The organism is Rhodopila sp., assembly GCF_035548095.1.
Lineage (GTDB): Bacteria > Pseudomonadota > Alphaproteobacteria > Acetobacterales > Acetobacteraceae > Rhodopila.
Genome location: NZ_DASZUV010000022.1, coordinates 1 through 56,924, shown reverse-complemented (window position 1 = coordinate 56,924; position 56,924 = coordinate 1). Strand labels below are relative to the sequence as shown.

Annotated in this window: 53 protein-coding genes and 1 pseudogene (1 of these 54 running past the window's edge); 29 read left to right on the top strand and 25 right to left on the bottom strand. The window is 67.6% G+C overall.

The window, feature by feature from the left end:
• Positions 1–283 carry the 5' end (the start) of a type VI secretion system protein TssA gene (gene tssA / locus VHC04_RS16955; RefSeq protein ID WP_325683426.1) on the bottom strand. The gene continues 851 nt to the left of window position 1, outside the view, so the window shows 283 of its 1,134 coding nt (coding positions 1–283); the start codon lies at positions 281–283; the stop codon falls past the left edge of the window.
• A gap of 179 nt (positions 284–462) precedes the next feature.
• On the opposite strand from tssA, the gene tssH reads away from it, so the two are divergent.
• From tssH to VHC04_RS16935, 4 genes are all read left to right on the top strand, one after another.
• Positions 463–3,096, top strand: coding sequence for a type VI secretion system ATPase TssH (tssH, locus tag VHC04_RS16950; RefSeq protein ID WP_325683424.1), 2,634 nt, complete (start codon positions 463–465; stop codon positions 3,094–3,096).
• A gap of 38 nt (positions 3,097–3,134) precedes the next feature.
• Positions 3,135–3,617, top strand: coding sequence for an Hcp family type VI secretion system effector (locus VHC04_RS16945; protein ID WP_325683422.1), 483 nt, complete (start codon positions 3,135–3,137; stop codon positions 3,615–3,617).
• Positions 3,618–3,824: 207 nt separating this feature from the next.
• Positions 3,825–4,298: an Hcp family type VI secretion system effector gene (locus VHC04_RS16940; RefSeq protein WP_325683420.1), complete on the top strand. Its 474-nt coding sequence runs from the start codon at positions 3,825–3,827 to the stop codon at positions 4,296–4,298.
• A gap of 107 nt (positions 4,299–4,405) precedes the next feature.
• Positions 4,406–5,011 (top strand): OmpA family protein, encoded by a 606-nt coding sequence (locus VHC04_RS16935; RefSeq protein WP_325683418.1) that lies wholly within the window; start codon positions 4,406–4,408, stop codon positions 5,009–5,011.
• A 19-nt stretch (positions 5,012–5,030) separates the two neighbouring features.
• On the opposite strand, the gene VHC04_RS16930 is transcribed toward VHC04_RS16935, so the two are convergent.
• The gene (locus VHC04_RS16930; RefSeq protein ID WP_325683416.1) at positions 5,031–6,227 is read right to left on the bottom strand and encodes an MFS transporter; all 1,197 of its coding nucleotides are present in this window, start codon (positions 6,225–6,227) and stop codon (positions 5,031–5,033) included.
• Between the two features lie 212 nt (positions 6,228–6,439).
• Here VHC04_RS16930 and VHC04_RS16925 point away from each other — a divergent pair, with 212 nt between their 5' ends.
• Positions 6,440–8,056 (top strand): flavin-containing monooxygenase, encoded by a 1,617-nt coding sequence (locus VHC04_RS16925; RefSeq protein WP_325683414.1) that lies wholly within the window; start codon positions 6,440–6,442, stop codon positions 8,054–8,056.
• Positions 8,057–8,134: 78 nt separating this feature from the next.
• Here the strand turns inward: VHC04_RS16925 and VHC04_RS16920 are convergent, their stop codons facing one another.
• Positions 8,135–8,650: an adenine phosphoribosyltransferase gene (locus VHC04_RS16920; protein ID WP_325683412.1), complete on the bottom strand. Its 516-nt coding sequence runs from the start codon at positions 8,648–8,650 to the stop codon at positions 8,135–8,137.
• 173 nt (positions 8,651–8,823) lie between these two features.
• Here VHC04_RS16920 and VHC04_RS16915 point away from each other — a divergent pair, with 173 nt between their 5' ends.
• Both VHC04_RS16915 and VHC04_RS16910 read left to right on the top strand, forming a co-directional pair.
• Positions 8,824–10,134, top strand: a complete 1,311-nt coding sequence (locus tag VHC04_RS16915; protein ID WP_325683410.1) for an aspartate aminotransferase family protein — start codon at positions 8,824–8,826, stop codon at positions 10,132–10,134.
• Between the two features lie 101 nt (positions 10,135–10,235).
• On the top strand, positions 10,236–10,514 hold the full coding sequence (locus tag VHC04_RS16910; RefSeq protein ID WP_325683408.1) for a glycine zipper domain-containing protein: 279 nt from the start codon (positions 10,236–10,238) through the stop codon (positions 10,512–10,514).
• 70 nt (positions 10,515–10,584) lie between these two features.
• On the opposite strand, the gene VHC04_RS16905 is transcribed toward VHC04_RS16910, so the two are convergent.
• Together VHC04_RS16905 and VHC04_RS16900 are read right to left on the bottom strand one after the other, a co-directional pair.
• Complete coding sequence (locus VHC04_RS16905; RefSeq protein WP_325683406.1) at positions 10,585–11,667, bottom strand: ImmA/IrrE family metallo-endopeptidase; 1,083 nt, start codon at positions 11,665–11,667, stop codon at positions 10,585–10,587.
• A 190-nt stretch (positions 11,668–11,857) separates the two neighbouring features.
• Positions 11,858–13,051, bottom strand: coding sequence for an LLM class flavin-dependent oxidoreductase (locus VHC04_RS16900; protein ID WP_325683404.1), 1,194 nt, complete (start codon positions 13,049–13,051; stop codon positions 11,858–11,860).
• Between the two features lie 108 nt (positions 13,052–13,159).
• On the opposite strand from VHC04_RS16900, the gene VHC04_RS16895 reads away from it, so the two are divergent.
• Complete coding sequence (locus tag VHC04_RS16895; RefSeq protein ID WP_325683402.1) at positions 13,160–13,912, top strand: SDR family NAD(P)-dependent oxidoreductase; 753 nt, start codon at positions 13,160–13,162, stop codon at positions 13,910–13,912.
• 154 nt (positions 13,913–14,066) lie between these two features.
• On the top strand, positions 14,067–14,477 hold the full coding sequence (locus tag VHC04_RS16890; protein ID WP_325683400.1) for a carboxymuconolactone decarboxylase family protein: 411 nt from the start codon (positions 14,067–14,069) through the stop codon (positions 14,475–14,477).
• A 143-nt stretch (positions 14,478–14,620) separates the two neighbouring features.
• Here VHC04_RS16890 and pal read toward each other — a convergent pair whose 3' ends face one another.
• The 8 genes from pal to VHC04_RS16850 all read right to left on the bottom strand — a co-directional run bounded on the left by pal (position 14,621) and on the right by VHC04_RS16850 (position 24,147).
• Positions 14,621–15,145: a peptidoglycan-associated lipoprotein Pal gene (pal, locus tag VHC04_RS16885; protein WP_325683398.1), complete on the bottom strand. Its 525-nt coding sequence runs from the start codon at positions 15,143–15,145 to the stop codon at positions 14,621–14,623.
• Positions 15,146–15,588: 443 nt separating this feature from the next.
• Complete coding sequence (locus VHC04_RS16880; RefSeq protein ID WP_325683397.1) at positions 15,589–16,503, bottom strand: N-formylglutamate amidohydrolase; 915 nt, start codon at positions 16,501–16,503, stop codon at positions 15,589–15,591.
• A 440-nt stretch (positions 16,504–16,943) separates the two neighbouring features.
• Positions 16,944–17,390, bottom strand: coding sequence for a GNAT family N-acetyltransferase (locus VHC04_RS16875; protein ID WP_325683395.1), 447 nt, complete (start codon positions 17,388–17,390; stop codon positions 16,944–16,946).
• Entirely contained in the window at positions 17,387–18,904 is a 1,518-nt protein-coding gene (locus VHC04_RS16870; protein WP_325683393.1) for a Ppx/GppA family phosphatase, read from the bottom strand. Before VHC04_RS16870 ends, VHC04_RS16875 begins: the two co-directional genes overlap by 4 nt.
• Positions 18,905–18,907: 3 nt before the next feature.
• Positions 18,908–21,154, bottom strand: a complete 2,247-nt coding sequence (locus tag VHC04_RS16865; protein ID WP_325683491.1) for an RNA degradosome polyphosphate kinase — start codon at positions 21,152–21,154, stop codon at positions 18,908–18,910.
• A gap of 167 nt (positions 21,155–21,321) precedes the next feature.
• Positions 21,322–22,149: an HdaA/DnaA family protein gene (locus VHC04_RS16860; RefSeq protein ID WP_325683390.1), complete on the bottom strand. Its 828-nt coding sequence runs from the start codon at positions 22,147–22,149 to the stop codon at positions 21,322–21,324.
• Between the two features lie 41 nt (positions 22,150–22,190).
• Positions 22,191–23,267 (bottom strand): AI-2E family transporter, encoded by a 1,077-nt coding sequence (locus VHC04_RS16855; RefSeq protein ID WP_325683388.1) that lies wholly within the window; start codon positions 23,265–23,267, stop codon positions 22,191–22,193.
• A 286-nt stretch (positions 23,268–23,553) separates the two neighbouring features.
• Positions 23,554–24,147, bottom strand: coding sequence for a CDP-alcohol phosphatidyltransferase family protein (locus VHC04_RS16850; protein WP_325683386.1), 594 nt, complete (start codon positions 24,145–24,147; stop codon positions 23,554–23,556).
• A gap of 313 nt (positions 24,148–24,460) precedes the next feature.
• Here VHC04_RS16850 and purM point away from each other — a divergent pair, with 313 nt between their 5' ends.
• The 4 genes from purM to VHC04_RS16830 all read left to right on the top strand — a co-directional run bounded on the left by purM (position 24,461) and on the right by VHC04_RS16830 (position 28,701).
• A complete protein-coding gene (purM, locus tag VHC04_RS16845; protein ID WP_325683384.1) occupies positions 24,461–25,531 on the top strand; it encodes a phosphoribosylformylglycinamidine cyclo-ligase in 1,071 nt (356 codons plus the stop codon).
• Complete coding sequence (purN, locus tag VHC04_RS16840) at positions 25,528–26,166, top strand: phosphoribosylglycinamide formyltransferase (RefSeq protein WP_325683382.1); 639 nt, start codon at positions 25,528–25,530, stop codon at positions 26,164–26,166. Before purM ends, purN begins: the two co-directional genes overlap by 4 nt.
• Before the next feature lie 48 nt (positions 26,167–26,214).
• A complete protein-coding gene (locus VHC04_RS16835) occupies positions 26,215–26,373 on the top strand; it encodes a hypothetical protein (protein ID WP_325683380.1) in 159 nt (52 codons plus the stop codon).
• Between the two features lie 591 nt (positions 26,374–26,964).
• The gene (locus VHC04_RS16830) at positions 26,965–28,701 is read left to right on the top strand and encodes a chloride channel protein (protein WP_325683378.1); all 1,737 of its coding nucleotides are present in this window, start codon (positions 26,965–26,967) and stop codon (positions 28,699–28,701) included.
• Positions 28,702–28,867: 166 nt separating this feature from the next.
• On the opposite strand, the gene VHC04_RS16825 is transcribed toward VHC04_RS16830, so the two are convergent.
• Entirely contained in the window at positions 28,868–29,524 is a 657-nt protein-coding gene (locus VHC04_RS16825) for a glutathione S-transferase family protein (RefSeq protein WP_325683376.1), read from the bottom strand.
• Between the two features lie 124 nt (positions 29,525–29,648).
• On the opposite strand from VHC04_RS16825, the gene VHC04_RS16820 reads away from it, so the two are divergent.
• The 5 genes from VHC04_RS16820 (at position 29,649) to VHC04_RS16800 (ending at position 34,627) form a co-directional block, all read left to right on the top strand.
• Positions 29,649–30,890 (top strand): polyhydroxyalkanoate depolymerase, encoded by a 1,242-nt coding sequence (locus VHC04_RS16820; RefSeq protein ID WP_325683374.1) that lies wholly within the window; start codon positions 29,649–29,651, stop codon positions 30,888–30,890.
• 192 nt (positions 30,891–31,082) lie between these two features.
• Positions 31,083–32,165 carry an amidohydrolase family protein gene (locus VHC04_RS16815; protein WP_325683372.1) on the top strand — a complete coding sequence of 361 codons (1,083 nt, stop codon included), beginning with the start codon at positions 31,083–31,085 and terminating at the stop codon, positions 32,163–32,165.
• A 28-nt stretch (positions 32,166–32,193) separates the two neighbouring features.
• Positions 32,194–33,324, top strand: coding sequence for an amidohydrolase family protein (locus VHC04_RS16810; protein ID WP_325683370.1), 1,131 nt, complete (start codon positions 32,194–32,196; stop codon positions 33,322–33,324).
• A 3-nt stretch (positions 33,325–33,327) separates the two neighbouring features.
• The gene (locus VHC04_RS16805) at positions 33,328–33,741 is read left to right on the top strand and encodes a Rieske (2Fe-2S) protein (RefSeq protein ID WP_325683368.1); all 414 of its coding nucleotides are present in this window, start codon (positions 33,328–33,330) and stop codon (positions 33,739–33,741) included.
• Between the two features lie 34 nt (positions 33,742–33,775).
• Positions 33,776–34,627: a DUF72 domain-containing protein gene (locus tag VHC04_RS16800; RefSeq protein WP_325683366.1), complete on the top strand. Its 852-nt coding sequence runs from the start codon at positions 33,776–33,778 to the stop codon at positions 34,625–34,627.
• A gap of 308 nt (positions 34,628–34,935) precedes the next feature.
• Here the strand turns inward: VHC04_RS16800 and VHC04_RS16795 are convergent, their stop codons facing one another.
• Both VHC04_RS16795 and ggt read right to left on the bottom strand, forming a co-directional pair.
• On the bottom strand, positions 34,936–35,667 hold the full coding sequence (locus tag VHC04_RS16795; protein WP_325683364.1) for an RraA family protein: 732 nt from the start codon (positions 35,665–35,667) through the stop codon (positions 34,936–34,938).
• A 76-nt stretch (positions 35,668–35,743) separates the two neighbouring features.
• Positions 35,744–37,345, bottom strand: coding sequence for a gamma-glutamyltransferase (ggt, locus tag VHC04_RS16790; RefSeq protein ID WP_325683362.1), 1,602 nt, complete (start codon positions 37,343–37,345; stop codon positions 35,744–35,746).
• A 184-nt stretch (positions 37,346–37,529) separates the two neighbouring features.
• On the opposite strand from ggt, the gene VHC04_RS16785 reads away from it, so the two are divergent.
• The 9 genes from VHC04_RS16785 (at position 37,530) to VHC04_RS16745 (ending at position 46,515) form a co-directional block, all read left to right on the top strand.
• Entirely contained in the window at positions 37,530–39,584 is a 2,055-nt protein-coding gene (locus tag VHC04_RS16785) for an ABC transporter substrate-binding protein (RefSeq protein ID WP_325683360.1), read from the top strand.
• A 3-nt stretch (positions 39,585–39,587) separates the two neighbouring features.
• Entirely contained in the window at positions 39,588–40,580 is a 993-nt protein-coding gene (locus tag VHC04_RS16780; RefSeq protein WP_325683358.1) for an ABC transporter permease, read from the top strand.
• Positions 40,577–41,689, top strand: a complete 1,113-nt coding sequence (locus VHC04_RS16775) for an ABC transporter permease (protein WP_325683356.1) — start codon at positions 40,577–40,579, stop codon at positions 41,687–41,689. Before VHC04_RS16780 ends, VHC04_RS16775 begins: the two co-directional genes overlap by 4 nt.
• Positions 41,682–42,698 carry an ABC transporter ATP-binding protein gene (locus tag VHC04_RS16770; protein ID WP_325683354.1) on the top strand — a complete coding sequence of 339 codons (1,017 nt, stop codon included), beginning with the start codon at positions 41,682–41,684 and terminating at the stop codon, positions 42,696–42,698. The genes VHC04_RS16775 and VHC04_RS16770 overlap by 8 nt, the downstream gene beginning before the upstream one ends.
• A complete protein-coding gene (locus VHC04_RS16765) occupies positions 42,695–43,705 on the top strand; it encodes an ABC transporter ATP-binding protein (RefSeq protein WP_325683352.1) in 1,011 nt (336 codons plus the stop codon). Before VHC04_RS16770 ends, VHC04_RS16765 begins: the two co-directional genes overlap by 4 nt.
• Positions 43,706–43,780: 75 nt before the next feature.
• Entirely contained in the window at positions 43,781–44,413 is a 633-nt protein-coding gene (gene otnC, locus VHC04_RS16760) for a 3-oxo-tetronate 4-phosphate decarboxylase (protein ID WP_325683350.1), read from the top strand.
• Between the two features lie 29 nt (positions 44,414–44,442).
• Positions 44,443–45,360, top strand: coding sequence for an NAD(P)-dependent oxidoreductase (locus VHC04_RS16755; protein WP_325683347.1), 918 nt, complete (start codon positions 44,443–44,445; stop codon positions 45,358–45,360).
• Positions 45,357–46,136, top strand: a complete 780-nt coding sequence (locus VHC04_RS16750) for an SDR family NAD(P)-dependent oxidoreductase (RefSeq protein ID WP_325683345.1) — start codon at positions 45,357–45,359, stop codon at positions 46,134–46,136. The genes VHC04_RS16755 and VHC04_RS16750 overlap by 4 nt, the downstream gene beginning before the upstream one ends.
• Positions 46,137–46,206: 70 nt before the next feature.
• The gene (locus VHC04_RS16745) at positions 46,207–46,515 is read left to right on the top strand and encodes a hypothetical protein (protein ID WP_325683343.1); all 309 of its coding nucleotides are present in this window, start codon (positions 46,207–46,209) and stop codon (positions 46,513–46,515) included.
• Positions 46,516–46,521: 6 nt separating this feature from the next.
• Here VHC04_RS16745 and VHC04_RS16740 read toward each other — a convergent pair whose 3' ends face one another.
• Entirely contained in the window at positions 46,522–47,598 is a 1,077-nt protein-coding gene (locus tag VHC04_RS16740) for an amidohydrolase family protein (RefSeq protein ID WP_325683341.1), read from the bottom strand.
• An 18-nt stretch (positions 47,599–47,616) separates the two neighbouring features.
• Positions 47,617–48,603, bottom strand: coding sequence for an LLM class flavin-dependent oxidoreductase (locus VHC04_RS16735; protein ID WP_325683339.1), 987 nt, complete (start codon positions 48,601–48,603; stop codon positions 47,617–47,619).
• Positions 48,604–48,714: 111 nt separating this feature from the next.
• On the opposite strand from VHC04_RS16735, the gene VHC04_RS16730 reads away from it, so the two are divergent.
• On the top strand, positions 48,715–50,355 hold the full coding sequence (locus VHC04_RS16730; RefSeq protein WP_325683337.1) for a flavin-containing monooxygenase: 1,641 nt from the start codon (positions 48,715–48,717) through the stop codon (positions 50,353–50,355).
• 56 nt (positions 50,356–50,411) lie between these two features.
• Here VHC04_RS16730 and VHC04_RS16725 read toward each other — a convergent pair whose 3' ends face one another.
• The 5 genes from VHC04_RS16725 to VHC04_RS16705 form a co-directional block, all read right to left on the bottom strand.
• Positions 50,412–51,467 (bottom strand): NAD(P)-dependent oxidoreductase, encoded by a 1,056-nt coding sequence (locus VHC04_RS16725; protein WP_325683335.1) that lies wholly within the window; start codon positions 51,465–51,467, stop codon positions 50,412–50,414.
• 30 nt (positions 51,468–51,497) lie between these two features.
• Positions 51,498–52,106, bottom strand: a complete 609-nt coding sequence (locus VHC04_RS16720; protein WP_325683333.1) for a cysteine hydrolase family protein — start codon at positions 52,104–52,106, stop codon at positions 51,498–51,500.
• 69 nt (positions 52,107–52,175) lie between these two features.
• Entirely contained in the window at positions 52,176–53,018 is an 843-nt protein-coding gene (gene folD, locus VHC04_RS16715; protein ID WP_325683331.1) for a bifunctional methylenetetrahydrofolate dehydrogenase/methenyltetrahydrofolate cyclohydrolase FolD, read from the bottom strand.
• A 10-nt stretch (positions 53,019–53,028) separates the two neighbouring features.
• Positions 53,029–53,325: a DUF167 domain-containing protein gene (locus VHC04_RS16710; RefSeq protein WP_325683329.1), complete on the bottom strand. Its 297-nt coding sequence runs from the start codon at positions 53,323–53,325 to the stop codon at positions 53,029–53,031.
• Positions 53,326–53,327: 2 nt separating this feature from the next.
• The gene (locus VHC04_RS16705) at positions 53,328–53,642 is read right to left on the bottom strand and encodes a YggT family protein (RefSeq protein WP_325683327.1); all 315 of its coding nucleotides are present in this window, start codon (positions 53,640–53,642) and stop codon (positions 53,328–53,330) included.
• 305 nt (positions 53,643–53,947) lie between these two features.
• On the opposite strand from VHC04_RS16705, the gene VHC04_RS16700 reads away from it, so the two are divergent.
• Positions 53,948–54,889 (top strand): alpha/beta hydrolase, encoded by a 942-nt coding sequence (locus VHC04_RS16700; RefSeq protein WP_325683325.1) that lies wholly within the window; start codon positions 53,948–53,950, stop codon positions 54,887–54,889.
• 36 nt (positions 54,890–54,925) lie between these two features.
• Here the strand turns inward: VHC04_RS16700 and VHC04_RS16695 are convergent, their stop codons facing one another.
• Both VHC04_RS16695 and VHC04_RS16690 read right to left on the bottom strand, forming a co-directional pair.
• Complete coding sequence (locus VHC04_RS16695; protein WP_325683323.1) at positions 54,926–55,690, bottom strand: hypothetical protein; 765 nt, start codon at positions 55,688–55,690, stop codon at positions 54,926–54,928.
• A gap of 252 nt (positions 55,691–55,942) precedes the next feature.
• Positions 55,943–56,924, bottom strand: a pseudogene (locus tag VHC04_RS16690) (hypothetical protein); the annotation flags it as partial.

The window sequence follows — 56,924 nt, the reverse complement described above, 5'->3', positions numbered from 1 at the left end:
TCAGCCAGACGGCGATTTCCAGATCCTTGGTGCGTTCCGTCAGCGCCTTGACCGCCAGCTCGCGCACGGTGCGCCAGGCGATGAGCAGCGCCGCCGAATCGGCCTCAGGGTCGCCGTGATCCAGGCGACGCTCGATCTCACGTGCCTCGGACCGCAAATCCCGCAGGCGATAATAAGGCGAGCCGGCGGTGAAGTCCTGACGCAGATCCTCCCCGGCCGGCCGTTCCCCCTGCAGCGGCGCGGCCAAGGCCAAGCCGGCCGCGAGATCGCCCTGGTCATCCATTCCTCTAGCGCGCCTCCCGGCCCGGTGACATCGACAAGGCTAGCACGCCGCGCCGTGAAAATATGGTAGACAATACGTAGCCCCGATCATAATTTAATTCCGTACGGATGCAAACCGTTCCGTCCAGTAAAATAGATCCACGAAAATAGATATCGGGTTGATTTGGAGGGCGGCGCGCGGTGATCGACCTGAAGTCACTCATCGGCAGATTCGATGACCATTGCCGCCGATCGCTGGAAGCCGCCGCCGGGTTCGCGCTGTCGCGGACCCATTACAATGTGGAGCTGGAGCACTGGCTGCTGAAGCTGGTCGAATCCCGGCGATCCGATGCGGCCTTGATCCTGCGCCATTTCGACATCGATGAGGGACGGTTCCTTACCGATCTGAACCGGGCGCTCGACCGGCTCCGCACCGGCAATGCCCGCCCGCCGGGACTGTCCCCCGACATCATCGAGGCTGCCAAGCAGGCGTGGCTGACCGCCTCGGTGGATCACGGGCTGGCACGGCTTCGATCCGGCCATGTGATGCTGGCGTTGCTGTCGGACGACGCGCTGACCCGCCGCGCCGAGGAGGCAAGCAGCCATTTCCGGCGCATCCAGCCGGATACGCTGAAGGCCGGTTTCCAGGCGATCCTCGCCGACAGCGAGGAGGCGGAGCAGGCGACGACGACCGTCGAGGCCGGGGGTGGCAGGGGCACGGCCACGGGTGGCGGCGCTGGCGCCGGCGGGGACGCGCTGGACCAGTACACGATAGACCTGACCGCGCGGGCGCGCGCCGGCAAGATCGATCCGATCGTCGGGCGCGATATGGAAATTCGCCAGGTGATCGACATCCTGACCCGCCGGCGGCAGAACAATCCGATCCTGACCGGCGAGGCGGGTGTCGGGAAGACCGCGGTGGTGGAGGGGCTGGCGCTGCGGATCGCCGCCGGCGACATCCCGGACTCATTGAAGACCGTGACCGTCCGCACCTTGGACCTCGGGCTGCTGCAGGCCGGGGCGGGCATCAAGGGCGAGTTCGAGAACCGGTTGAAATCGGTCATCCAGGGCGTGCAGGCGAGCGCGCATCCGGTGATCCTGTTCATCGATGAGGCGCACACGCTGATCGGTGCCGGCGGTGGTGCCGGCCAGAATGACGCCGCCAACCTGCTGAAGCCGGCCCTGGCCCGCGGTGAGCTGCGCACCATCGCCGCGACGACCTGGGCCGAGTACAAGAAATACGTCGAGAAGGACGCCGCGCTGACCCGGCGCTTCCAGGTGGTGAAGGTCGAGGAACCGACGGAGCCGATCGCGGTGGCGATGGTTCGCGGCCTGGTCGGCATGCTGGAGGCGCATCACAAGGTCCGCATCCTGGATGAGGCGGTGGTCGCCGCCGTCAGGCTGTCGGCCCGCTATATCCCCAGCCGGCAGCTGCCGGACAAGGCGGTCTCCTTGATCGACACCGCCTGCGCGTCCGTGGCGATGAGCCAGGCGGCCGTGCCGGCGCCGATCGAGGACCTGCGCCGCCGCATCGGGCTGATCGACGTCGAGCTTGGCATCCTGCGCCGTGAATCCCTGGCCGGCGCGGCCCATGCCGCGCGGATCGAGGAGCTGGAGGCGGAGCGGGCGGGCGCGGCGGACACCCTGGCCGGCCAGGAGGCGCGCTGGGCCGAGGAACACGCCCTGGCCACGCGGATCACCGAGGCGCGGGCGGCGTTGGAAACCCTGCCCGAGGACGCCGACCGCGATGCCAGGCGCGCCGAGCTGCAGGCGCTGATGGAGCAGTTTCACGCGCTGCAAGGCGAGCAGCCGCTGATCTTCCCGGTGGTCGACGCCCAGGCGGTGGCGGCGATCGTCGAGAACTGGACTGGCATTCCGGCCGGACGCATGCGGTCGGATGAGATTCAGACCGTGTTGCGGCTGAAACAGGCGATGGAGCAGCGGATCATCGGTCAGCCGCATGCGCTGGAGGCGATCGCCCAGGCGATCCACACCAGCCGCGCCGGGCTGACCGATCCGCGCAAGCCGATCGGCGTGTTCCTGATGGTCGGCACCTCGGGCACCGGCAAGACCGAGACCGCGCTGACGCTCGCCGATCTGCTGTATGGCGGCGAGCAGAGCCTGACCGTCATCAACATGAATGAATTCAAGGAAGAACATAAGGTCAGCATGCTGATGGGCAGCCCGCCGGGTTATGTGGGCTATGGTGAGGGCGGCGTGCTGACCGAGGCGGTGCGGCGCCGGCCCTATTCGGTACTGCTGCTGGACGAGATGGAGAAGGCACATCCCGGCGTGCAGGACATTTTCTATTCGGTGTTCGACAAGGGCCAAATGAAGGACAGTGAAGGCCGCGACATCGACTTTAAAAATACTGTCATCATCATGACCTCGAACGCGGGCACCGACCTGATCACGCGGCTTTTCGCCGACCCCGAGACCGCCCCCGATGCCGCCGGGCTGGCCGAGGCGCTGCGGCCGGAACTGCTGAAATCGTTCCGGCCCGCCTTTCTGGGGCGGCTGACGATCGTGCCTTATTTCCCGCTGTCGGACGCGGTCATCCGGCAGATCGTCGACCTGCAGCTTGGCCGCATCCGCCAGCGCGTGTGGGACAGCTACCGCGCCGGGTTCGACTACACCGACGCCGTCGCCGCGCTGATCGCGGCGCGCTGCAAGGAAAGTGCCTCGGGCGCGCGCAATGTCGAGAATGTTCTGACCCGCTCATTGCTGCCGGATCTGTCGGTCCAGGTTCTGGCGCGGCTTGCCGATGGCGGCAGCGTATCGCGCCTGGCGGTGGATGTCGGCCCGGGCGATTCATTCCACTACACGCTTCAATAGAAGCTTGGTATCATGCTGAACGGGCAAGGAGGACTCATATGCCGATCTACATGAATTACGACAGCCTGGCGATCAAAGGCGACGTCACGGCTGAAGGATACAAGGACTGGATCGAACTGAACTCCTTCCAGCTGGGCGTCGGGCGCGGCATTTCGTCGCCGACCGGTGCCTCGGCGGACCGGGAATCGTCGGCGCCGAGTGTCAGCGAGCTGACGGTGACGAAGGCGCAGGACGCGGCGACCGGCAAGCTGCTGACCGAGGCGCTGCAGGGCGAAGGCAAGAAGGTCATCATCGACCTGGTCAAGACCGAGTCCGGCAAGCTGGCGAAATACCTCAGCTATGAGCTGGAGGATACGATGATCAGCGGCTACTCCATCAGCAGCGGCGGGGACCGCCCGTCCGAGAGCCTGTCGCTGAATTTCGTGAAGATGAAGTGCATTCCGCAGAAGGCCGACAAGGACGGCAAGATGACGGCGGCGGACACGGTGACGTACGACCTGGCGCAGGCCAAGGTTGTCTGATATCGGTACATCATTGTAACGTCTGGCGGCGGGGCATCGGCGATCCGGGGACGGCCGCCGATGACTGCTCGCCTGGGCGCTTTCGCGCGCCCGGCCGCGGCGCCGCGGCAGCCAGGCCGCCAAGCGGGCGCCGCTGAGCATGCCCGCCGGCACAGGCTCGCCGATGGGTACCCACCGCCGCGCAGTTGAGCCGTTTGGACCCATGCCATGATCTATCTGAAGTTCGGTTCCGTACAGGGCGATGCCACGCAGACGGCGCACCAGAACTGGATTCAGCTTCGCGGGGTCGGCTGGGGCATGGGCCGTCCGGTCACCAATCCGGCGGGGTCGAAGGCCGGCCGGGTCCTGGCGGCACCGCGTGTCGGGGACCTGCGTGTCACCAAAGACCAGGACTCGGCAACGATCCCGTTGATCCAGCAAGCGCTTTCCGGCTCCCCGCAGGATGCGCAGATCGATTTCGTCAGCGAGGGAACCGGCGACGGAACGGTATATTACACGATCAAGCTGAAGAACGCGATCATCACCGCGTTCGACCAGGACAGCAGCGGCGACCGGCCAGGCGACGTGATCGTGTTCAACTTCACCGCGATCTCGTTTGAAGGAACCCAGATCAGCGCCAAGGGCAGCCCGGGCGCCCCCGCCAGCTATGGCTGGGACGTCGCCAGCAATAGCCCTGCCTGAGAAAAAAGCCCTGCCGGAGAAAAACGTTGCCCGGACGGGCCCGCTATGGCAATGTATTGAAAGAATGCGCCGTTACGTAATGCGCCATCAGGTCAGGGGTTCAGGAAATGCGCATTGCAGCCGCGATCGTTGCATGTCTGATGATCCAGGGCGCCCCCCTGGCTCTGGCGGCCGGCGATCAATCGGTTCAGGACATGATCCGGCAGCTCAAGCCGAAGACGGATAGCGATCTGACGAAAGGCGCGCATCAGGGTCTGGTCCGCAAGGGCGATGCGCCCGTCGCCACGCCGGCGACACGGGCGGCGCCCGCCACCGGCCACGCGACCGCCGCCAGGTCGGCTCCCGCAACGGACGCCGCCGCCCAGCCGACACTCAGCCTGACAGTGCCGTTCGCCAGCGGATCAGCCGACCTGATGCCGTCCGCCATCCCCACCCTGCGCAAGCTCGGCGCGGCCCTCAGCAGCCCGGATCTGGCCGGCAGCCATTTCCGGATCGAAGGCCATACCGACACGGTCGGTACCGCTGAATTCAACCGCGACCTCTCGGAACGGCGCGCGGTCACGGTCAGCGAATATCTGGAAAAGAACTTCAACATCCCCGCCGACCGGATACAGACGGTCGGCCTCGGTTTCGATCAACCCGCGGTCACGACGCCACCGGACACACCGGAACCGCGCAACCGCCGGGTCCAGATCGTCAATACCGGCGGCTAGATGCGCGGCGATGCCCGCGTCACCGCGCCGCAACCTCCAGGCTTTCCAGTGACCGCCCCTTGGTCTCCGGCAGCATCAGCAAGGCGATGATCATCAGCGCCAGCCCGATGAAGCTGAAGATGGCAATCGCCGCCGCCAGACCCCATCGCGCCGCCAGAAAACCGACCAGCGCCGGAAAAATCGCGCCGATGCCGCGCCCGGCGTTATAACAGAACCCCTGCCCCACCCCACGCACGGCTGTCGGATACAGCTCCGTCATGAACGGTCCCATGGGCGAGAACATCATCAGGTTGATGTAGCCCAGCAGAAAGCCCACCGGCAGAATCCAGTCATTGCTCAGCGGGGCGAACAGGTAGACCAGCATCAGCACCACCGAACCGACCGCCGAGATCAGGAACGTCGCCTTGCGGCCGATCGCATCGGACAGATAGGCGCCGGAGATGAAGCCGAAGAACGCACCCAGGATCAGCACCATCAGATAGCTGCCGGTGCCCACCGCGGTCAGGTGCCGCGCTGTCTTCAGATAGGTCGGCAGGAACGTGGTGATGGCATAGCTGGACCCCTGCGCCCCCATCACCATCATGGAGACGCGCCAGGTCGTGGCCAGATAGGGCGGCTGCAGGACCGAGAACACGTGCATCAGGCCACCTGGCGCCGCATTCCGCGCCTGCACCATCGGTTCGTCAACAAAACGGCGAATCCAGAACACCAGGCCGGCCGGGGCCAGGCCGATCCAGAACATGACCCGCCAGGTCAGGGCGTCCGGCAGCGTCGCCGACAGGATGGTATAGATCACCGCAGCCGCGCCCCAGCCGATCGACCAGCCGGTCTGCACCAGACCGACCGCTCGGCCACGGTACCGGTCGCGGATCACCTCACCCATCAGCACGGCGCCGGCGGCCCATTCGCCACCGAAACCCAGGCCCTGCAGTGCCTTCAGGACGAATAGCTGGTTGAAGTCCTGGGCGAAGCCGCACAGGAAGGTAAAGAACGCGTACCAGATGATGGTGATCTGCAGCACCTTCACCCGCCCCACACGGTCGGACAGCGCGCCGGCCAGCCAGCCGCCCAGCGACGACACCACCAGGGTGACGGTTGCCAATACACCCGCCTCGCCGGTGGTGATGCCCCACAGGGTCAGCAGCGAGGGGATGACGAAGCTGAAGATCTGGACGTCCAGCGCATCCAGCGACCATCCGCCGAAGCATGCGATCATAGTCCGCCGCTCCGTCGGGTTGAGGTCCTTCAGCCATCCCACCATCTCGGCGCCCCTCGCCACGTGTCGTTATTGGCCACCATACAAGCCCGGCCGGATCGGATCGGCAAGACAGGCGCGGGTTGCGCCAGGGGCCCGCGCCGCCGGACGGGTTGACGCCGGATGCGAAAGGCCCTGTGATACTGGCCGGTAGCAACGGGACAAAAGCAACGATGCAACGAGTGGACGCGCTGATTGTCGGTGCCGGATTCAGCGGCTTGTACATGCTTCATCGCCTGCGCCAGCTTGGCCTGTCGGCGCGCGTGATCGAGACCGGGTCGGATGTCGGCGGCACGTGGTACTGGAACCGCTATCCAGGCGCGCGCTGCGACACGGAAAGCATGCAGTATTCCTATTCGTTCAGCCCCGAGCTGCAGCAGGACTGGCGGTGGAGCGAGAAGTTCGCGGCGCAGCCCGAGATCCTGCGCTATGCCGGTCATGTCGCGGATCGTTTCGATCTGCGCCGCGATATCAGCTTCGGCACCACCGTGACCTCCGCCAGCTATGACGAGGCGTCCGACCGGTGGACGATTCGGACCGATGCGGACGAAACCATCCAGTCCCGCTTCCTCATCATGGCCACCGGCTGCCTGTCCGCCGCTCGGATGCCGGATATCCCCGGCATCGCGCGGTTCCAGGGACGGACCTACCACACCGGCCACTGGCCGCACGAACCGGTGGATTTCACCGGGCAGCGCGTGGCGGTGATCGGCACCGGCTCCTCCGCCATCCAGTCGATCCCGGTGATCGCGGAACAGGCCGCCCATGTCACCGTGTTCCAGCGGACACCGAACTACTCGATCCCCGCCCGCAACGTACCGATGACGCCGGATTATGAGCAGTCGTGGAAATCCGACTATCCGGCGCTACGGGAACAGCAGCGGCACACGCGGACCGGCATCCTGAACAACCTGAACGACGTCTCCGCCATGGCGGTTTCGGCCGAGGACCGGCAGCGCGAGTATGAGGCACGGTGGGCCACCGGCGGAACGACCTTCATGGCGTCGTTCAACGACCTGGCGACCAACAAGGCGTCGAACGACACCGCGGCCGAATTCGTTCGCCAGCGGATCAAGGCGACGGTGAAGGACCCGGCGGTGGCGGCGCTGCTGATGCCGCGCGACTATCCGATCGGCACCAAGCGCATCTGCGCCGATACGCACTACTTCGAAACGTTCAACCGGGACAACGTCACGCTGGTGGATATCCGCCGCGCGCCGATTCAGGAGATTGCCACGGACGGCGTCGTCACCGGCGGCAAGACCTGGCAGGCGGACAGCATCGTGTTCGCCACCGGCTTCGACGCGATGACCGGGGCGCTGCTGAAGGTCGATATCCGAGGCCGCGGCGGCGTCAGCCTGCGCGACAAGTGGGCCGCCGGACCCCGCGCCTATCTGGGTCTGGCGACCGCCGGCTTCCCCAACCTGTTCATGATCACCGGCCCCGGCAGCCCATCCGTGCTGAGCAACATGATCGTATCGATCGAGCAGCATGTGGACTGGATCGCCGGGTGCATCCGGCACCTGCGGGACCACCAGCTGCACGTGATCGAGCCGACGCGGGAGGCCGAGGACGCCTGGGTCGAGCACGTCAACCAGACGGCCAGCCGCACGCTGTATCCCTCGGCGGCGTCCTGGTACATGGGGGCCAACATCCCCGGCAAGCCGCGCGTGTTCATGCCTTATATCGGCGGCGTCGGCCGCTATCGGCAGGAGTGCCAGGAGGTCGTGGACAAGGGCTATGCGGGCTTCCGCCTGGCGGCGTCCAACACGGTCGCGGTGCCGGCATAGCCTGCCGCCGGACCTGCCGCACGCCGCGCCACGGGCGGGTGGGCTGCCCGCCCACGCGGCGTCACGGATGCCGATCCGTCACGAATCGTAGGACACCAGCGCGTCGCATGGCACATCCAGGCGCTGGCGCCCCTTCAGGAAGCTCAGCTCGATCAGCGCGGCGGCCGCGGGCACCACGGCACCGACCTTGCGCAGCAATTCGATCCCCGCCTGCATCGTCCCGCCGGTCGCCAGCAGGTCGTCCACGACCACGACACGCTGGCCGGGATGCACCGCGTCGGCCTGCACCTCCACCCGGTCCTCGCCATATTCCAGCGCATAGTTCAGGCCGATCGTCTCACCCGGCAGCTTGCCGCGCTTGCGGATCATGATAAAGCCGCAGCCCAGCTTCAGCGCCAGCGGCGCCGCGATCAGGAAGCCGCGCGATTCCACCCCCGCGATCAGGTCCGGCTGATACTGCCGCACCGCCCGCGCCATCCGCCCCATCGCCACCTGCCAGGCATCCGCGTCCCGCAGCAGCGTGGAGATGTCGTAAAACAGGATTCCCGGCTTCGGGAAGTCGGGAATGCCGCGGATGTGGTCCTTCAGGTCCATGGTATCGTCGCCCTATGCTCTGCTGCCGCGCACCGTAGGACTTGCCCCAGAGTGCAGCAACCGACGAGCGCAGCAACCGACCAGCGCGGCAACCGATGTTGCAACGCCGCGCCGGTCGGGCACACTGCTCGGCACGAACCGGATGGAGCCCGCATCCCACCATGAGCAACACCATGAGCGACACCGCGCTGCGCAACGCCGATATCGACGCCGCCCTGGCCGAGGCGAAGGAGGCGTACGTCGCGCGCAACCCCAACAGCCTCGCCCGCTACGTCGAGGCGACGACGGTGATGCCCGGCGGCAATACGCGCACGGTGTTGCACTATGCGCCCTTCCCGGTGGCGATGGTCCGCGCCGAGGGTTGCCGGATGTGGGATGCCGATGGGGCCGAGTATACGGACTTCCTGGGCGAATACACCGCCGGGCTGTATGGCCACTCGCATCCGGTGATCCGCGCCGCCGTGGACAAGGCGCTCGACAACGGCATCAGCCTGGGAGCCGCCAACATGACCGAGGCCCGGTTCGCCCGCGCGGTGACGGAGCGGTTCGGGCTGGAGCGGGTGCGCTTCACCAACTCCGGCACCGAGGCCAACCTGCTGGCCCTGTCCACCGCGCGCATCTTCACGCGCCGGCCGAAGGTGATGGTGTTCGATGGCGGCTATCACGGCGCCGTGTTCGGCTTTGCCGGCGGCGGCTCCCCGATCAACGTGCCGTTCGACTATGTGCTGGCGCGCTACAACGACATCGAGGCGACCCGCGCCCTGGTCGCCGCCCACGCGGACTCGCTGGCGGTGGTGATCCTGGAACCCATGATCGGCAGCGGTGGCTGCATCCCGGCCAGCGGTGACTTCCTGCGCATGCTGCGGGCGGAAGCCACGCGGATCGGCGCGCTGCTGATCTTCGATGAGGTGATGACCTCCCGCCTGGCACCCGGCGGGCTGCAATCCGTGGTCGGCGTAAAGCCCGACCTGACGACGTTGGGAAAATATATCGGCGGCGGCATGTCCTTCGGCGCGTTCGGCGGCCGGGCGGAGATCATGGAGCTGTTCGACCCCCGACGCCCCGACGCGCTGCCGCATGCCGGCACCTTCAACAACAACGTGCTGACCATGTCGGCCGGGCTGGCCGGCCTGACCGAAATCTACACGCCGGATGCCGCCCTGGCCCTGAACCGCCGCGGGGACGCCCTGCGTGACCGGCTCAACGCATTGTGCGCGCAGGCCGGCGCGCCGATGCAGTTCACCGGCATCGGGTCGATGCTGGCGGTGCATTTCACCCGCGGCGCGGTCCGGTCCCCCGCCGACGCGGCGGCGGCAAACCAGAAGCTGAAGGAACTGTTCTTCTTCGACCTGTTGGCGCACGGCATCTGGCTCGCACGGCGCGGGATGATGACCGTTTCGCTGCCGATCGGCGATGCCGAGTGCGACCGGCTGGCGGGGGCGGTGCAGGAGTTCCTGGCGGGGCGGCGGTCGCTGCTGGTCTGAGGCAGAAAATCGCAATTTGGTGATGACGGTTTCCGCGCGGCAACCGAACCGCGACGCAACCGTTATGGAACGCACCAATCCAATCGAAGGGAGGCGCGTCCTTGAAACACCAAATCATCTTTATCCTGGCTCTGGCTGCCCTGGCGGGCTGCGGCAACACACCATCCGAGCGCACCAGCGGTGGCGCGGCGGCCGGGGCCGCAACCGGTGCCGGCATCGGCGCCCTGGCCGGCCCGCCGGGCATGGCGGTCGGTGCGTTGGTCGGCGGCGGAGCGGGGGCGGTGACCGGTGCCGAAACGACACCCAGCCAGGTCAACCTCGGCAAGCCGCCGTGGACCAACCCGAACGGCGAGATCGCGGGCACCCCGACGGCACGGTAGCGCAAGCCTCCGGGTAAACCGCTCCCGGCGGCCAACCGCAGTTGGCATCGCTCGGTCAGGCGACGCTCGGTCAGGCGACGTCGGAGAGATTCAATTCGTCCAGACCATCGCGCTCAAGGCGACCATGGTTAACCAGCAACGTTTGAATCGTGCGTTCCGACACATGAAAATGACTAGCCGCGCCCAATTGCGCATCACTTGAATAGTCGCCGTCCAAATACTCCTCCAAGGCCTCGAATGGGCTTAGCAATTCTGCCGCGAAGGCGCGCTGCATCTGCTGCCGGTATGTATATGCGCGCGTAGCGGCATGCAATCGCCCTCCGCTTGGTGCGAATAAGCGATCCCCGATCAAGCGCGCCAACTCGAAACGGCGACCAGTCCTCCATCGGGATCGTAAAGCGATACGGCCCGCCGTCTCGTCGCGATCCAAGGAAAAAGCAAAATCAAGGCTGGCTCTATCATCACGAATGATGCGCGGCTCCGCACCGGCGAATGAAGCAAGGCGCGCATCAGAGATCGAATCGGCCCCTAATGCTTCTTGCGCCCTGAGTGCCCTGGCGGCCCTGGTACCCAGCGCCCATGGCGCTTCGCCCCTACGTGAGCCGGCGAAAAGGTTCGTCTCTAATTGCACCGCATCTCGCGGTATCACGGCATAGCCAGCCATATCGGCACGTTGTATGAGGTCATCCAAGGTCGGCACGGCCGTGCCACGCGCGCTATTTGCGGCCAATTCCTCGGCGGCCTTCTCGCCTAGCTCACGGCCATCAATAACCAGTCGCTCAATGACAGCGGGATCGGCCTCATACGGATCGTGGCCAAGAAGTGCCTCCAGCTTACGCCGGCGTCCCAGGTTCGGATCCTGGCGCTCAACCTGAAGATCCGACCAGAGCCGTGACAAGTTAGTGTCCTGTAACCCTTCAGCATCCAACTGGCCAAGAACCTGTTGAATGAAGGCATCGACGGAAAATTCGAATTCCCTTGACGGAATGATCGTTGCGGTATCAGCAATATAACGGAAGGTTGCGGCGCGGGTCGCCCTAGTCGGCTTTGCGATCAGGCCAAACTGAACATGCCAGCCAGAATGCCTTGGCGCAACAAATATGCTGCCTCTTTCCGCAAGACCGGCCGGCGGTCGTCGCAAAGTGACTTCCACGGCCGGGGGTTGCTCGGCGGATTAAAGCCATAATCCCCCGGATAGCGCTTATGAATAGCGCTTCCAATATATTCCAATATAAACGAGTTGAACCGCCAGGGCATCGCGGGCGCCCTGATCCAGAAAATCAGCCGGCGCGATCCGTCGCTTTGGATTGTTGCCTTGACGTGCTGTCATCCCCGGATCGGGACTAAACGTCCCGCCCGCCCAGCGTCCGCTGCTTGAAGTCATCCGGCACCGCCGCGCCGAAATCGGTGAAGGCGCGGCGCACGGCTTCCGGCGTGTCGCCGAACACCTGCTTGCGGTTCTCCCGCGCCCAGGCGATCGACGCGGTCGGCAGCTCCAGCGAGCCCTGGAACACCGGCATCACGTAGCGGGCAAACAGCTCGTAGCTGCGCATCGTCTGCTCCCGCGTCGCCCATTCATGGGCGCGGAACAGGATGCCGCCGAAGCCGCCCTGGCTGTAGTCCAGCAGGCGATGGACCCCCTTGATCACCGTTTCGGGGGAGCCGACCAGCGTGGTGCCCATCTTCACGCCATCGGTCAGCGGATCGTCGGAGCGGCCGGGCGGACGGCCCAGCGTCTCCTCGAAATAGGTGATGGTTTCATTCCGCTCCCCGGCCCGCACCTCTCGCAGCGCCTGCTCATCATCCTCGGCGATGTGGGCGGTCACCACGACGCGCCATTTCCTGCGGCTGACGGTCTTGCCGGCCTTGGCGGCGGCATCCTCGGCAATCTTCCACTGCGACGCCAAGGCCTCGGGCCCGCCGGGCAGCCCGGCGCCGATCGACAGCACACCCACCCCGTGCGTGCCCGCGGCGATCATCCCGAACGGCGTGATCGTGCTGGCCACCGCAATCTCAAAATGCGGGTCGCTGTATGGCGCCAGGTGAAGCCGCGCGTCATTCATCTCGAACCAGTCGGTCCTCATCGTGACGCGCTCCTCGCATTTCAGCAGCGCCATGATCGCGTCCATCGCCTCCAGCATGCGCGGCCGTTGCAAGGCCGGCTTGATCCCGAGCATGTAGGCGTCCGAGGTCAGCGCGCCCGGCCCGCAGCCCAGCATCGCCCGCCCGCGGGTCATGTGGTCCAGCTGCACCCAGCGCTGCGCCACCAGGAAGGGGTGATGATAGGGCAGTGACGTCACGCCGGAACCCAGGCGGATGTGCTTGGTCTTCTCGGCGGCGGCGGCGATGATCAGCTCCGGGGACGCAATCAGCTCCCACCCGGCGGAATGGTGCTCACCGATCCAGGCCTCGTCGTAGCCCAGATGATCCAGCCACTGAATCAGCTCGATGTCGCGGCCGAGCGCCAGCGTGGGATTTTCCCCCTGCCGGTGAAACGGGGCCAGGAAGATGCCGAAGGTCAGACCACGATGCGCCATGGATGATAGTCCCTGATGTTGCTGTCATTCTGACCGGATACCGTCCGGTAGCCAAGCCTGCCGGGCGATGGCACACTGACGGTAACGGCAACAGGAGGAAATGCCAGCATGCGCCTGAAGGACAAAGTCGCCATCATCACCGGGGCCGCCTCCGGCATGGGGGCCGCCACCGCCCGCCGCTTCGGCAAGGAAGGGGCCAAGGTCGTCATCGCCGACATGCTGGAGGCCGAGGGTCAGGCCGTCGCGCTGTCGATCAACAGCGCCGGGGACAAGGCCGTGTTCATGACGCTGGACGTCACCGATGAGGCGAACTGGGCCCGCGTGGTGGATGAGACGGTGAAGCAGTTCGGCCGGCTGGACATCCTGGTGAACAATGCCGGCATCAGCGGCAGCGCCACCAATGACCTGCTGGATGCCGAGCTGTGGCGCCGCCTGATGAACGTGAACGCCACCGGCGTGTTCCTGGGCACCGCGGCGGCGGTGAAGCAGATGCGCCACACCGGCGGCGGGTCGATCGTCAACCTGTCCTCGATCTCCGGCGTCGCCGGGCAGTCGATGGTCCACATGGGCTACAACGCGTCCAAGGGCGCGGTCCGGACATTGACGAAATCCACCGCCGTGCAGTTCGGCAAGGACGGTATCCGCTGCAACTCGGTGCATCCCGGCCTGATGCCGCCGATGCGCACCTCCGGCGCCACCGCCGATCCCGCCGTCCGCGCCAAGATGCTGAAATCCGTCCCGCTCGGCCGCACCGGCGAGGTCGATGAAGTGGCGAACGCGGTGCTGTTCCTGGCGTCCGACGAAGCATCCTACATCACCGGCGCCGAGCTGTATGTCGATGGCGGCTATCTGGCGATGTAGCCCGCCGGCGCGATGTGCCCCGCCGGCGATGTGCCCCGCCGGCGGTGCCCCGGGGGCGATGTAGCCCGCTGGCGATGCGGCCCGGGGCGATGTAACGGGTTGCCGAGGCGTCCGGGTCCGATCCGGACGCCGCAAAACCGGCGGAGAGGACGACATGGCGACGGTGCGGCTTTGGACGGATGAGGAGGTCGAGCGGGACCCGGCCGTAAAGGCCGTGTTCGATGAGATCAGAGCCTCGCGCGGCACGAAGTTCGTCAACAATTTCTGGCGGGCGCTGGCGAATGACCCGCCGACGCTGCGGCGCACCTGGGACAGCCTGAAGCAGGTCATGGGCGGGCCCGGCGCGCTGGACCCGCTGACGCGCGAACTGATCTACATCGCCGTTTCCGCCGCGAACGGATGCACCTACTGCATCCACTCGCACACCGCCGCGGCGAAGCAGAAGGGCATGACGGACGCCCAGCACATGCACCTGCTGGCGATCATCGGCATGGCCGCCGAGACCAACAATCTGGTCAACACGCTGCAGGTGCCGGTCGATCCGGAGTTCCTGGTCGGGGGATAGGCGCGACAGGCGGGTTCAAGCCACCCGCCTCGTCACGGGCGGGGTAGGCCTCAGGCAGGTCAAGCCGCGCGGGTCGCGCCACACGGATTAAGCCGGGCGGATTAAGCCGGGCGGGACAGCCGGTGCCCCCGCCTCGCCGTCCGTCATTTGATGGACGTGATGGCATTGCGGTTTTGTGCCCAGGCTTCCGGCGTGGAGGCGGGGTCGATCGGGCGCGACTTGCCATAGCTGATCGTCTCGATCCGGGACCGGTCGATGCCATGCGCCACCAGGTAGTCGCGGTCGGCATTGGCGCGCCGTTCGCCCAAGGCAAGGTTGTATTCCTCGGTGCCGCGCTCGTCACAATTGCCGGCAACCCAGACGCTCACCTGCGGATATTGCCGCAGCCAGGCCACCTGCTTCTCCAGCGTTGCCTGGGCCTGCGGATTGAGCGTGCTCTGGTCGGTGTTGAAGAAGATGCGGTCGCCGGCCGAGCGGGCCAGATCCTCCTGGCTGCCGGGGGCAGCGCCGCTGCCGCCGGCACCGCCCACGCCGCCTGCTCCGGCCCCATACCCGGCTGCCTGGTCGCCGGCGGTGCCGGAGCCCGACGCGCTGCTAGCATCCTTGTCCGAGGAACAGGCGGCCAGAAGCGCGGCACCGGCGAGGCAGGCAAGGGCGAAGGGCTTCATCACTGTATCTCCTGGGGAATCCCAAGCGCGCGAAAAACCGGGCGAATCGGCGTCAGGGGCGGCCCGCTGGGCTCGTCGAGCGCCTTGCTAGCCCCGTTACCAGGATTGGTGCAACGGCGATGTGAACTGTTTTTAAAGCATTTCCTGTCGGTCACGCCGACGCAACGCAGACGCAATGCTGCGGTGCAAAAAAGTGCTTGCATCGGACAGCGGCATTGCCTAATTTGTGCATCGCAGCGACGCGGTCATTGACCGCTGTCCCTGCTTTCTTGGACGTTTCCTCCCTAAACTTGGCGGTGTCTGCGGACACCGCCATTTTTTTGTCCATTCTTGTCCGCCACCCCGACATGCCGCCATCGCGGCCGCCGCTTCCCACCGCACCGTCGCGGCCGTCCTCTTGCGGCCGCCGGTCCGCCTGGCACCCGCGGACGAGCCGTCACCGGTCAGTCCACCAGGTCGTGCGCCTCCCGCGTCAGCGCGTCGATCAGGCTGCTGATCCGCGCCTGCACGGCTGGAAAATCCGGCAGCCGCGCGATCGCTACCTCATCCATGTACAGCGACCGCGCGATCTCCACCTGCAGGACATGGACACCATTCGACGGCCGTCCGTAATGCGCGGTGATGAAGCCGCCGGCATAGGGGTCGTTGCGCCGCACCACGAAGCCCTGGCCGATCAGGTGGCTCTCGACGAAGCGCGTGGCGCGGGAGGCGCAGGCGGTGCCGTGCAGATCACCCAGCACGAAGTCCACCGACCGCCCCGACAGCCGCCGCACCTGGCTGGTGGATGGCATCGAGTGGCAGTCGATCACCCAGCAATAGCCGAACCGTGCTTTCACATCGGCGATCAGCCGCGCCAGCGTGTCGTGAAAGGGCCGCCAGCAGCTCATGATCCGCTTTTCCGCCTCCGCGAAGGACAGCTTGCCGCGGTAGATCGGCTCCCCCGAGGCGACGACGCGGGCGATCGTGCCCAGCCCGGCACCGACCCGCGGGCTGGTGGAGTTCACCCAGTCCGGCAGCGGGTCCGCGAACATGCCAGGATCCAGCTCCCACGCCTCGCGGTTGGCGTCACAGAAGGCGCGGGGAAAATTGGCGCATAACAGGGGCGCCCCATGCTCCGGCGCGGCGCTGAACAGCTCATCGACGAAACTGTCCTCGCTCCGCCGCAGGCTCAGTGGGCAAAGCCGGGCGGCGGCGACGAAGTCGGCCGAATAGGCACGGCCGGAATGGGAGGAGGTGAACACCACCGGCGCAAACGGATGCCGGGGCACGCGCAACGTGATCGGACCGTCATCCTCCAGGCCGGCATGCGCGGCGGCGGTTTCGTCATCGCCAAGCTGGGGGGAGATCGGGCCGTCCATTCGCCATATGAAAGGCGCGAATGCGGCGGTTGTCATCCCCGAACTGTGGTCATCGCGCAGCTCTGATCCGCCTCCGCAAGGACCGTGGCTTGTGCCAGCCGCCCGAGGGCTCACCAGCGCGCCGGGCCGGCGGGCCGGCGCCTGCGGCACCCTATGATCAACGGAAGGGCTCACCCGGCACGCGCCGGGCCGGCGGACCGCTGCGCGGATCGCCTTGGCCGCATGCTGGCGGGCTCACCCTTGCGCGGGGCGGCCAAAGCGACCGGCGGGGACGGCCATCGGCAGGAACGATCACCGGCAGGGACGATCATTGGCGGGGACGGCCGATAACACACCCGACGGCGCGCCAGTCCACCCGCAGCAGTCCACCCGCGGCCGTCCACCCATCGTGTCGGCGGTCGCACGGCCGGCATCAAAGCCGCCGATGGATGTCAGACGGGTCAGGTGGCGAGCGGCTTCACCATGTAGACGCGGTCGAACCCCTTCTCGACCCGCCTGTCGCGCAGCTGGTAGCCGCGCGCCTGATAGATCGCGATGTTCTCCGTCATCCGCGCGTTGGTGTACAGCGTGATCGCGTTCCACCCGGCCCGCCAGGCCTGCGCCTCGGCGAAATCCAGCAGCGTGCGGCCGTGGCCCAGCCCCTGCCGGTCCGGGGCGATGGCGATGTTGTCCAGCAGGAAGCAGTCCGCCCGCTCCTCCAGCACCAGCACGCCGGCCAGGGCCGCGTCCTCGACCAGCACCCAGACCTGCTGCGCGGCGATCCGCGCCGCGTAGTCGTCGGTCATCGGCGCGGGTTCGACGCCAATGACCGGCACGTAGCGCTGATAGGCGGCCCGCACCAGCGCATGCACCGCGGCAGCCTCGGCCGGCACCGCCTGGCGGATCATTCGGCGGCCTCCGCCATGTCCGCGCTGGCGGCCGCCTCCAACCCCATCACCTGCGCCAGTCGGCCCAGGCGGCGGATCACGCTTTCCCCCGCGAAGACCCCGCTGTTCTCCCGCAGCAGGAGCGTCAGCTGCCCGTTCTCGACGCGCAGCCGGGTGCCGGCCAGCAGGTCGCGCGTGCCGGCCGACAGCGTATAGGCCAGGCGCAGCGCCACCCCCAGCACCTCCGCCCGCGCCGCGGCCGCCACGTCCAGCAGGGACCGGGCGGGACGCAGGAAGGGCGCGTCGATATCGACCTCGTAGCGCAGCGCGATGGTGAGGGCGAGAAACGCCCGAGCATGATGGTCCAGCCCGATCCCCGGCTGCCGCAGCACCCGCAGAAAGGATTGTTCCGCGCGGAATTCGGGATGCTCGCGACTGCCGATATCCGACATCCAGCAGGCCACCTCCCGCAGCCGGAGCCAGTCCGCCGTCTCGGTCGGGAACAGCGGCGCGGTCCAGCGCAGCAGCGCCAGCGGCAGCGCCATGTCGCGGCCCAGATGCTCCGCCATGTCGCGCGCGGCCGCCATCAACGGATCCTGCAGGCGGATTTCCGGCGGCATGCGGCGCATGAACCAGCCCTCACGCAGGCCGCTGGCGCTGAACACGACGCGGCGCGGATTGGCCAGGCGCAGCAGGCGGCGCAGCACCACGGCGGCATAGGGCAGGTCGTCGATGCGGCGGCGCGGGGCGGCGGGCAGCTTCTCCAGCACCTTGCGCGGCGCGGTGGAGATCAGGCCGGCCAGATCGCGCGCCTCCTCCCGCCCGACCGTGTAATGATGCACCATCGCCAGGGGATAGCCGGTCTGCGCGATATGGATGCGGGCCAGCGCGCGGAATGCGCCGCCCACCAGATACAGGTCGCTGCCCGGCGCATCGCCCAGCCAGGGCACCGTGCGCAAATCCGTCTCCGCCAGTACCCGCGCCCGCAGCGTGTCGCCGTCCGACCGCTCGGCCAGCCGGATCACGCCCAGCCGCAGCGTGTGGCCGGGCCCGCGCGTGCCATGGTCCAGCCGCACCAGCTCCAATGAGCCGCCGCCGATATCGGCCAGGATGCCATCCGCCGTGGGAATCCCGCACAGCATGCCGTCCGCCGAGAATGCCGCCTCCTCGGCGCCCGACAGGATATGGATCGGCACCTCGGGCATCCGCTGCTGCAAGATCTCGATGAATGCGCGCCCGTTCACCGCGTCGCGCACCGCCGCGGTCGCCAGCACCTCGAACGGATCGGCGCCCATCGCGCGGGCCACCGCGCAGTAGCGGTGCATCACGGTCAGCGCCTGCTCGACGCCTTCCTCGTTCAGCCGGCCGGTCGCGTCCAGGCCGCGGCCCAGCCGCAGCACCGCCTTCTCATTGAAGATCGGCATCGGATTCCGTGACCGGCCCTCATAGACGACCAGCCGGACGGAGTTCGATCCCAGGTCGACGACCCCGCATCGAGGCAACTCATGCGGGGGAATGGCGGACGTAACCGGCATGTCTCAGTCCTGGTTGACCCTGTCCTGTTTGCGGCCCGCGCCGGGCAGGCCGCCGACCGAGATGCCGACCGGGATGGGCGGCGCGACGAGCGGCCCGTGCAGCGCCGAACCGCGGCCCGACAGCGACGGGTTGGTCATGAAATAGTCATGCGCCGACACCGGTTTCCGGCCCGGCGGCACGCGGTGCCAGGCACCGTCGGCGTGCAGCTCCCACGACTGCAGCGTGTCCTTCAGGTTGATCACCATGATCTGGTCCAGTACCTGGGCGTGCACCGTCGGATTGTGGATCGGCACCAGGGTTTCGACGCGCCAGTCCATGTTGCGTTCCATCCAGTCGGCGGAGCTGATGAACACGAGCGCGTGGCGATTCGGCAGCGCATGGCCGTTGCCGAAGACGCAGATGCGGCCATGCTCCAGAAAGCGGCCGACGATGGACTTGACACGGATATTCTCCGACAGGCCCGGCACGCCGGGGCGCAGGCAGCAGATGCCGCGCACCACCGCCATGACCTTCACGCCGGCATTGGACGCGGCGTACAACGCGTCGATCAGCGCCACGTCGGTCAGGCTGTTCATCTTCAGCCAGATCGTCGCCGGCTTGCCGGCACGGGCAAAGTCGATCTCCTGCTGGATCAGCTCCAGCAGGCGGCCGCGGGTGGTCAGCGGGCTGAACCCCAGCTCCTCCATGCGGTCGGGCCGCGCATAGCCGGTCATGAAATTGAACAGCCGCGCGGCATCGCGGGTCAGCGCCGGGTCGGTGGTGAAGAAGCTCAGGTCGGTGTAGATACGCGCGGTGATCGGATGGTAGTTGCCGGTGCCGAAATGGGCATAGGACCGGGTCGCTCCCGCCTCCCGCCGCACCACCAGCGACAATTTGGCGTGCGTCTTCAGCTCCGTAAAGCCATAGACGACCTGCACGCCGGCGGCCTCCATGCGGCGGGCGATGCGGATATTGGCTTCCTCGTCGAAGCGGGCGCGCAGCTCGATCAGCGCGGTGACCGACTTGCCGGCCTCGGCGGCCTCGATCAGCGCATTGACGATCGTGCTATCGCGGCTGGTGCGGTACAGCGTCTGCTTCACCGCGATCACCGCCGGGTCCTGCGCCGCCTGGCGCAGGAACTGCACCACGACGTCGAAACTCTCATACGGGTGGTGGACGATGATGTCCTTCGCCCGGATCGCCGCGAAGCAGTCGCCGGCGAAGTCGCGGATGCGTTCCGGAAAGCGCGGCGTATAGGGCGGGAATTGCAGGTCGTGCCGGTCGTCGACGATCAGGTGCTTCAGGTCGGCCAGACCCAGCAGGCCGCTGTCGACGTGGATCTCGTCCGGTTCGGCATTCAGTTCCGCGACCACCAGCTCCCGCAGGTCGGTGGGCAGCGTCTCGCTCAGATCCAGATGGATGGCAACGCCGCGGCGCCGGCGCTTCAGCGCGGATTCGTAGGAGCGGACGAGGTCCTCGGCCTCCTCGTCGAATTCCACGTCGGTATCGCGGATCAGCCGGAACAGCCCCTGGCCGGCCAGGCGGAAGCCGGGGAACACCCGGTCCAGGAACAGGACGATCAGGTCTTCCAGCAGCACGAAGCGGATCGGCGCGCCGGCCTCGCCGGGCAGACGGATGAAGCGTTCCACCTGGCTGGGCAGCGGCAGCAGGCCGCGCATGACCAGCCCGTCTTCCTCCCGCACCAGCAGCAGGGCCATCACCAGGCCGAAATTCGGTATGAACGGGAACGGGTGCGCCGGATCGATCGCCAGCGGTGTCACCACCGGGAACACGCGTTCCATGAACCAGTCGTCCAGCCACGCCTTGTCGCCAGGCGACAATCCGTCGAGCCCGCACACCACGAGGCCGGCATCGCTCAGCAGCGCCCGCAACTCGCGCCAGACGCGCTGCTGGTTGGCCAGCAGCCGATCGGCCCTGACCTCGATCTCGGTCAATTGCTGGGCGGCGGTACGCCCGTCGGCCGAGGTGACGGTGGCGCCCGATTTCGCCTGGCCACGCAGCGCCGCGACGCGGACCGAGTAGAACTCGTCCAGGTTGGAAGCGCTGATCGAGACGAAACGCAGACGCTCCAGCAATGGATGCCGAGCCGCCTCGGCCTCGTCGAGGACGCGCTGGTTGAAGTCGAGCCAGGACAGTTCGCGGTTGATGAACCGGTCCGGGCTGTCCGGCCCGAAGCGCGTCGGCGCGTGCGCCTCCGCCGCTCGACCGGCCGGCTTGACGCTGGCAACGGGCGCGACGCCGCGTTGCATCGTGCCATGCGCGGCCCTGCCGGCTGGAGTAACGGCCGTGGGAGTGACGGCGGCTGGGGTGACGGCCGCGGGCGCGATCCCGGCGCCGGAGGACAGCGGCTCCAGGACCTCGGGTGTGTCGGATTGCCGCATCAGGGTCAGCCTCCGCCGGCTGCTGACAGGTAACATCACACAAGCCCGGTCGTCGTGGAGGGGGCGACCCCGTCAGCCGCGGGGTCGCCCCGATCCTCCCACGACTCGCCGGACAGGGGCAAGTCCACGGCGGACTCCTCTTCCGTGCCCTCGCTTGCCGATGCGGGCGCGGGCAGCAGGCGGCTGGCCAGGGCCCTGGTCACGCGCCGGCCATCGGCCAGGCTCAGCCGGTCCAGCCGCGCCACCGCGTCGCGCAGCGCGGCCGGCGACCGGGGGAGCCGCCGCAGCAGCCATTCCCGCACCGGGTCCGGCACCACCAGCTGGCGGTCGGCCAGCAGCACGCCGAACAGCAGGCGGAGGAAACCGTCATCGGGCGGCAGGATCTCCACCGCCGTGATGGCGCGCAGGCGGCTGGACAGGTCGGGCAGCGCCACCGTCCAGCGGGCGGGCGCTCGCCGCCCGCTCAGCAGCAGGAACAGGCCACGGTCCCGCGCGGTGTTCAGCACGTGCAGCAGCGTCGTCTCGGCGGCGGGCCGGTCAGGCTTCCCATCGGGCTCCCCATCAGACGGCCGAATCTCGGCATCGTCGATCGCCACCGCGCCGCTGTCCGGCAGCGCGTCGGGGGTTGCCAGGCCGCGGCCATCCAGCAGAACCGCGCCGGTACGGGCCGCCCAGGCACGCAGCAGATGCGTCTTGCCGCAGCCTTCCCCTCCCCAGATCGCCAGCCGCCGATCGGGCCAGTCCGCAGTCCGCTCCAGCCAGGCCAAGGCGGCCTCGTTGCAGGCGCCCGGCAGCACGTCGCGCGGGTCGTAGACCGGCTGATGCGGGAACGGCAGCGGCAGTTGCTGGCGGGCAGGGGACATCACGCAGGGGGCATCACACGGAATAGGTCAGGAACCACATGTCACGAGGCCGGCGGATCGAGGTACAGCGGGCTGGACAGGTAGCGGCGCAACCAGAAACGCGCCAGCACCCCCAGGGTGGCGGCGATCGGCACCGCCAGCATGACGCCGACGAAGCCGAAGGCGGCGCCGCCGGCAAACAGGGCGAAAATCACCCAGACCGCCGGCAGCTCGACCCGATCGCCGAGGAACCGGGGATAGATCACATAGCCCTCCAGGGTCTGGCCGACGATCAGGATGCCGACGACCACGATCACCCCGCTCCAATGCGGGGACTGCGCCATGGCCAGCCCGATCGCGGTGACGCCGCCGACGATGGTGCCGACATACGGGATGAAGGACAGCACGCCCGCCATCAACCCGACGATTAGCCCCAGGTCCAGGCCGGCCAGTGACAGCGCGGTGGCATAGTACAGGGCCAGGATCAGGCAGCACAGCGCCTGCCCGCGCACCCAGGCCGACAGCACCCGGTCCACCTCCCGCACCTGCGCTCGGATCACGCCGCGATACCGATAGGGCAGCCAGGAATCGATCATCCGCACCACGGTGGGCCAGTCGCGCAGGAGGTAGAATCCGGCCACCGGGGTGACCACCGCCAGCGACAGCAGGTTGAAAATGGCGAAGCCGCTGCCGATCAGGCTGGTGACGGTGGACAGCAGGATGCTCAGCATCGAGCCGGCCTGGCCGGCGACCAGATCGCGCAGCTTGTCGTTGACGACCTCCGGCCCGAACTGGTCCTGCAGGTTGGTCAGCACATGCTTGGCCCAGCCTTGCAGCAGGCCGGCATATTGCGGAATGCGGTTCACCAGCAGCCCGACCTGCACGATCAACAGCGGGTACAGCAGCAGCGCGAACAGCAGCACACCGGCGAGGACGGCGAAGATCATCAGCAACGCCGCCAGCCCGCGCGACAGGCCCATGCGGTTCAGCGCCGTGGCGGCGGGGTCCAGCGCGTAGGCCAGCACCCCGGCGGCCACGAACGGCGCCAGCACCGACCCGAACAACTGCAGCGCCAGCCACAACGCGATCAGCAGCCCGCCGATCAGCGCCAGGCGCTGCCACCGCGTCGCGTGCGGCACCCCGGCAGGAGCCCCCGGGATGGGAGCCCCCGGGATGGGAGTCGCTGGGATGGGAGCTCCCGGGGTGGAAGCTCCTGGCGTCCCAGCCGCCGCCGGCGCCGTGGATGCACCGGCCGTGGATGCACCGGTAGATGCGTCAGTGGATGCCCCAGCGGGGGATGCCCCAGCGGGCGCCGTCGTGGATGCCCCGCTGGGCGCCAGCGTGGATGCGCCAATAGATGCGCCAATGGATGCCGTCGTTGATGCGGACGTATACACGTCGCCGGCGGGCGGCGGCGCGGGGCTGCTATCCTGGTCCGCTGGCGTCACCGGCCTCTCCGCGGGAAACGTTCCAGACATACGCGGCCCCCGAGGCCAGCGTCGTCAGCGCCACCACCCATATCAGAAGCAATGTCAGGCCGGGAAGGCCGATTCCCAGGCCGCTCTCCAGCAGCGCCACGCCGATCAGCACGATCTGCAGCAGCGTATTCAGCTTGGAGATGCGCAGCGGCCGGATCGCGACCGTCTGGCCGAGCACCGACAGGGTGACGATGCCGCCGACGATCAGCACGTCGCGGAACACCACCAGGATCGCCAGCCAGTCCGGCAGCACGCCGACCCAGCCCAGCGTGACGTACATGCTGACCAGCAGCGCCTTGTCCGCCGCCGGGTCCAGCGCCGCGCCGAGCGTATTGCCGCCGAACCGGCGGGCCAGCCAGCCATCCAGCGCATCCGACAGGCCGGCGGCGACGAACAGCCAGAACGCCCAGGCCACCTGGTGCGAGACCACCAGCCATACCGCCAGCGGCACCGCGCACAGCCGCGCGAACGTCACCACGTTGGCCGGGTTGACCAGGCTGGTCCCGGTGCTGGCGGCGATCTCCCGGCCGTCATCGGGCATCTGCCGATCTCCCTCATCCCGCGAATCGTGTTGCAGCGGCCGGCCGCTCGTCAGCCCGCCGCCCCTGTCGGCCCAGCCCGGCGCACCGGCTCCCCTGGTCATCTTCCGGATATGATGCGGCCGGCCGCGCTTTGCATCACACCCGGGGCATCATACCCCGGCATCACACCCGGCCGCGTCGCCGGCCCATCCGCCGCGAAATCCGGGTATCGCCCCCGCATGCCGGCCCATGGTATCGGCCACATGGCATCGACCGATGTCGCGCGCTATGCCGGCGCGACCGGGAAACAGCCACCCGGAGGAGAGAGCCACCATGACAGGAGTCGACCAGCCCGGGCAGAACGGGCTGGACTATCGCGCGGCCGGCGTCGACATCGAAGCCGGCGACGCCCTGGTCGAAGCGATCAAGCCACTGGCCCGCGCCACCGGCCGCAGCGGCGTGATCGGCGGGTTGGGCGGCTTCGGCGCCCTGTTCGACCTGAAAGCCGCCGGCTTCAGCGATCCGGTGCTGGTGTCCACCACCGACGGCGTCGGCACCAAGCTGAAAATCGCCATCGACACCGGCCTGCATGACACGGTCGGCATCGACCTGGTGGCGATGTGCGTCAACGACCTGGTGGTGCAGGGCGCCGAACCTCTGTTCTTCCTGGACTATTTCGCCACCGGCCGGCTCAGCGTCCCGCAGGCGCGGCGGGTCGTCGCCGGCATCGCCAGCGGCTGCCACGAAGCCGGCTGCGCCCTGGTCGGCGGCGAAACCGCCGAGATGCCGGGCCTGTACGCCGCTGGCGACTATGACCTGGCCGGCTTCGCGGTCGGCGCGGCGGAACGCGGCATGCTGCTGCCGCGCGACGTCGCTCCCGGCGACGTGATCCTGGGCCTGGGCAGCGCCGGCGTGCATTCCAACGGCTTCTCCCTGGTCCGGCGCATCGTCGAGGCCAGCCGCCTGGACTGGGGCGCGCCCTGCCCGTTCGCGCCGGGCGCCAGCCTGGCCGATGCGCTGATGACGCCGACCCGGATCTACGTGAAGGCGCTGCTGGCGCTGCACCGCGCCGGGCTGCTGAAGGCGGCGGCGCATATCACCGGCGGCGGCCTGCCAGGCAACCTGCCCCGCGTGCTGCCACAGGGAACCCGCGCGGCGCTGACCGCGGATTGGCCGGTGCCGCCGGTGTTCCGCTGGCTGGCCCGCACCGGCGGTGTCGCGGCGGAGGAGATGCTGCGCGTGTTCAACTGCGGCGTCGGCATGGCGCTGGTGGTCGGCGATGCCGACGCGGCGATCGGCATCCTGACCCGTCACGGCGAAAGCGTCAGCCGGATCGGCACGATCGAGGCGGCGGATGGCAGCCCCGGGGTGACCATCGCCGGCGCCGGGGCCCTGCTGGCATGAGGAAGCGCGTCGGCATCCTGATCAGCGGCCGCGGCTCCAACATGGACGCGCTGGTCGCCGCCGCCGCCGCGCCCGGCTATCCGGCGACGATCGCCCTGGTGCTGTCCAACCGTCCCGACGCCGCCGGGCTGGAGACCGCTCGGCGTGCCGGCTTGCGGGCCGAGGCCGTGGCGCACCAGCCGTTCGGCAAGGACCGCGCGGCACACGAGGCCGCGCTGCACTCCCGGCTATGCGATGCCGGCGTGGAGATCGTCTGCCTGGCCGGCTACATGAGGCTGCTGACGCCGTTCCTGGTGGAGGCCTGGGCCGGGCGGATGCTGAACATCCATCCCAGCCTGCTGCCCGCCTTCCCCGGGCTCCATACCCATGCCCGGGCGCTGGAAGCGGGCGTGGCCGTGCATGGCTGCACCGTGCACCTGGTGACGCAGGGCATGGATGAGGGGCCGATCCTGGCGCAGGCCGCCGTGCCGGTGCTGCCGGGCGATACCGAGGACGCGCTGGCCGCCCGCGTGCTGCGGCAGGAGCATCGCCTGTATCCCGCCGCACTGGCCGCGCTGTGCGGGGCGGCCGCCGCGCGGCCCGATGCCGCCGCGGTGCTGGCGAACCCCTTGCCCTGGCCGGCAGCCGTGCCATAAACCGGCGCAGTCGTTCCAATTTCACCATTCTTCCAAGCGGGAAACACGATGGCCGACCACATCACCCCAACCGCCGACGGCAGCGCCAGCCTGGAGGCATTGACGGAAGAGCGCTTCCGGATGTGGAGCGCCTTCACCGCCGCGACCCGCTGGAGCGTGGTCGGCGTGGTGGTGATCCTGGTGCTGATGGCGTTTTTCCTGCTGTGACCATCACGCCGGTGTAACCGGCCGCCAGGCGGCGCGGCGGTGCCGCGGCCAGCGGCTGTCCCCCGCCAGGCACGACGGACGGCTCCCGCCATACGGGTGCTCGCACACCGTTGCTGGCATCCGGTTCGCGGGACGGACCGGCTGGCCGGCTTCCGCCGCATTGCTCCGGCGCGGGCGAGGGCGGGGGCGGGGGCGATGGACCCGTGCCATCCCGCCCCCGCTGGTGTTGTGATCCTGGCCCTCTGATCCTGGCCGCCCTGGTCCTGGCCGCCCTGGTGCCGGGCCGCGTCATCCTGGCCATGCCGGGGCGGAATCGGGGGTCGGCGCCGCCTGATCCGGCGGCGGCGATGATTTTACCGTAATTTCTCCCGCCCCCGGCGCGAGACCTGTTGCTTCCGCGCGGGCTTGTGCCCCAAAAGCAGGCTTCTGCATTTCCCGCGCTGGACGTCTCGAATGTCGAATCTGCCCGGCGATACCGTGTCAGCGGACGCTCCGAGCGTCCGCCTCGACGGGAGAGCTGCGGCCGATCCGGAGTTTGCTGATTTACCGAAACGATCCGCGCGGCGCCCGCGGCGGCCGATCGGGTCGGCCGTGCTGCACGCACCGCAGGTTCTGCGCGCCATGGTGCGCGCCGACGAGATCTGGCTGGTGGTCCTGGCGGCCTTCCTGGGCTGCGGCACCGGCGTCGCCGTCTATCTGATGACCAACGCGGCGCAATTGTTCCACCAGACGCTGTTCGGCATCTCCCCCGAACAGCGCCTGAGCGCCATGGACTATGTGGAGCCGTTGCGCACCGTCCTGGTCCCCACCCTGGGCGGTCTGCTGCTGGGCGTCGTCTCGCTGGGCCTGGCGCGGCTGCATCCGCGCCGCTCGGTCGACCCGATCGAGGCGAACGCGCTGTTCGGCGGCCGCATGTCGATGAACGGCAGCCTGATCGTCGTGCTGCAGACCATCATGTCCAACGGCTTCGGCGCCTCGATCGGGCTGGAAGCCGGCTACACCCAGATCGGGTCCGCCATCGCGTCGCGCGTGGGACAGGCGTTCCGGGTGCGGCGGTCGGACCTGCGGCTGCTGGTGGGCTGCGGTGCCGCGGCGGCGATCTCCGGCGCATTCAACGCCCCGCTGACCGGCGCCTTCTATGCGTTCGAGCTGGTGATCGGCACCTACACGCTGGGCACCTTCGCCCCCGTCGCGGTCGCGGCGCTGGTGTCGCAGGCGGTGGTGCGGGCGCTGGGCGGCAACATCTTCGACCTGGTCGCCTATGTGCCCAACTCGATCGAGCCGATCGACTACATCCCGATCCTGGCGCTGGGCATGCTGTGCGCGCTGCTGGGCGTGTCGATCATGCGCGGGGTGACGATCACCGAGGACCTGTTCCGCCGCAGCAAGGTTCCCGGATGGCTGCGGCCGATGATCGGCGGCGCCGCCGTCGGCTGCATGGCGCTGCTGACGCCGGCGGTCCTGTCATCCGGCCACGGCGCGCTGAGCCTGTACTTCTCCAACTTCATGCCGCTGCGCTGGCTAGCGCTGCTGGTCGTGCTGAAGGCCCTCGGCTCCGCCATCTCCATCGGGTCGGGGTTCCGCGGCGGCCTGTTCTTCGCGTCGCTCTTCCTGGGCGTCCTGCTGGGCAAGACCTTCGCCGGCGCCCTGGCGCTGCTGGGCACCAGCCATGTGATCTCGCCGGCCGTGTGCGCGATGGTGGGCATGAGCGGCCTGGCCGTGGCGATCATCGGCGGCCCGCTGACGATGGGGTTCCTGGCGCTGGAGGCGACCGGCAGCCTGCCGATGACGGTGGCGGTGCTGGCCGCCTGCGTGGTGTCGTCGGTGACCGTGCGGCGGACCTTCGGCTACTCCTTCGCCACCTGGCGGTTCCACCTGCGCGGCGAGGCGATCCGCAGCGCCGTCGATATCGGCTGGATGCGCACCTTGACGGTTGGCCGGATGATGCGGCGGGACATGCGTACCGTGCGTGCCGACACGCCGCTGCCGGCGTTCCGGCGCGACTTCCCGCTGGGCGCGACACAGCGCGTGATCGCGCTGGACGAGGACGACCGCTACGCCGGCATCGTGCTGCTGGCCGAGGCGCACGCCGATGGCGATGACGGCCACAGGGCGCGGGACATCGTGCATTACGCCGATACCGTGCTGCTGCCGCAGATGACGATCAAGGAAGCGGTGGCGATGTTCGAGAATGCCGAGAGCGACGCGCTGGTGGTGGTGGACAACGCCAAGGACCGGCACGTGATCGGTCTGTTGACCGAACAATACGCGCTGCGCCGCTACAGCGAGGAGCTGGACCGGCGGCGGCGGGAGCTGTCAGGGGAATAGGCGGCCAGGGGAAGCCATCACCCGGGGGAAGATATGGCCGGGGGAAGATATGGCCAGGGGAAGATATGGCCAGGGGAAGAAGTGGCCGGGGGAAGATATGGCCGGGGGGAAAATGTGACCGGGGAACAGGCGGCGCGCATTGCGCGCAAATCCGCCCCGCCCGCGCTCAGAACTCGATGTCGAGCTCGTCGATCTGTTCCGGCTCCTTCTGCGCGGCGGTGATCCACTGCCGCATCTCGGCCCAGCCCATGATGTGGTGGCAGTAGCGTTCACACAGTCTGTCCACCTTGACGTCGTAGCTGCGGAACCGCGTCACCACCGGCGCATACATGGCGTCGGCGATCGACGGCCGCTGGCCGAACAGCCATGGCCCCTTCCAATATGTCAGGCACTCGGTCCAGATCTCGGTGATCCGCTCGATATCCGCCTGCACGGCCGACCATACGGCGAAGTTCGGACGGAACAGCCGCAGGTTCATCGGGCAGGCTTCCCGCAGCGCGGCGAAGCCCGAGTGCATCTCCCCCGAGATCGAGCGGCAGCGCGCCCGAGCGAGCCGGTCTTCGGGAAGCATGTGGGCGTCGGGGAACATTTCGTTGAGGTATTCCGCGATCGCCAGCGTGTCCCAGATCATGACGTCGTTGTGCATCAGCGCCGGGATGCGGATGGAGGAAGACTGCATCAGCAGCTCCTTCCGGTTGACCGGATCGTCCGGGTCGACAACCTTTTCCTCGAACGGCAAACCGGCCATGCGGGTCAACAGATAGCCACGCAGCGACCAGGATGAGTAATTTTTGCTGCTGATCAGCAACGTCGCGTCGGCCATAGTGACAATCCTCGATCCCGCTGGCATGCTGCGTCGCAATATAGCAGGAGCTTTGCGGTGCTGACGAGGTCTTGTGATTGCTGTAAGTGAGCCGGATGATCGGACTTGGCTGACGCAGCGGGCGATGCTCTACCAACTCTACCAGGCGCAGGCCGACCTGCTGTTTCCCGCGCGCCAGATGGCCAGGTTCGGCGCCAGCATGGCCAGGGCGATGGACATGGGCGACTATACGCCCCGCCTGGTCCGCCAGCTCGGCGCCGCCTGCGACGTCTTCGCGGGCCTGGAACTCACGCATCACCGCCCCTCCTACAACATCCCGACGACGACGATGGGCAACAAGACCGTCGCCGTGACCGAGGAACCGGTCCTCGACACCCCGTTCGGCACCCTGCTGCGGTTCAAGAAGGATTCCAACGCCATCCAGCCCCGGGTGCTGGTCATCGCGCCGATGTCGGGACATTTCGCCACCCTGCTGCGCGGCACCGTGCTGGTGATGCTGCCCGACCATGACGTCTACATCACCGATTGGAAGAACGCCCGCGACGTGCCGCTGTCGGAGGGTTCGTTCGGCTTCGACTCCTATGTCGACCACCTCATCACGTTCATGGAGGCGATCGGCGAGGGCGGTCACATGGTGGCGGTCTGCCAGCCCTGCGTCGCCGCGCTGGCCGCGGCGGCGGTGATGGCCGAGACCGGACATCGCGCCCAGCCTCGCAGCCTCACGCTGATGGCCGGGCCGATCGATACCCGGCAGAACCCGACCAAGGTGAACCACCTGGCCAAGTCGCACTCGATCGAATGGTTCGAGAAGAACCTGATCGGCAAGGTGCCCTGGCGCTATCCCGGCGCGTTCCGCCGGGTCTATCCCGGCTTCGTGCAGCTGACCGCGTTCATGTCGATGAACCTGGACCGCCACATCAACGCGCATCTGGGGCAGTTCCGGGCGCTGGCCAGCGGGGATGTCGTGGCGGCGGCAAATCACCGGCGGTTCTACGACGAGTACAACGCGGTGATGGACCTGCCGGCGGAATTCTACCTGGAGACCGTCCAGCGCGTGTTCCAGGACCACGACCTGCCGCTGGGCAGGCTGACCTGGCACGGCCAGCCGGTGCGGCCGCAGGCGATCCGCCGCACCGCCCTGCTGACGGTCGAGGGGGAGCGCGACGATATCTGTGCCATCGGCCAGACCATGGCAGCGCTGGATCTGTGCAGCGGCGTGCGGATCAGCCAGAAGCGCCACCACCTGCAATCCGGCGTCGGCCATTACGGCGTCTTCAGCGGCTCCCGCTGGGCGCGCGAGGTCTATCCGCGAGTGCGCGCGATGATCGAGGTCACCAACCTGCAAACCCCGCCGCAGACGCGGTAGTCCGTCCGGCGGTCCGCCGCTGCGCTCCCTCCCCGCTTTCCACTGGAAGCGATCCATGGGAGCGATCCTTGGTGGGGCGCTCCGTCGGGGGGCGCCCGGTCGGGGGGCGCCCGGTCGGGGCGGTCATTTACACGCATCGCCCGGTCCCATACGCTGTCATCGACAAGAATGCGGAGGCAACCACCAGCGTCCATGGAACACAGCGACGCGGCTCGTCCGCCCGGCGGTGCGATCGATTGCGACGTCCACATCACCCTGCCATCGACGCGGGTGCTGCTGCCCCATTTCGAGCCGTACTGGCGGGAACACATCACCCGCCGCGGGCTGGAGCGGGAGAGCCTGGATACGACCAGCTTCCCGGCCAATGCACCGATCAACGGCCGCCCGGACTGGCGGCAAGGGACGGCGCCGCCCGGCAGCAGCCTGGCCGCGCTGCGGACCCATGTGCTGGACCGGTTCCAGCTCCGCCATGCCATCGGCAACGTGGTGAACGGCGCCCAGGTGCTCTTCAGCGAGGACCTGTCCGCCGCCTATTGCAGAGCGATCAACGACTGGCTGAAGGCGGAGTGGCTGGACCGGGATCCGCGGTTGCGCGCCTCCATCGTCGTGCCGGTGCACAGCGCGGAGCTGGCCGCCGAGGAGATCCACCGCGTCGCCCCCGATACCCGCTTCGTGCAGGTGCTGATGCTGGCCATGGCGGAACTGCCGCTGGGCCGCCGGCAGACCTGGCCGATCTACCGCGCGGCCACGGAGCACGGGCTGCCGATCGGCATCCATGCCGGCAGCTCCTACCGCCATCCGCCCAGCGCCAGCGGCTGGGGATCATATTACCTGGAGGATTATGTCAGTCACGCCCAGGGCTTCGCCGCGGCGATGAACAGCCTGGTGGCCGAGGGGGTGTTCCAGAAGTTCCCGACGCTGAAGGTCGTGCTGATGGAATCCGGCGTATCCTGGCTGCCGGCCGCGTTGTGGCGGCTGGACAAGACCTGGCGCGGCGTGCGGGCGGAGACCCCCTGGCTGGAACAGCTGCCGACGCGGATCGTCCGCGAGCATGTCCGCCTGACCCTGCAACCCTTCGACGCGCCGCCGACCGAGGCCCAGCTGCACACCCTGCTGGAGCAGATCGGGTCGGACGACATGCTGCTGTTCTCCACCGACTACCCGCACTGGCATTTCGACGGCGACGCGGCGCTGCCCGCCGGCTTGCCCGAGGCGCTGCGCCAGAAGATCTGCGTCGACAATCCCCTGGCGACCTATCCGCGTTTACGCATGTGAAGAAGACAGCTGTGAAGGAGTCTGGCCGATGAACATGACTGTCCTGGATCGCTCCCCCGATCCCGCCGCCACCGCCGACCGTCCGGCGCAGGCCTATATGGGCTTCATCGATTGCGACGTGCACCCTTATACCAAGGGGCCGAACGACTTCGATCCGTTCCTGTCGAAGCGCTGGCTGGACCACAAGAACAGCATCGGCGGCCGCCCGCGGCAGGCGCTGGCGAAGATGCCGATGTATCCGCGCATGTCCCCCGGTTCCGGCATGCGGATGGATTCCTGGCCCAAGGACGGCGGCCATCCCGGCTCCGACCTGGCCTTGATGCAGGAACAGCTGCTGGACCTGTTCGATGTCTCGGCGGGGCTGCTGGCGCCGCTGGTCGGGGGCTCCGCCGCCGAACGCAACATCGCGTTCGGCTCCGCCATGGCCACCGCGGTGAATGAGTGGCAGCTCGCGCACTGGTGCATTCCCGACAAGCGCCTGAAGGGCGCGGTCCAGGTCAATATCGAGGACGGCCCCGGCGCCGTGGCCGAGATCGAGAAGCGCGCCGGCGACCGCCGCTTCTGCCAGGTGAACATCCCGCCGCGCGGGATCGAGCCGCTGGGCCGCCAGCGCTACCTGCCGATCCTGGCCGCCTGCGCCGCCAATGATTTCCCGGTGTCCCTGCACCTGGGCGGCACCAGCGGCCATGCCTCGACCGGCGGCGGCTGGCCGTCCTTCTACCATGAGGAACATCCGTCCTACGTGCAGACCATGCAGACGCTGGTGATCTCCCTGGTCTGCGAAGGCGTGTTCGAGAGGATTCCGAACCTGAAAGTGGTGATGGTGGAGGGCGGCTTCGCCTGGCTGCCGGCGCTGTGCTGGCGGCTGGACAAGCACTGGAAGCGCCTGAAGCAGGAAGTGCCGTTCCTGACGAAATCGCCGTCGGAATATGTGCATGAGCATTTCTGGGTCTCGACGCAGCCGATCGAGGAGCCGGAGCGGCCCCAGGACATGCTGTCGATCCTGGAGTGGATCGGTCCGGACCGGATCATGTTCTCCACCGACTATCCGCACTGGGACCAGGACGATCCGCGCTATGCCTTCAAGGTGCAGATCCCGCGCGACTGGCAGGAGCAGATCTACAAGGGCAATGCCCGCGCGCTGTATCACCTGGACTGACCGATGCCGCGTCACGTCGTCGCCAAGGTGGAGGAGATCCCGGCCGGCACCTGCAAGATTGTCACGGTGCGCGGCCGGGAGATCGGCATTTTCAACGTCAACGAGACGTTTTACGGACTGATCAACCGCTGCCCGCATCAGGGCGCGCCGCTATGCGAGGGCGCGATCGTCAGCCGCCTGGTGTCGCACCTGCCCGGCGAGTACGGGCTGAGCCGGCCCGGCGAGATGATCCGCTGCCCCTGGCATTGCTGGGAGTTCGACATCACCACCGGCAAGTCGCTGTGCGACCCGAACAGCATGCAGGCGCGGATGTTCAACGTCGCGGTCGAGCCGGGACAGGACCTGGTGGAGGGTCCGTTCGTTGCCGAATCGGTGGATGTCAGCGTCGAGGACCGCTACGTCGTCGTGACGATGTGATGGCGTGCCCTGACCGCGCGCGGGTGGACCCGGCATGACGAGGACGAAGGCGGCAAGGTCGGGGAAGGCCGAGACCGGGACAAGCCCGGGCGCGAAGGCGGGCCGGATCAGGATCGGCGTCGGCGGCTGGACGTTCGAGCCGTGGCGCGGCCCGTTCTATCCCGACAAGCTGCCGCAGAAGCAGGAACTGGGCTATGCCAGCCGGCACCTGACCTCGATCGAGATCAACGGCACCTACTACGGATCGCAGAAGCCCGAAAGCTTCGCCCGGTGGCACGATGAGACGCCGGACGACTTCGTCTTTTCCTTGAAGGCACCGCGCTTCGCGACCAACCGGAAGGTGCTGGCCGAGGCCGGCCCGACGATCGAGCGCTTCCTGACCGGCGGCGTCCTGATGCTGAAGGACAAGCTGGGTCCGATCAATTGGCAGTTCATGGCGACGAAAGCGTTCGATCCCGCGGATTTCGAGGCGTTTCTGAAGCTGCTGCCAGCGTCCGCCGAGGGCAGATCGCTGCGCCACGTGGTCGAGGTGCGGCACGAAAGTTTCAAATGTGATGATTTCATTGCCCTGACCAGAACCCATGGTGTTGCGATTGTTATCGCTGGGGACAGCAAATTTCCCCAGATCGCCGATCCGACCGCAGCCTTCGTCTACGCTCGGATCATGGGCACGGCGGAAGATGAGCCACAGGGTTACCCGGCCGAGGCGCTGGATCGCTGGGCGGCGCGCGCGAAGGCCTGGGCCGCCGGACAGGCGCCCGAGGGACTGGACTATGTCGGCAAACCTCACACCGACAAGGCGCGTGACGTCTATCTATACGTGATCAGCGGCCACAAGGTACGCAACCCGGCGGCGGCGATGGCGCTGATCGAACGCGTGGGATAGCCGGACAGCACTGGCGGACAGCACTGGCGCAAGGCCGTCCGCCAGCACGGCAAGCAACCCCGGGCCGGCGACAATGCCCGGCCGGCAGCATCTCCGGCGGTATCCGCGAGCACGGCCTGCGTGGCCTCGATGGGCGGGCCTGGCGGGAACGGTAGCGCGCCAGCAGCGTCGTGGCGGTGGCGGCGCAGTCGGCGAGGCCGGTGGCGGTCACGCGGAGGTCCGGCCGAAATGAGCCTGCAGAGGCAGGCTGCGAGTCCGACCGGACCCCGCCAACCGGCTGGGAGACCGGCCGGTCAGGTCGGTTTCCGTCAGGTCGGCTTCCTGGCGGCGTAGGAGCCGCCCGCCGCGCGCACCTCGGCCGCCGTCCTGGCGTCGCGCAGCCGGGCGAGGTATTCCGCCTCGTTGTCCAGCATCTTGCGCGCGTTCTGCAGCACCGCGGCGGCCTTGTCGGCAGGGAATTTGACCGCGCCGTTCTCATCCATGTGAATCAGCTCGCCGGGCGCGACATCCATGCCGCCGACCGAGACCGGGACATTCACCGCGTGCACCGCCATCTCCCCGTGGCCGGCGGAGACGCCACCGAGCAGGAGCTGGAAGTCGAGGCGGCGGATCGCGTCGATGTCGCGGGACGGGCCGTTGGAGACCATGCCGACGCAGCCGACGGCCTTCATGGAGGTGACCATGATCTCCCCGGCCAGGCCGGCCTTCGCCATCAGCCCCTCGGGCCATTTCTGCTGCAACACCAGGATGGTGGGCTTCGGCATCGCATCGAGCGCGTCGATCACGTCCATGAAGCTCAGCCGGCCGGTGTAGTTCGGGTCCGGCAGGCCGTAGACGCAGGTGACGGCGTAGCCGATGACGGGGGTCTTTTCCGGGTAGATGCAGCGGATCGAGGCATCGGTGTACCAGGCTTCCGTCCATGGGTTGTACAACCCGAGGCAAAGCGGGTTCTTCGGATAGGTGGCGACCACGTTGGTGATGGTCGGGGTGTCGACGGTGCGGAGTCCGGCGAAGACGTCGTCGGGGACCGGGGTGGTCATGATGGTTTCCCTCCTGCCTTGGGTGCGCGCGAGACATCGGCTGAAGCCGGGGGGTCTGGCAAGGGGGGCGCCATATTCAAACCCCTACCACCAGCCCGCCGGTCGCCGGGTCGGCGCCGCCATCCATCGTGCCGTCGTCGCCGATCCGGATCGCATGCACCCAGGCGAACGTATAGCTCTGCGCATGCCGCATCACCCGATACCCCTCCGCCACCAGCGCCCGCTCGGTCGATCGCAGAATCCGGTTCGACACCTCGATCGTGTCGGACACCGCGGCGAAGCGGGGCGCGGAGACCGCGGCCTCGGCCGTCATGCCGAATTCGATGACATTCAGCATCACCTGCAGGTTGCCCATGGTGATATACGTCGCCCCCGGCGCCCCCAGCACCAGGCAGGGCCGTTCTTCCTTGAAAACGATCGTCGGCGACAGCGCCGAGAAACGGGATTTGCCGGGTTCCAGCGACCCGGCGTGGCCCGGCCGCGGATCGAACACCGCCATGGCGCCGTTATACATGAACCCCAGCCCGTCGGTGATCACGCCGGACGGCTGGCCAAGCGTATGCGTCATCGTCAGGGCGTTGCCGTCGCTGTCGGCGAGACACAGCTGCGTCGTATGCCTGCTTTCCGCGCCGCCGCTGTTGAAGCGCGGCACCGGCGTCTTCTCCCGCCGGCGGATACGCTCCGCCATCCGGGCCGCATAATCCTTCGACGTCAGCCGTTCCGTCGGCACATCGACAAAGCGTGGATCGCCGACGGAACGGTCCTTGTCGGCGGTGGCGATCTTCATTGCCTCGGCCACCACCCGCACATATTCCGGCGCGTTGTGGCCCAGTGCCGCCAGGTCGAAGTTTTCCAGGATGTTCAGCATCTCGATCAGCATGATGCCGCCGCCGGGCGGGTTGTTGGTGGCGATGCGCAGGCCGCGATACGTGCCCCACAGCGGCGCCGTCTCCTCCGGCGCGCAGGTGGCCAGGTCGGCTTCCCCCAGCAGACCGCCATGCGCCTGCATATCGGCAACGATCCGCCGCGCGATGGCCCCGCCGTAGAAGTCCTCGGCGCCGTGTTCGGCGATGCGGCGATAGGTCGCCGCCATGTCCGGGTTGCGCAGCGTATCGCCGACGCGCAGCGGCTGCCCGTCGGCGCCGCAATAGATTTTTCGCGCCGCCTCCAGTTTCGTCACGATTCCGATATTGCCATCGCGCCCGGCGATCGGCGGCCGGTGCCAGAACTCCGCCACGTGCGGCCGCACCAGGCAGCCCTGTTCCGCGTAGCCGATCGCCGGGCGCATCGCCTCGGCCAGCGACATCGTGCCCCAGCGCCGCAGCGCGTGATCCAGCGCGGCAAGGGTGCGCGGCGTGGTGATCGCCTGGTAGCCGAACTCGTTCTCCCGCCCGCGCAGGATGAAGCCCCAGCCATCCTCGGCCTCCCGCTCGATCCGGTCGGCCCACATGTCCGGCCGCGTCGCCAGGGGGGACCGGCCGTGGAAATCCAGCGTCAGGTGCACGCCGCGTCCGGGCAGAAACAGGTGCAGGCATCCCATCCCGGCGATGCCGCACATCTGCGGGTCCACCACGGTCTGCACCAGCGCCGCCGTCACCGCCGCATCGACGATGGTGCCGCCGGCGCGCAGCACATCGGCGCCGGCCTCGGCCGCCTCGGGCTGCGGTGCCGAGATCATTCCGTGCGGCATCCTGTCTCCTCCCATGCCCCGTTCATGCCTCGTTTCCGGCAGCGGACGCCGTTGCCGCCGCGCGGTCAAGCCGGTTTCGAGACCCCTTGGCGGTAGCGATATCTCGCCTGTAAGCTGGATGCCAATACGCGGGTGACACACACCCCATCGGAAACGCTCAAGGGAAACGCTCATGTCTCGATCGCACCTGTCCCGCCGCACGCTGATGGCCGCCACCATGGTCAGCCCGGCCGTCGTCGCGCTGATGAAGCGGGAGGCGATGGCCCAGGCCGCCCCCGGCAGCCTGTCCGCCTCGGGCCTGGTCGGTGAGATGCAGGGCCCGACGATGATCACCGATCCGGCGAAATGGCCGAAGACCTTTTCCGAGGCGCCGATGCTGGCCGCCCAGGTGAAGGCCGGCAAGCTGCCGCCGGTGGAGCAGCGGATCCCCGCCGAACCGATGGTCTGGCAGCCGCTGCATGAGATCGGCAAGTACGGCGGCACCTGGCGGCGCGCCTTCACCGGCCCGGGCGATGGGGAAAACGGCAACCGCCTGCTGTCGACCGACAAGCCGCTGTTCTGGAGCGAGGACGGCAGCAAGATCGTGCCGAGCATGGCGAAGGGCTATGACCTGAGCGAGGACGGCAAGACCTATACGCTGCATTTGCGCAAAGGCATGAAGTGGTCCGACGGCGCACCCTTCACCGCCGATGATTTCATCTTCTGGTTCGAGGATATCTACGGCAACAAGGAGATCGTTCCGACACCGACGCCGGAGATGCAGCCGCAGGGCAAGCCTGGCCGCATGGTGAAGGTGGATGAAACGACCGTGCGGTGGGAATTCGATGTTCCCTATTACCTGATCGAGGAGATCATGGCCGGTGACACCGCCCTGGGTGGCGGCCAGGCCGTGCGGCAATCCGCCAAGGTCAGCTTCGGCTCCTATGCACCCAGGCATTACCTGAAGCAGTTTCTACCGAAATATTCCTCGCTGGAAGCGGTGAACGCCCGGGCGAAGCAGGAAGGGTTCGAGAACTGGGTGCAGATGCTGCACTTCAAGAAGGACTGGGAGCTGAACCCCGAGGTCCCGGTGCTGGGTCCCTGGCGTACCGTGCGGCCGATCAACACGCCGATCTGGCTGCTGGAGCGCAACCCCTATTATTACGCCATCGATGCCGCCGGCAACCAGCTGCCCTATTTCGACTATGTGCAGTTCACCCTGGCCGAGAACCTGGAGATCATCAACCTGCGCGCGATGGCCGGCGAATATGATGAGCAGGAGCGGCATATCGACCTGAGCAAGCTGCCGGTGATCCTGGATAACCAGGAGAAGGGCAACTACAAGGTGCATCTTGACCTGGGCTTCGCGGGTTCCGACTTTATGTTCCACGTGAACCAGAGCTACAACGGCGATCCGGAAATTCGTAAGTGGCTGACCAATGCCGATTTCCGCCGCGCGCTGTCGCTTGGTATCGATCGCGACCAGTTGAATGAGACGTTCTGGCTGGGCGTCGGCACGCCGGGTTCGCCGGCGCCGGGGGAGGCGATGCCGCAAAGCCCCGGGCCGGAATGGCGGAAGAAATGGTCCGTTCTGGACATCAAGCAGGCCAATGCGCTGCTGGACAAGATCGGCCTGTCCAAGAAGGACGGCGACGGCTTCCGCGTGCGCACGGATAACGGCCAGCGCCTGCGGCTGGAGGTGATCGCCATCGCCGCCTTCCTGCCCTATCCGCAACTATCCGAAATGGTTGCCGACCAGTGGCGCAAGATCGGCATCCAGGCCGACGTAAAGGAAATGGAGCGTGGCCTGGGCTTCGCCAAGCAGACGAACAACGAGCATCAGCTGTTCGTCTGGAACAATGGCGGCACGGAGCTGCTGTACCTGTTCCCGATGTGGGCGGTGCCGACCATCCCCGGCGCGGCGTTCGGGCCGGAATACGCGAACTGGTATTCCTCGGGCGGCACGCAGGGCAAGAAGCCGGACGATCCGAACATCCTCAAGATCATGGAGCTGTACCGCGAGGCCTCCGGGCTGAAGGTCGATGGCCGCAACAAGAATGCCCAGGAGATCTGGAGGATTCTGGTCGATCAGCAATACGGCATCGGCACGGTCGGCCAGTCGCCGGCCGGGCTGGGCGTGCGCCTGGTATCCAACAGGCTGGGCAATATCGCCGGCCGCGTCTGCAACGCACAGCATTGCCGCACCCCCGGCAACTCGCATCCGGAGACGTGGTATTTCAAATCCTGACCGATGCTGACCTATCTTCTCCGGCGGCTGGGGTTGGCGGCGATCACCGTCGTCGCCATCACCATCGTCACCTTCGGCATCCTGCACCTGCCGCCGGTGGACTTCGTCACCGCCTATGCCGCGCAGGCCGCCGCCTCCGGCTCCGCCATCTCGGCGGCCGAGGCGGATGCGATGCGCCTGGCCTACGGCCTGAACCAGCCGCTGTGGGTGCAGTACTGGAAATGGCTGTCGATGGTGGCGACAGGGGATTTCGGCCGCTCCTTCGAATATGGCCGGCCGGTGACCGAGGTGATCGGTGACCGGCTGTGGCTGACCATCCTGCTGTCGCTGGGTGCCATCGTCGTGACCTGGGGGCTGGCGCTGCCGATCGGCATCTATTCGGCCGTGCGGCAATATTCCATTGGCGACTACATCTTCACCTTCATCGGCTTCATCGGCCTGGCGGTGCCCAACTTCCTGCTGGCGCTGATCGTGCTGTATTTCGGCCAGCGCTGGTTCGGTGTCAGCGTCGGCGGCCTGTTCAGCGCGAACCAGCAGCTTGCGCCCTGGACCTGGGCGAAAGTCGTCGATCTGCTGTGGCACCTGCCGGTGCCGGTGCTGATCCTGGCGCTGGCCGGCACCGCGCAGCTGGTGCGCATCATGCGCGCCAACCTGCTGGATGAGCTGCGCCGCCCCTACGTGGTCACGGCGCGGGCCCGCGGCCTGACGGAGCGGCGGGTGATCCTGAAATATCCGGTCAGGGCGGCGCTGAATCCGTTTGCCAGCACGATCGGCTACCTGCTGCCGTTCATGGTGTCGGGCTCCGTCATCATTTCGGTGGTGCTCAGCCTACCGACCGTCGGGCCGTTGCTGCTGCGGTCCCTGCTGTCGCAGGACATGCTGCTGGCATCGACGATCATCCTGCTGCTGGGGGTGTTGACCGTGGTCGGCACGCTGGTCTCCGACCTGGTGCTGATGTGGATCGACCCGCGCATCCGGCTGGGCCAGCTGCGATGAGCGCCACCGTCTCCGCCGCCGAAAGCCGCGTCGCGGTCGCCACCCAGCGGCAGCTGATCTGGTGGCGCTTTCGGAAGCACAAGGTGGCGATGGCCAGCGCCTTCGTGATCGCCTTCTTCTACCTGATCGCCTTGTTCGCCGACACGATCGCCTATACGGACCCGTTCGATACCCAGGCCACGCGCAGCTATATCCCGCCGCAGCCGATCCACTGGTTCACCGCGAATGGCCAGTTTCGGCCGCATGTCTTTGCCCTGAAGGGCAAGCGTGACATGCGGACCTTCAAACTGTCCTACGCCCCCGATCCCGGTGAGCCGCGCGACCTGGTACTGTTCGCCCGCGGCTATCCCTACAACCTGTTCGGCCTGATCCCGACCGATATCCACCTGCTGGGGGTCAGCGACGGCCAGCCGCAAAACTCCCTGTTCCTGCTTGGCACCGATCAGCTCGGCCGCGACGTGTTTTCCCGCCTGGCGCTGGCGACGCGCACGTCACTGACGATCGGCCTGGTCGGCGTGGCGCTCAGCCTGATCCTGGGCGTGCTGCTGGGTGGCATGTCGGGCCTGTATGGCGGCTGGATCGATGTCACGATCCAGCGCCTGATCGAGATTCTGCGGTCCATTCCCACCATCCCGTTGTGGATGGGTCTCGCCGCCGCCGTGCCCAGCTCCTGGTCGCCCCAGCAGGTGTATTTCGCCATCACGCTGATCATTTCACTGATCGGCTGGACCGAGCTGGCCCGCGTGGTGCGCGGCCGGTTTCTGGCGTTGCGGGAGGAAGACTTCATCACCGCCGCCGAACTGGCCGGGGCCTCGCGCATGCGCATCATCTTCAAGCACATGGTGCCGTCCTTCCTGTCCCACATCATCGCCGCCGTCAGCCTGGCACTCCCGGCAATGATCATTTCCGAAACGACCCTGTCCTTCCTGGGCCTGGGCCTGCGGCCGCCCGCCATCTCCTGGGGCGTGCTGCTGCAAGATGCGCAGAACCTCCAGACCCTCAGCCTGGCGCCCTGGCTGCTGGTGGTGGCGATCCCGGTGATCATCGTGATCCTGGCCTTCAACTTCCTTGGCGACGGCCTGCGCGACGCGGCGGATCCCTATGGCTGAGCCGATCCTGCAGGTACGCGACCTGCGCACCCATTTCTTCGCCGATGAAGGGCTGGTGCGGGCCGTCGATGGCGCCTCCTTCGACCTCCATGCCGGGCAGACCCTGGGCATCGTCGGCGAATCCGGTTGTGGCAAAAGCGTCACCGCACGGTCCATCCTGCGGATCGTCGAACGCCCCGGCCGCGTGGTCGGCGGGGAGATTCTGCTGCGGCGGCGCAACGGTCAGCTGACGGACGTGGCCAGGTTGCCGAGTGACGGCGCCGAGATGCGCTCGATCCGCGGTGGCGAGATTGGCCTGGTATTCCAGGAGCCGATGAGCTCGCTGTCCGCCTTCCATACCATCGGCAACCAGCTGATCGAGGCGATCCGGCTTCATTCCGACCTGGGCAAGAAAGCCGCCCGGGCCCGCGCCATCGAGTTGCTGGCGATGGTGGGGATTCCACGTCCCTCGCAACGGGTGGATTCCTATTCGTTCGAGCTGTCCGGCGGCCTGCGCCAGCGGGTCATGATCGCGCTGGCCCTGTCCGCCGAACCCCGCGTACTGATCGCGGACGAACCGACCACGGCACTGGACGTGACCACCCAGGCGCAGATCCTGGCGCTGATCCGGCGCTTGCAACAGGAACGGGACCTTGCGGTGATCCTGATCACGCATGACATGGGCGTGATCGCGGAGATGGCGGACGATGTGGTGGTGATGTATCTGGGCAAGGAGGTCGAGAAAGGATCGGTCGACGCGATCTTCCACGCGCCGCGCCATCCCTATACGCGCTCCCTGCTGCGTTCGATCCCCAGCGTGCTGGCGGCGCCACGATCGCGTCTGGCAACGATCAGCGGATCGATCCCGCATCCGCTGTCCCGACCGGCCGGATGCCCCTTCCATCCGCGCTGCGCCGAGAAGATCGGCGCCATTTGCGAAACGACCGCGCCGGCGGAGACGGTGCTGCCGGACGGTCATGCCGCGGCCTGCCATCTGCTGACCAGGGCGCCCGCAACGGTGCCGGCATGACGGAGCCGGTGCTGGAAGTCCGCAGCCTGCGGAAGCATTTTCCGATCCGCCGCGGTGTCCTGGGCCGCGTTGCCGGCCACGTGAAGGCGGTCGACGACGTTTCGTTTTCGATCAATTCCGGGGAGACCCTGTCGCTGGTCGGTGAATCGGGCTGCGGCAAGACCACCACCTCCCGCTGCATCCTGCGCGCCGTCACGCCCACCGCCGGGGAGATCCGCTTCCGCACCCAGGATGGAAAATCCGTCGACGTCGCCACGCTGAAACCACAGCAGTTGCGGCCGCTGCGGCGGCAGATGCAGATGATCTTCCAGGACCCGTTCTCCTCCCTGAACCCGAGGATGACGATCTCGGAAATCATCGGCGAGCCGCTGCTGGTGAACGGCGTCACCGACAGCAGGGAACGCAACCGCCGCGTCGCGGAACTGCTGGAGCTGGTGCAGCTGCCCGCCGCCTATCTGAACCGCTACCCGCACGCCTTCTCCGGCGGTCAGCGCCAGCGCATCGGCATCGCTCGGGCGCTCGCCCTGCATCCCTCGCTGATCGTTGCGGATGAACCGGTTTCCGCCCTGGACGTTTCGGTACAGGCACAGATCGTCAACCTGATGCTGGACCTGCAGGACCGGCTGGGGCTGGCCTACCTGTTCGTCGCGCATGACCTGGCGGTGGTGAAGCATGTCAGCCACCGCGTCGCGGTGATGTATGTCGGCCGCATCGTGGAGATCGCACCGACCGAGGCGCTGTTCACCCATCCGCGGCATCCCTACACCGAAGCGCTGCTGTCCGCCGTGCCGGTCCCCGATCCGCGCCACCGGGCGAAGCAGATCGTGCTGGAAGGCGACGTCGCCGATCCGTCCAACCCGCCATCCGGCTGCCATTTCCATCCGCGCTGCCGCTACGCGACGGAACGCTGCCGCACCGAAGTGCCGACCTTGCGGGAGATGGCGCCGGGCCACGCCGTGCGCTGCCTGCGGGCAGACGAACTGGCGCTGCAAGGGGTGACCGCGTAGGCTGCGTCCGGCCGATATCGTGTCCCCGTATCGTGTCCCCGTATCGTGTCCCCGTATCGTGTCATGGAGCCAGCGATGAAGGAAAGCGCCGCACGAGAAGCCATCTGCCGGCTTGGCGCCAGCATCTTTGCCCGCGGCCTGACCTTCGGCAGCTCCGGCAATATCAGCGTCCGGCTGGACGAAGGCGGCTGGCTGATGACGCCGACCAATGCGTCCCTGGGCGAGCTGGATCCGGCGCGCCTGTCGCGGCTGGACGTGGATGGCCGCTTGCTGTCTGGCGATGCGCCGACCAAGGAGAGTTTCCTGCACCGGGTCATGTACGAAGGCCGCTCGGACGCCGGTGCCGTCGTCCACCTGCATTCCACCCATTCCGTTGCCGTATCGTGCCTGGCGGACGTAGACCCCCAGGACGTGCTGCCGCCGATCACCGCCTATTACATCATGCGTGTCGGCCGCCTGCCCCTGGTGCCGTATTTTCCGCCCGGCGACACGCGCCTGGCCGAGGCGGTGCGACCGCTGGTGGGCAGGCATCACGCCGTGCTGCTGGCCAATCACGGCCCGGTCGTCGCCGGCACCGCGCTGTCGGCGGCGGCGGGCGCGATCGAGGAGCTGGAGGAGACCGCCCGCCTGTTCCTGCTGCTGCTCGGCCACCGCACCCGCTACCTGACGGCGGAGCAGGTGGCGGAGCTGCGGACGAGGTTCGGCTGATCCCGCCAATCGTCACAAGGGAAACGACCATGGACAAGCCCCGCATCGGCTATATCGGCCTTGGCATCATGGGCGGCGCGCTAGCCCGCCGCCTGCTGCGTGAGCACGCGCTGACCGTTTTCGATCTGTCCCCGGAACGCCGAGAGGTGTTTGCGGCGCTGGGCGCGACGGTGGCGGACTCGCCGGCGGCGGTGGGTGCTGCTTCGGATATCGTATTGACCTGCCTGCCGACCTCGACGCAGGTGCGGGACGTGATCTTCGGCGACAATTACGGTCTGATCCGCGGCATGAAGCCCGGCGGGATCATCGTCGACCAGACATCCGGCGCCACCACGGCCACCCGCGCAATGGCGGCGGAGCTGGATGGCACCGGCATCGAACTGATCGACGGACCCGTCAGCGGCGGGCCGCGCGGCGCGGATGCCGGCACCATCGCCATCATGGTCGGCGGCACGGCGGACCAATATGCCCGGGTCGAGCCGGTGCTGACGGTCATCAGCCCGAACGTCACCCATGTCGGGCCGCTGGGCGCCGGGCATACGCTGAAGGCGGTCAACAACATGATGTCGGCCGCCAATCGCCTGCTGGCGTTCGAGGCGGTATCGATCGCCGCCGCCAACGGCATCAACCCGACGGTGGCGGTGGACGTGATCAACAAATCCTCGGGCCGCAACAGCGCCACGCTGGCGGTGTTTCCGAACCAGATCTTCACCGACGATTTCGCTGCCCGCTTCACCATGGCCCTGATGGAGAAGGACGTGGCCCTGGCGGCGGAATTGGCCGGGGAGAGGTTCAAGCACCTGACGCTGACACCGTTGATCCTGCGTAATTATCACATGGGGATCGATCGTTTTGGCCGCAACGGAGACATCCACGACATGTTGCGGTTCTACGAGGAAGCGGCCGGCGTGCCGATCGCCAAGATGCAGCCGGAGGCGACACCATGAGCCTGAGCAACCGGGTGGCGCTGGTGACCGGCGCGGCCAATGGCATCGGCAAGGCGATCGCTTTGGCGATGGCCGAGGCGGGGGCACAGGTCGTCGTCGCCGATATCGACGCGGCCGGCGCGGAAACGGTTGCGGACGCGATCCGGTCCGGCCAGCGCAAGGCCCTGGCGGTGGGAGCCGATGTGGGGAACCTGGACCAGATCGACCGCATGGTGCACGCGGCGGTGGCGGAATTCGGGCGGATCGACATCCTGGTGAACAATGCCGGCGTTACCCGGCGCGCCGACATCATGGACCTCACCGAGGCGGATTGGGACCGCATCCACCGCGTCAACGCCAAGGGCGTCTTCTTCTGCCTGCAACGTGTCGCGCGCGAGATGATCCCGCAACGTGGCGGCCGCGTCATCAACATCGCCTCGGTGGCGGGGAAGGGCTATGCGGGAGCGTCCAACGTAGCCTATGCGGCCAGCAAGGGCGCCGTGATCGGCATGACCAAGCTGGCGGCGCTGCAGCTGGCGAAACACGACATCAATGTCAACGCGATCTGTCCGGGCGTCACCCGCTCCGCCCTGTCGGATGCCAATCTGCGCACCCGCGCACGGCAGGAAGGCGTCAGCGTCGAGGAAATGGAGCGGCGCCGAGCCGAGGCGATTCCGTTGAAGCGTGCCAACGACCCCGAGGACATCGCCGCCATGGCCGTGTTCCTGGCATCGCCCGGCGCGCGCAACATCACCGGCCAGTCCTTCAATGTCGACGGCGGCCTGATCCCGGATTAGAGCGCGATCGCCTGAAGCCGGCGGTTGGAAGGCGTGAATCATGTTCTTGAATCAAGGAGTTGATGAAGCCATGCCACGCCGTCTGCTGCCGGTGATCGCACTGCTGAGCATGGCCGCCGGACCCGAGGATATAGATGCTATCCTGGAACGGTCCGGCATCCCGCCGGAACAACGCTATCCGCGCGGCTACTCCGACTTCACCGATCCGCTGGGCCGTTTCATGGACATGATGGCCGCCGGCGCCGCCGGCGATGCCAAGGCCTTGCTGGCGGATGCCTGCGCGGCGTGGCGGCGGCGGCAGCCGAACACCGCGTGGAGCGGGAAGTTCTGGGTCCGGAATATCGAGGTCGACCTCAATGCGCTGTGCCGCCTGCCTTGACCGCGATCAGCCGGGATCGATCATCCGATAGACCCTTGCCGCCGTCCCACTGTACAGCGCCTTCTTTTCGTCCGCCGAAGCGCTGGCGGTGATCCGCTTGAAGGCATTCCACAGCTCCGTATAGCCGCACGACTGCTTGTCCGGCGGGAAGTTGCTTTCGAACATGCAGCGGCTGGCGCCGAATGCCTCGATGCAAGGCTCGATATACATGCGCCAGGCATTCGCCAGGTCTTCCGATGATGGCGGCGCGTCCCGCTCATGGAAATCGAAGCCGCAGGACACCATGCCAAGCCCGCCCAGCTTGCAATAGACATTCGGCAGCTTCGCCAGTTCCTGGATATCGCGCCGCCAACGGGCGAACTCCTCCTGCCGCCGCCCGGCATAGGGCCCGACACCCAGCACGCCGCCCACATGGTTCAGGATGATCGTGGTGTCCGGGAACGAGCGTGCCAGGTCGATCGCGTCCGGTAGTTGCGGGTGGTACTGCCAGGACTCGAAACTCAACCCCAACGGTGCAAGCTGTGCCATGCCTTCCCGGAATTTCGGGTCCATCACCTGGTGCAGCGGCACCGTGCGGGACGCGTATTTATAGATCTCCTCGTGCGAGTCCCATGCCACGCCGTGGCGCATGCCGCGCAATCTTCCTCCGGCTGCAATGATCTCGGCCTCCAGCAATTCCCGCACCCTGGCGCCCACGCTCAGGTCACCGCCGCCGATGATCACTTCCGCCACGCGGCATGGACCATAGCCGCCGGACGCACTCATCGCCGCCAACCCCGCGACGAACTCCACCTCCCCCAGCGCCGCCATCTCCCGCGGCCCGTCCTTCCGATACATCGCCCTGCATTCCAGGAACACGGTCGAAACGATATTGTGGCCGCCGCCGATATCGTCAAGCAGCTCGGGTAACAAATAGTGGCCGCGATGCGGGGAATCCCAGAAATGGTGGTGCGGGTCGATGATCGGCAGAGCGGGCTCCAACGCGGCCTCGCGCGGCCGCTTCTTCAGCCAGGCCGCCAGCGCCGCGTCGTCCCGCACGTTGGTGCCGCGGTACGGTCCCTTGGCTTCCGGTATCTGTGTCATGGTCGTCTCCCCATCATGTCAAAGCGTGGCCGCGATCCGGCCCACGCGACGGATGCTGGCCAGTGCTTCCGCCTGCGGCAAGCCCGGCCACGCCATGCGAAAGCGGAACTCGGTGGCGCCGAACTCGTCGCGATAGCGCTGCAACTCGTCCCGCACGAACGCGTCGTCGCCGATAACGAAACGATCCTTGGCGAAGGCCGCGAACCCGTCGGGGCCGCTGAAATCGTACCAGCCATTGGCAGCGTAGCGGGCGTATTTGGCCGAGAGCGGGCCCGCCGCCAGCGCCAGGGCGGTCTTCATGTCGGGTCCGCAGAAGCACTCGCGGGCGATCTGTCGCGGATAATTCGTCGTCCTGCCCAGGGCGATCCGCGTCTCATGGAACAGCCCCCACCAGCGCGCCAGATCAGTCCGGCTCATGGCACCGGCGCAGATCCAGGAATCGCCGATCGCGGCCGCTCGTTTCACACCGTCATCGACGGCGCTGCCGACCCAGACCGGCACGCCGGTCCCGTTCGTCGGCCGCAGGCTCAGGCCCACATCATCGAAGTGCAGGTATCTGCCGTGGAAAGTCACGCGCTCCCGCGACCACAGCAGACGCATCACCTCGATATATTCGCGGAAGCGTGGCACGCGGGACCGCATCTCCACGCCGAAGGCCTGGAACTCCGGCGCGCGATAGCCCAGGCCCACACCCAGGATGAACTTGCCACCGGTCAGGTGATCCAAGGTCGCGGCTTCCTCGGCCAGCAGCACCGGGTTCAGCATCGGCAGCAGCAGCACGCCTGTGCCCAGGGTCATGCCCTCGGCCAGACCGGCCAGCAGGCCCAGCACGGGAGACGTGGCCAATTGGCGCATCGCCGGGCCGGTGACGAAATGCTGCGGCAGCCACAACGAGGAGAAGCCGGCCTCCTTCGCCGTCCGCACCAGGTCCAGCGTGTTGGCCAGGTGGCGGCCATCGTCTCCCGCGGCCTCCCACTCCAGCGGCACGAACAAGCCGATCTTCATGGCAGCGTTCCCTATTCCTTGCTTGCCGCGATCTTGCACCGGCCCCGCGCTCTTGACCACCGCGCGGCGCCAGCCGACCTTCGGGAGGAACGACAGCAGGATGACGACACCATGCCAGATACCATGGTCGCGACACGACCCGACACTGACAACCGCGCCGCGCAGTACGATGCGATCGTCATCGGCGGCGGCATTTCCGGCATGTACATGCTGTACCGGCTGCGCGAGCTGGGCATGACGGCGATCGTCTTCGAGACGGGAACGGATGTCGGCGGCACCTGGTACTGGAACCGCTATCCCGGTGCCCGTTTCGATTCTGAAAGCTGGACCTATGGATACTCCTTCTCCAAGGAGCTGATGCAGGAATGGGACTGGAAGGAGCATTTCTCGCCACAGCCCGACACCCTGGAATATCTCAACCTTGTCGCCGACAAGTTCGACCTGCGCCGGGACATGCGATTCCGCAGCACCGTCACCGCCGCGCACTGGGACGACGCGGCCAACCAATGGACCGTGACGCTGGACGGCGGGGAACAATTCCGGTCCCGCTTCCTGATCACCGCGATCGGCATCCTGTCCGCCCATACGCTGCCGGCCATTCCCGGCCGCGACAGTTTCCGCGGCCCCGCCTACCATCCAGCGCGCTGGCCGCATGAGCCGGTGGATTTCCGCGGCAAGCGGGTCGGCATCATCGGCACCGGCGCCACCGCGATCCAGGCGATCCCGGAGATCGCCAAGGAATGCGCCCAGCTGACCGTCTTCCAGCGCCGCCCGAACTGGGCCGCGCCGTTGCACAATGCCAAGATCAGCAAACAAGAAATGGAAGAAATCAAGAGCCGGTATGAGGAGATCTATGCCCGCTGCGCCCAGACCTCGGGCTGGTTCATCCATGAGACCGACCGGCGCAAGACGATGGACGTGCCGCCCGCGGAGCGGGAAGCGTTCTGGGAGAAGCTGTACGCCGAACCGGGCTTCGGCATCTGGATGGGCAACTTCCGCGATATATTGACGGATGAAACCGCCAATGCCGAGATCAGCAGGTTCGTTGCCAAGAAGATCCGCCAGCGGGTGAAGGATCCCAAGGTCGCCGACAAGCTGATCCCGAAGGATCACGGGTTCGGCACCCGGCGGGTGCCGCTGGAAAGCGACTATTTCGAAGCGTTCAACCGCGACAATGTCGAGCTGGTGGATATCAATGAAACGCCGATCGAGCGGATCACCGAAACCGGCGTCCGCACCAGCGATCGCGACCACGTCTTCGACATCCTGATCTACGCCACCGGCTTCGACGGGGTCACCGGCGCGTTCGACCGGATCGACATCCGCGGCCCGGGCGGCATACGCCTGAAAGATGTCTGGGCCGATGGGCCACGGACGTATCTGGGGATGCAGCCCGACCGCTTCCCCAACATGCTGATGGTGCTGGGCCCGCACACCGCCCGCGGCAACATCCCGCGCGCGATCGAGCACGCGGTGGATTTCCAGGCCGGCCTGCTGCGCTTCGTGCAGCAGCACGGCTATACGCGTGTGGAGACACGAGCCGAGCAGGTCGAGGATTGGACGCAGACGGTCATCAAGGCATCGGATGCCCTGCTATCCAGCAAGATCGATTCCTGGCAGACCGGCGTGAACCGTAACGTGGAAGGCCGCAGCGTCCGCCGTGTCCTCGGCTATAATGGCCACGGCATCCATTTCCGCCGCAAATGCGAAGAGGTGATCGCCAACGACTACCGGGATTTTTCATTCCGGTAGCCGCGGCCCGGGCATCGCGCCCCAGGCGTCACTCCTCTGGCGTCACTCCTCTGGCGTCACTCCTCTGGCGCGAATCCCAGGATACGGGTGAAGCGGTCGCGATAGGCGGGCCAGACCTCCGGGTTGATCAGGCGCGGCGGCTTCTTCCCGTCCAATATCGCCAGCACCTGCTCGGCGGCGATGCGGCCCATGTTCTCGCGCGCCTCGATGGTGCTGCCGGCGACATGCGGGCTGACCATGACCGTGTCGAACGCCATCAGCGGATGGTCGTGCGGCGGCGGCTCATCCTCCCACACATCCAGGCCGGCACCGGCGATCCGTTTCGCTTTCAGCGCGTCGGCCAGCGCCGCTTCGTCATGGATGAACCCGCGCGCGGTGGTGATGAAATAGGCCTCCGGCTTCATCCGGGCGAACTGTGCCGCACCCATCATCCCGCGCGACTGTTTCGTCAGCGGGCAATGGACGGACACGTAGTCCGATTGCGCCAGCAGATCGTCCAGCTCCACCTTCTCGGCCCCACGCGCCGCGACCTGCTGGGCGGTCAGCAACGGATCATAGGCCAGGATGCGCATGTTGAAGGCGGCCTTGCACATGCGCGCCAGGTTGCCGCCGACATTGCCGATGCCGATCACGCCTAGGGTCCGCCCGTTCAGCTCCCGCCCGATATAATTGGCGCGGTCGATCGCCTGGCCGGTGCGGGCATGGCGGTCCGCCTCGACGATCCGTTTCGATAGCGTCATCATCATCGCCAGCGCGTGCTCCGCCACCGCTTCCTTGTTGCCGCCGGACTGGTTCACCACGGCCACCCCCGCCGCGGTGCAGGCATCCACGTCGATCGTGTCATAGCCGGCGCCGTTGGAGGAGGCGGCGATCAGGTTCGGCATGCGCGCCAGCAGCGCGGCGTTGACCTGCAGGCGCGGCGGAATGATCTGGCGGGAGGCGCCGATCTGGTACACATGCGCCCGCGAAACGACCGGGCTGACCGCATCCTCGGGACTGTCCGTCTCCAGCTTCTCCAGCTGCACGTCCGGCCGCTGCGCCAGGACCGCCATATAGGACGCGGCCGAGGGCAGATAGCGGACATAGAAGACGTGTTTCGCATTGGGCGCCATGGTCGTTTCCTCCGTTTCCCGTTGCCGTCGTCAGCCGTTCAGCATCGCGATGACCTGGTCCAGGTGACGGATGCGGGCGTACATCTTCATCGCCTTGTTCAGGCTGTAATCATGCGCCTCCTGGTCGCCGCCCCAGCAGCACTCGCGGACCACGATGGTGGTGAGGTCCATGCTGAAGGCCTCGCGCACGCTGGTCTCGACACCGCGGTTGGTGGCGCCGCCGCCGATCAGGATGGTGTTCCGCCGCAGCATATGCAGCAGCTCCGCCACGCCGGTGCCGTAGAACGCGCTGGGACGGCGCTTGAAGAACACATAGTCCTGGGGCCGCGGCGCGATCGCATCGGGAAAGCCGGCATCGTCGGTGCCTTCCACCGCGTTGGTCAGCGGCGGTACGCCGGTCTCCGCCGACAGATCGGTCGCCACCATCACCACATCGGCGCCGTCCGCTCGACTGACCGGCGTCGTGTAGATGACCGGTATCCCGGCGGACCGAGCGGCGACGATCAGGCGGACCCAGGCGTCCAGCACCGGCTGCATGGCGGCGCGGCGCGCCGGGTCGGCCGGCGTCAGCGCGCGGCGGCAGACATCATAGGCGATCAGCGCCGTGCGCTGACGGTCGATCCGGTCGGACGCGGACATGGCTCGTTTCCTCGGCTGGCGCGGCGGCGTTGCGGCACCGGGACCAGCTTATGCCGGCTTGCCGCGGAATCAACCGCGCCGGGCGAGCGCCGCGGTCAGCGTGTTTTCCAGCAGGCAGGCCACCGTCATCGGCCCGACGCCGCCTGGCACCGGGGTGATCGCACCGGCCACGGCGGCGCAGGAGGAAAACGCCGTGTCGCCGACCAGCCGGCCATCGGCCAGGCGGTTGATGCCGACATCGATCACCGTGGCGCCCGGCTGCACCCAGTCGCCCACGATCATCTCGGGCCGGCCGACAGCGGCGACCAGAATGTCGGCGCGACGGCACTCGGCCGGCAGGTCGCGGGTGCGGGAATGCGCGATCGTCACCGTGGCGTCGGCGGTCAGCAGCAGCGCGGCCATCGGCCGACCGACGATGCTGGAACGGCCCACCACCACCGCGCGCGCGCCGCGCGGGCTGATCCCGGCGGCCTCCAGCAGCTTCATGACGCCCAGCGGGGTACAGGGCACCAGGCGCGGCCGGCCATCGGCCAGCGCACCGACATTCAGCGGATGGAACCCGTCCACGTCCTTGGCCGGGTCGATCGCGGCAATGACCGCCGCCGGATCGATCCCCTGCGGGAGCGGCAGCTGCACCAGGATGCCATCCACCGCCGGATCGGCGTTCAGCGCCGCGATCCGCCGCAGCAGGTCCGCCTGGGCGGTATCCGTCGGCAGGCGGATCGTGCGGGCGCCGATTCCCGCTTCCCTCGCCGCCTTGTCCTTGGTGCGGACATAGACCGCGCTGGCCGGATCGTCGCCGATCAGCACGACGGCCAGGCCGGGCGAAAGGCCGGCGGCGGCGACACGGCGCGCGACATCGGCGCGCAAGGCAGCGGCGACGGCCTTGCCGTCGATAAGGCGGGCAGTCATGGGCAGGCTTTCATAAGCGGGCGAGTCTTCCAGCCAGGACGGCGCCATCGCCGGCGATCCGCAGGACCTTGTCGCGGCTGGTCTGCCCCATGGTCACGGCGACGGCGGAGGCGGGGACGGATACCGCATCCGCCAGAACGGCACAGGCGGCCTGGTTGGCGCGCCCCGCCTCGGCCGCCTCGGTGACGCCGATGCGCAGGCAGGGACCCTTGGCGGAGACGCCGCGGCCCTGGATGCCGGGCCGGCGCGATTTCGGCTGCACCTTCACGGCCACGCTGACGCCATCTGGAAGCACGCGCCAGAACATGCCTACAGCAGCGGGCGGAAGGAACCGAAGACCAGCGCCTCATACAGGCGGTCCAGCAGCATCCGGGCGGCCTGCAGCAGCAGGATCAGGATCAGCGGGCTGATGTCGATATTGCCGAAACTCGGCAGCACGTTGCGGATCGGGCGCAGCGCTGGCTCCGTCACCCGGTACAGGAAGTCGCCGATCGTCCAGACGACGCGGTTGCGCGTGTCCAGCACGCCGAACGCCGCCAGCATGCTGAAGATCGCCGCCAGGATCACCGCCCAGATATACAGGGTGATCACTTCGGAGATGAGCCAGTACAGAATCCCGATCATGAACGCACTCCAGAAGGCGGCGGACCCTAGCGGCGCGCCGCCGGCTCCGCAACGCCAGAGGAACTACGCCAGAGGAATTACGCCAGAGGAATTACGCCAGAGGAACTACGCCAGAGGAACGGATCCGGGCAGGACGGATCAGGGGATTGATCCGGCGCCCTGTCCCAGGGACCGGATGCGGCTGGCCGGGTCTGGACGGAACGCCCGCTTGTCGCCCAGACTGGCAGCCGGCGTCCAGAAGGAAACAACCATGGCGATCCACCCCCTCCGCGCCCCACGCCTCTGGGCCGGGAGCGCGGCCTGACATGACGGTCGATCCCCAGATCCAGGTGCTGCTGCAACTGCGCGCGCAGCTGCCGCCGTTGCACACACTGTCCGTGCCGGATGCTCGGGCGCAATTCGCCGCCCGGGCGATACCGGGGCTGCGGATTCCCGCCCTGGCCAGCGTGGTGAACCGCGACATGCAGGGGCCCGCCGGATCGCTGGCACTGCGCGTCTACACACCCGTGGGCGAAGGTCCGTTCCCGCTGATCGTGTTCTTCCACGGCAGCGGCTTCGTGGTGTGCGATCTGGATACGCATGACGTGATGTGCCGCAACCTGTGCGCCGGGGCCGGCTGCGTCGTGGTGTCGGTGGATTACCGCCTGGCGCCGGAGCACAAATTCCCCGCCGCGCCGGATGACTGCCTGGCGGCGACGCGCTGGGCGCAGGCGAATGCCTCGGCGCTAGGGGCGGATCCCGGCTGCGTCTTCGTCGCCGGGGACAGCGCCGGCGGCAACCTGGCGGCGGTGACGGCGCTGCGCCTCCGTGATGAGGGCGGGCCGGCGTTGCGCGGTCAGTTGCTGATCTATCCGGTGACCGATTACCACGACCCCGGCACCCCCTCGATGGTCGAGAACGCCGAAGGGTACGGCCTGACCCGTGACGGGATGATCTGGTTCTGGGGCCACTACCTGGTGGAACCGTCCCATGGCACCCATCCGCATGCCAGCCCCTTGCGGGCCGACGACTTGCGGGGCCTGCCGCCAGCCATGGTGATCACCGCGCAATACGATCCGCTGCGGGACGAGGGCGAATACTACGCCGACAAGCTGCGGGCGGCCGGCGTGCCCGTGGTGATGAAGCGCTGGGACGGCATGAACCACGGGTTCTTCAACCTGCCCGGCGTGGTCGACAGGGCGACGCAGGCGGTGGATGAGGCCTGCGCCTGGATCAGAGGCCTGGCAAGGCCTGATCCGAAAGCCTGATCCGAAAGCCTGATCAGGGGGCCCGATCCCGGGGGATCAGGCCAGCAGGGCGGCGGCGCTGGTCTGCGGCCCCAGCGGCGGCAGCGGATGGCCGGGGACAGGCTCGGCCGCCGGCATCGACGCCGGCGGGATCCGGGCGCCACCCGGTCTCGCCGCGCGGCGAGCCAGCCTTGCCTGGCGTTCGGCTTCACGCCGGACCTCCCAGTATTTCGGCTTCCTGGCGGGCTGGGCGACTGCTTGCTGGGCTTGCAGGATGATGGCGCTGGCTTTCTGCACCGCGGCCTCCACATCCGCCTCGGTCAGCACAAAGGGAGGCGACGCGGGTTGCATGGCATCGGCGTCGGCCGCCTCCGCCGGCTGGCTGGAGGCCGAATGCGGCTGGCTCTGGGGTGGCTGGCTCTGGGGTGGCTGGCTCGGGCGCGCCTGGCTCTGGTGTGGCTGGCTCGGGCGGGGCTCGCCTTGGGGCTGGTCACCGGCCTTGCGCCGCGCGGCCAACGCCTTGAGGCATTGCTGGCTGGCCCGCTGCATGGTCCCGGCATTGCCACGCAGGCGCAGATGCGTGCTCTCGGACAACCCCGGGTTGTCCTTCGACCGGCAAAGACTGTCAAAGCCCGCCAGGCAATAGACGATCGTCTGCGCGGCGAGGATGAATTCCTCATGCGATGCCGGGCTGAAACCGGCGATCATCGCCTCGGCCGCGGCCCGGGCGCCGGTCCGGTTGCCGTCCGCCGCCTCCAGGAAGAAGGGGATGAGGCTGCGATAAACCTGATCGCGGGCGATGGCGTCGGCGGGATGAGGCATCGATCACTCCGGTTTGGGCGGGCTGGAACCAGCGGGTGAGTGGCTTGGCCGCCGTGTGTTCTCTATATGTTCCTAGACCCGGTTTGACAAGCGGAAAATCGCTGCGCCGGGACGGTCGCGCGCAAAAATCTGCTGAATGTCATGGAAACCGGCGGGGACGACAGGGTCGGGTCGACCCCGTCACGCTTTATCAACTCTTTGACCCAAGAGCGCGATCCACGCCGTCCAACCGGCGGCTTAGGCGATCGCGTTCTAGCGTCCCACCACCCGCAGGCCGCGCCGCCGCGCGCGCGGCGACGCCTCGGAGGGCAGTTCCAGCGGCAGCAGCGGCGACTGGTCGCGCGCGCCGCCGCCCACCGTGTCCGGCTCCTCGATCTCGGCGTCCGGCAGGTCGTGCCGGCCCAGATAGTTCGCCGCCAGGTGGCGGAACGTGTAGTCCAGCAGGGACGTCGCCTTGTGTACCGCCGGATCGCCCTCCACCAGGCCGGCGGGGCCGAAGCGGGTGAAGGTGAACGCCTCCACGAAGCGTTCCAGCGGCACGCCGTGCTGCAGGCCCAGGCTGACCGCATGGGCGAAATTGTCCATCAGGCCGCGGAAGGCCGGACCTTCCTTGTGCAAGGCGATGGAGACCTCGCCCAGCGTGCCGTCGTCATACTCGCCGGTGCGCACGAACAGCTTGTGCCCGCCGACCGCCGCCTTCTGCGTATAGCCGCTGTGGCGCGCCGGCAGGTCGCGGCGGCGGGCGGCGCCGGCCGGCACCCGCATCGGCACCGGGCGTGGCGGCATGGCGTGCAGGAACGGCGCCACCGCGTCGTGCATCGCCGCATGCGCGGCGGCGCCATGCACCGGAAACGGATTGCCGCCGGCCAGCACGCCGGCCAGCGCCGCCTCGGCCGACAGTCCCTGCGAGGCCAGCCAGGAGCATGCCGTTCGGGTCAACCCGCCGGCGGTCGACACGGGGGAGAAGGCCGGGGCGATTCCGCCGGTTTCGGCGCCCAGCAGGGCTTCCGCCAGACCGGCGTGCTCTATCGCCGTCGTTGCGCGATGGCGCGGGCCGCTCGGCACCGCCAGCGCCGCCTGCCGCGCCGCCACCGCGGCTTTCCGCAGCCCGCGCACCGGCACCTGTGCCGGCGGCTCCGGCCAGGTCACCGCCGCGGCCGGCCGGGCACCGCCCAGCCGGGCGGCAATCGCGGCGGAGGCCGCATCCGCCAGGCCGCGCAGCAGCGCCGCCAGG

Coding starts and splice junctions, on each gene's coding strand:
- VHC04_RS16945 (WP_325683422.1), top strand. CDS start 3,135: ATGCCGATCTACATGAATTACGACAGCCTGGCGATCAAAGGCGACGTC.
- VHC04_RS16940 (WP_325683420.1), top strand. CDS start 3,825: ATGATCTATCTGAAGTTCGGTTCCGTACAGGGCGATGCCACGCAGACG.
- VHC04_RS16935 (WP_325683418.1), top strand. CDS start 4,406: ATGCGCATTGCAGCCGCGATCGTTGCATGTCTGATGATCCAGGGCGCC.
- VHC04_RS16930 (WP_325683416.1), bottom strand. CDS start 6,227: ATGATCGCATGCTTCGGCGGATGGTCGCTGGATGCGCTGGACGTCCAG.
- VHC04_RS16925 (WP_325683414.1), top strand. CDS start 6,440: ATGCAACGAGTGGACGCGCTGATTGTCGGTGCCGGATTCAGCGGCTTG.
- VHC04_RS16920 (WP_325683412.1), bottom strand. CDS start 8,650: ATGGACCTGAAGGACCACATCCGCGGCATTCCCGACTTCCCGAAGCCG.
- VHC04_RS16915 (WP_325683410.1), top strand. CDS start 8,824: ATGAGCGACACCGCGCTGCGCAACGCCGATATCGACGCCGCCCTGGCC.
- VHC04_RS16900 (WP_325683404.1), bottom strand. CDS start 13,051: ATGGCGCATCGTGGTCTGACCTTCGGCATCTTCCTGGCCCCGTTTCAC.
- VHC04_RS16895 (WP_325683402.1), top strand. CDS start 13,160: ATGCGCCTGAAGGACAAAGTCGCCATCATCACCGGGGCCGCCTCCGGC.
- VHC04_RS16890 (WP_325683400.1), top strand. CDS start 14,067: ATGGCGACGGTGCGGCTTTGGACGGATGAGGAGGTCGAGCGGGACCCG.
- pal (WP_325683398.1), bottom strand. CDS start 15,145: ATGAAGCCCTTCGCCCTTGCCTGCCTCGCCGGTGCCGCGCTTCTGGCC.
- VHC04_RS16880 (WP_325683397.1), bottom strand. CDS start 16,503: ATGGACGGCCCGATCTCCCCCCAGCTTGGCGATGACGAAACCGCCGCC.
- VHC04_RS16875 (WP_325683395.1), bottom strand. CDS start 17,390: ATGATCCGCCAGGCGGTGCCGGCCGAGGCTGCCGCGGTGCATGCGCTG.
- VHC04_RS16870 (WP_325683393.1), bottom strand. CDS start 18,904: ATGCCGGTTACGTCCGCCATTCCCCCGCATGAGTTGCCTCGATGCGGG.
- VHC04_RS16865 (WP_325683491.1), bottom strand. CDS start 21,154: ATGCAACGCGGCGTCGCGCCCGTTGCCAGCGTCAAGCCGGCCGGTCGA.
- VHC04_RS16860 (WP_325683390.1), bottom strand. CDS start 22,149: ATGTCCCCTGCCCGCCAGCAACTGCCGCTGCCGTTCCCGCATCAGCCG.
- VHC04_RS16850 (WP_325683386.1), bottom strand. CDS start 24,147: ATGCCCGATGACGGCCGGGAGATCGCCGCCAGCACCGGGACCAGCCTG.
- purM (WP_325683384.1), top strand. CDS start 24,461: ATGACAGGAGTCGACCAGCCCGGGCAGAACGGGCTGGACTATCGCGCG.
- purN (WP_325683382.1), top strand. CDS start 25,528: ATGAGGAAGCGCGTCGGCATCCTGATCAGCGGCCGCGGCTCCAACATG.
- VHC04_RS16835 (WP_325683380.1), top strand. CDS start 26,215: ATGGCCGACCACATCACCCCAACCGCCGACGGCAGCGCCAGCCTGGAG.
- VHC04_RS16825 (WP_325683376.1), bottom strand. CDS start 29,524: ATGGCCGACGCGACGTTGCTGATCAGCAGCAAAAATTACTCATCCTGG.
- VHC04_RS16820 (WP_325683374.1), top strand. CDS start 29,649: ATGCTCTACCAACTCTACCAGGCGCAGGCCGACCTGCTGTTTCCCGCG.
- VHC04_RS16815 (WP_325683372.1), top strand. CDS start 31,083: ATGGAACACAGCGACGCGGCTCGTCCGCCCGGCGGTGCGATCGATTGC.
- VHC04_RS16810 (WP_325683370.1), top strand. CDS start 32,194: ATGAACATGACTGTCCTGGATCGCTCCCCCGATCCCGCCGCCACCGCC.
- VHC04_RS16805 (WP_325683368.1), top strand. CDS start 33,328: ATGCCGCGTCACGTCGTCGCCAAGGTGGAGGAGATCCCGGCCGGCACC.
- VHC04_RS16800 (WP_325683366.1), top strand. CDS start 33,776: ATGACGAGGACGAAGGCGGCAAGGTCGGGGAAGGCCGAGACCGGGACA.
- VHC04_RS16795 (WP_325683364.1), bottom strand. CDS start 35,667: ATGACCACCCCGGTCCCCGACGACGTCTTCGCCGGACTCCGCACCGTC.
- ggt (WP_325683362.1), bottom strand. CDS start 37,345: ATGATCTCGGCACCGCAGCCCGAGGCGGCCGAGGCCGGCGCCGATGTG.
- VHC04_RS16785 (WP_325683360.1), top strand. CDS start 37,530: ATGTCTCGATCGCACCTGTCCCGCCGCACGCTGATGGCCGCCACCATG.
- VHC04_RS16780 (WP_325683358.1), top strand. CDS start 39,588: ATGCTGACCTATCTTCTCCGGCGGCTGGGGTTGGCGGCGATCACCGTC.
- VHC04_RS16775 (WP_325683356.1), top strand. CDS start 40,577: ATGAGCGCCACCGTCTCCGCCGCCGAAAGCCGCGTCGCGGTCGCCACC.
- VHC04_RS16770 (WP_325683354.1), top strand. CDS start 41,682: ATGGCTGAGCCGATCCTGCAGGTACGCGACCTGCGCACCCATTTCTTC.
- VHC04_RS16765 (WP_325683352.1), top strand. CDS start 42,695: ATGACGGAGCCGGTGCTGGAAGTCCGCAGCCTGCGGAAGCATTTTCCG.
- otnC (WP_325683350.1), top strand. CDS start 43,781: ATGAAGGAAAGCGCCGCACGAGAAGCCATCTGCCGGCTTGGCGCCAGC.
- VHC04_RS16755 (WP_325683347.1), top strand. CDS start 44,443: ATGGACAAGCCCCGCATCGGCTATATCGGCCTTGGCATCATGGGCGGC.
- VHC04_RS16750 (WP_325683345.1), top strand. CDS start 45,357: ATGAGCCTGAGCAACCGGGTGGCGCTGGTGACCGGCGCGGCCAATGGC.
- VHC04_RS16745 (WP_325683343.1), top strand. CDS start 46,207: ATGCCACGCCGTCTGCTGCCGGTGATCGCACTGCTGAGCATGGCCGCC.
- VHC04_RS16740 (WP_325683341.1), bottom strand. CDS start 47,598: ATGACACAGATACCGGAAGCCAAGGGACCGTACCGCGGCACCAACGTG.
- VHC04_RS16735 (WP_325683339.1), bottom strand. CDS start 48,603: ATGAAGATCGGCTTGTTCGTGCCGCTGGAGTGGGAGGCCGCGGGAGAC.
- VHC04_RS16730 (WP_325683337.1), top strand. CDS start 48,715: ATGCCAGATACCATGGTCGCGACACGACCCGACACTGACAACCGCGCC.
- VHC04_RS16725 (WP_325683335.1), bottom strand. CDS start 51,467: ATGGCGCCCAATGCGAAACACGTCTTCTATGTCCGCTATCTGCCCTCG.
- VHC04_RS16720 (WP_325683333.1), bottom strand. CDS start 52,106: ATGTCCGCGTCCGACCGGATCGACCGTCAGCGCACGGCGCTGATCGCC.
- folD (WP_325683331.1), bottom strand. CDS start 53,018: ATGACTGCCCGCCTTATCGACGGCAAGGCCGTCGCCGCTGCCTTGCGC.
- VHC04_RS16710 (WP_325683329.1), bottom strand. CDS start 53,325: ATGTTCTGGCGCGTGCTTCCAGATGGCGTCAGCGTGGCCGTGAAGGTG.
- VHC04_RS16705 (WP_325683327.1), bottom strand. CDS start 53,642: ATGATCGGGATTCTGTACTGGCTCATCTCCGAAGTGATCACCCTGTAT.
- VHC04_RS16700 (WP_325683325.1), top strand. CDS start 53,948: ATGACGGTCGATCCCCAGATCCAGGTGCTGCTGCAACTGCGCGCGCAG.
- VHC04_RS16695 (WP_325683323.1), bottom strand. CDS start 55,690: ATGCCTCATCCCGCCGACGCCATCGCCCGCGATCAGGTTTATCGCAGC.